This window comes from Collinsella sp. AF05-9 (genome assembly GCF_003465595.1).
Taxonomy (GTDB): Bacteria; Actinomycetota; Coriobacteriia; order Coriobacteriales; family Coriobacteriaceae; genus Collinsella.
In genome coordinates this window covers 1-51,923 of the sequence record NZ_QSBB01000012.1, presented here as the reverse complement: position 1 = coordinate 51,923, position 51,923 = coordinate 1, and the positions used below count along the sequence as shown (strand labels likewise).

54 protein-coding genes and 1 tRNA gene are annotated in these 51,923 nt (G+C 59.3%); 12 read left to right on the top strand and 43 right to left on the bottom strand.

Translation table 11 applies throughout. The features are described 5' to 3' along the window. Positions 1-192 precede the first annotated feature (192 nt). The 7 genes from DWV43_RS05355 to DWV43_RS05325 all read right to left on the bottom strand — a co-directional run bounded on the left by DWV43_RS05355 (position 193) and on the right by DWV43_RS05325 (position 6,797). Positions 193-1,128, bottom strand: coding sequence for a hexose kinase (locus tag DWV43_RS05355; RefSeq protein WP_117629913.1), 936 nt, complete (start codon positions 1,126-1,128; stop codon positions 193-195). A gap of 53 nt (positions 1,129-1,181) precedes the next feature. Next, entirely contained in the window at positions 1,182-2,063 is an 882-nt protein-coding gene (locus DWV43_RS05350) for an aldose 1-epimerase family protein (RefSeq protein WP_117817230.1), read from the bottom strand. A 374-nt stretch (positions 2,064-2,437) separates the two neighbouring features. Further along, complete coding sequence (gene lacB, locus DWV43_RS05345) at positions 2,438-2,962, bottom strand: galactose-6-phosphate isomerase subunit LacB (RefSeq protein WP_006234831.1); 525 nt, start codon at positions 2,960-2,962, stop codon at positions 2,438-2,440. Positions 2,963-3,025: 63 nt separating this feature from the next. Next, positions 3,026-3,454, bottom strand: a complete 429-nt coding sequence (gene lacA / locus DWV43_RS05340; RefSeq protein WP_006234830.1) for a galactose-6-phosphate isomerase subunit LacA — start codon at positions 3,452-3,454, stop codon at positions 3,026-3,028. 307 nt (positions 3,455-3,761) lie between these two features. After that, the gene (locus DWV43_RS05335; protein WP_117629879.1) at positions 3,762-4,733 is read right to left on the bottom strand and encodes a hypothetical protein; all 972 of its coding nucleotides are present in this window, start codon (positions 4,731-4,733) and stop codon (positions 3,762-3,764) included. Between the two features lie 506 nt (positions 4,734-5,239). After that, a complete protein-coding gene (locus DWV43_RS05330; protein WP_089572387.1) occupies positions 5,240-5,578 on the bottom strand; it encodes a PTS lactose/cellobiose transporter subunit IIA in 339 nt (112 codons plus the stop codon). Between the two features lie 214 nt (positions 5,579-5,792). Beyond that, complete coding sequence (locus DWV43_RS05325; RefSeq protein ID WP_117629880.1) at positions 5,793-6,797, bottom strand: LacI family DNA-binding transcriptional regulator; 1,005 nt, start codon at positions 6,795-6,797, stop codon at positions 5,793-5,795. 357 nt (positions 6,798-7,154) lie between these two features. On the opposite strand from DWV43_RS05325, the gene DWV43_RS05320 reads away from it, so the two are divergent. Next, a complete protein-coding gene (locus DWV43_RS05320; RefSeq protein ID WP_117817231.1) occupies positions 7,155-8,924 on the top strand; it encodes a lactose/cellobiose PTS transporter subunit IIB in 1,770 nt (589 codons plus the stop codon). 66 nt (positions 8,925-8,990) lie between these two features. Continuing rightward, on the top strand, positions 8,991-10,430 hold the full coding sequence (lacG, locus tag DWV43_RS05315; RefSeq protein WP_117797501.1) for a 6-phospho-beta-galactosidase: 1,440 nt from the start codon (positions 8,991-8,993) through the stop codon (positions 10,428-10,430). A 439-nt stretch (positions 10,431-10,869) separates the two neighbouring features. Here the strand turns inward: lacG and DWV43_RS10170 are convergent, their stop codons facing one another. After that, on the bottom strand, positions 10,870-11,010 hold the full coding sequence (locus DWV43_RS10170) for a hypothetical protein (RefSeq protein ID WP_158551494.1): 141 nt from the start codon (positions 11,008-11,010) through the stop codon (positions 10,870-10,872). 112 nt (positions 11,011-11,122) lie between these two features. Next, entirely contained in the window at positions 11,123-12,493 is a 1,371-nt protein-coding gene (locus tag DWV43_RS05310) for an ATP-binding protein (RefSeq protein ID WP_117817232.1), read from the bottom strand. Between the two features lie 302 nt (positions 12,494-12,795). Here DWV43_RS05310 and DWV43_RS05305 point away from each other — a divergent pair, with 302 nt between their 5' ends. Together DWV43_RS05305 and DWV43_RS05300 are read left to right on the top strand one after the other, a co-directional pair. Continuing rightward, on the top strand, positions 12,796-13,062 hold the full coding sequence (locus DWV43_RS05305; protein WP_117817233.1) for a type II toxin-antitoxin system Phd/YefM family antitoxin: 267 nt from the start codon (positions 12,796-12,798) through the stop codon (positions 13,060-13,062). Next, entirely contained in the window at positions 13,052-13,357 is a 306-nt protein-coding gene (locus tag DWV43_RS05300; RefSeq protein WP_117817234.1) for a type II toxin-antitoxin system RelE/ParE family toxin, read from the top strand. Before DWV43_RS05305 ends, DWV43_RS05300 begins: the two co-directional genes overlap by 11 nt. 14 nt (positions 13,358-13,371) lie before the next feature. Here DWV43_RS05300 and DWV43_RS05295 read toward each other — a convergent pair whose 3' ends face one another. Further along, positions 13,372-14,136, bottom strand: coding sequence for a DeoR/GlpR family DNA-binding transcription regulator (locus DWV43_RS05295; protein WP_117817235.1), 765 nt, complete (start codon positions 14,134-14,136; stop codon positions 13,372-13,374). A gap of 205 nt (positions 14,137-14,341) precedes the next feature. On the opposite strand from DWV43_RS05295, the gene DWV43_RS05290 reads away from it, so the two are divergent. Continuing rightward, positions 14,342-15,394 (top strand): aldose epimerase family protein, encoded by a 1,053-nt coding sequence (locus tag DWV43_RS05290; protein WP_158569829.1) that lies wholly within the window; start codon positions 14,342-14,344, stop codon positions 15,392-15,394. A gap of 68 nt (positions 15,395-15,462) precedes the next feature. On the opposite strand, the gene DWV43_RS05285 is transcribed toward DWV43_RS05290, so the two are convergent. Then, positions 15,463-15,855, bottom strand: a complete 393-nt coding sequence (locus DWV43_RS05285) for a PTS sugar transporter subunit IIB (protein WP_304650757.1) — start codon at positions 15,853-15,855, stop codon at positions 15,463-15,465. A 259-nt stretch (positions 15,856-16,114) separates the two neighbouring features. On the opposite strand from DWV43_RS05285, the gene DWV43_RS05280 reads away from it, so the two are divergent. Next, positions 16,115-16,190, top strand: a tRNA-Thr gene (locus tag DWV43_RS05280). Positions 16,191-16,971: 781 nt separating this feature from the next. Beyond that, positions 16,972-17,337 (top strand): hypothetical protein, encoded by a 366-nt coding sequence (locus DWV43_RS05275; protein WP_117564756.1) that lies wholly within the window; start codon positions 16,972-16,974, stop codon positions 17,335-17,337. Between the two features lie 135 nt (positions 17,338-17,472). Here DWV43_RS05275 and DWV43_RS05270 read toward each other — a convergent pair whose 3' ends face one another. The 4 genes from DWV43_RS05270 to DWV43_RS05255 are packed head-to-tail and all read right to left on the bottom strand — an operon-like array spanning position 17,473 to position 20,027. Then, positions 17,473-17,946: a YhcH/YjgK/YiaL family protein gene (locus DWV43_RS05270; protein ID WP_117817237.1), complete on the bottom strand. Its 474-nt coding sequence runs from the start codon at positions 17,944-17,946 to the stop codon at positions 17,473-17,475. A 32-nt stretch (positions 17,947-17,978) separates the two neighbouring features. Further along, entirely contained in the window at positions 17,979-18,113 is a 135-nt protein-coding gene (locus DWV43_RS10480; protein ID WP_255413312.1) for a hypothetical protein, read from the bottom strand. 37 nt (positions 18,114-18,150) lie between these two features. Beyond that, positions 18,151-19,086, bottom strand: a complete 936-nt coding sequence (locus tag DWV43_RS05260) for a hexose kinase (protein ID WP_117583558.1) — start codon at positions 19,084-19,086, stop codon at positions 18,151-18,153. 59 nt (positions 19,087-19,145) lie between these two features. Further along, entirely contained in the window at positions 19,146-20,027 is an 882-nt protein-coding gene (locus DWV43_RS05255; RefSeq protein ID WP_089572398.1) for an aldose 1-epimerase family protein, read from the bottom strand. A gap of 157 nt (positions 20,028-20,184) precedes the next feature. Between DWV43_RS05255 and DWV43_RS05250 the strand changes: the two genes are divergently transcribed. Continuing rightward, positions 20,185-20,769, top strand: coding sequence for a hypothetical protein (locus tag DWV43_RS05250; protein ID WP_089572399.1), 585 nt, complete (start codon positions 20,185-20,187; stop codon positions 20,767-20,769). A 75-nt stretch (positions 20,770-20,844) separates the two neighbouring features. On the opposite strand, the gene nagA is transcribed toward DWV43_RS05250, so the two are convergent. The 8 genes from nagA to DWV43_RS05210 all read right to left on the bottom strand — a co-directional run bounded on the left by nagA (position 20,845) and on the right by DWV43_RS05210 (position 27,536). Further along, positions 20,845-22,014, bottom strand: coding sequence for an N-acetylglucosamine-6-phosphate deacetylase (gene nagA, locus DWV43_RS05245; protein WP_117776791.1), 1,170 nt, complete (start codon positions 22,012-22,014; stop codon positions 20,845-20,847). A gap of 118 nt (positions 22,015-22,132) precedes the next feature. Beyond that, positions 22,133-23,299: an SIS domain-containing protein gene (locus DWV43_RS05240; RefSeq protein ID WP_117640368.1), complete on the bottom strand. Its 1,167-nt coding sequence runs from the start codon at positions 23,297-23,299 to the stop codon at positions 22,133-22,135. A gap of 114 nt (positions 23,300-23,413) precedes the next feature. Beyond that, positions 23,414-24,145: a GntR family transcriptional regulator gene (locus DWV43_RS05235; RefSeq protein ID WP_089572401.1), complete on the bottom strand. Its 732-nt coding sequence runs from the start codon at positions 24,143-24,145 to the stop codon at positions 23,414-23,416. Positions 24,146-24,329: 184 nt separating this feature from the next. After that, positions 24,330-25,412, bottom strand: a complete 1,083-nt coding sequence (locus tag DWV43_RS05230) for a PTS system mannose/fructose/sorbose family transporter subunit IID (RefSeq protein ID WP_089572402.1) — start codon at positions 25,410-25,412, stop codon at positions 24,330-24,332. Further along, positions 25,402-26,202: a PTS sugar transporter subunit IIC gene (locus DWV43_RS05225; protein WP_035137676.1), complete on the bottom strand. Its 801-nt coding sequence runs from the start codon at positions 26,200-26,202 to the stop codon at positions 25,402-25,404. The genes DWV43_RS05230 and DWV43_RS05225 overlap by 11 nt, the downstream gene beginning before the upstream one ends. 90 nt (positions 26,203-26,292) lie before the next feature. After that, complete coding sequence (gene agaV, locus DWV43_RS05220) at positions 26,293-26,775, bottom strand: PTS N-acetylgalactosamine transporter subunit IIB (RefSeq protein WP_117716286.1); 483 nt, start codon at positions 26,773-26,775, stop codon at positions 26,293-26,295. Positions 26,776-26,811: 36 nt separating this feature from the next. Next, the gene (yajC, locus tag DWV43_RS05215) at positions 26,812-27,093 is read right to left on the bottom strand and encodes a preprotein translocase subunit YajC (protein ID WP_117564749.1); all 282 of its coding nucleotides are present in this window, start codon (positions 27,091-27,093) and stop codon (positions 26,812-26,814) included. Beyond that, positions 27,093-27,536: a PTS fructose transporter subunit IIA gene (locus tag DWV43_RS05210; protein WP_117564748.1), complete on the bottom strand. Its 444-nt coding sequence runs from the start codon at positions 27,534-27,536 to the stop codon at positions 27,093-27,095. The genes yajC and DWV43_RS05210 overlap by 1 nt, the downstream gene beginning before the upstream one ends. Positions 27,537-28,236: 700 nt before the next feature. On the opposite strand from DWV43_RS05210, the gene DWV43_RS05205 reads away from it, so the two are divergent. Continuing rightward, positions 28,237-28,875, top strand: a complete 639-nt coding sequence (locus tag DWV43_RS05205) for a DUF2975 domain-containing protein (protein WP_117817238.1) — start codon at positions 28,237-28,239, stop codon at positions 28,873-28,875. A 9-nt stretch (positions 28,876-28,884) separates the two neighbouring features. Then, a complete protein-coding gene (locus DWV43_RS05200; protein ID WP_117564746.1) occupies positions 28,885-29,121 on the top strand; it encodes a helix-turn-helix transcriptional regulator in 237 nt (78 codons plus the stop codon). A gap of 114 nt (positions 29,122-29,235) precedes the next feature. On the opposite strand, the gene DWV43_RS05195 is transcribed toward DWV43_RS05200, so the two are convergent. From DWV43_RS05195 to tmk, 13 genes are all read right to left on the bottom strand, one after another. Beyond that, positions 29,236-30,330 (bottom strand): hypothetical protein, encoded by a 1,095-nt coding sequence (locus tag DWV43_RS05195; protein WP_117817239.1) that lies wholly within the window; start codon positions 30,328-30,330, stop codon positions 29,236-29,238. Between the two features lie 126 nt (positions 30,331-30,456). Continuing rightward, positions 30,457-31,542, bottom strand: coding sequence for an isocitrate/isopropylmalate dehydrogenase family protein (locus DWV43_RS05190; RefSeq protein ID WP_117743273.1), 1,086 nt, complete (start codon positions 31,540-31,542; stop codon positions 30,457-30,459). A 6-nt stretch (positions 31,543-31,548) separates the two neighbouring features. Next, positions 31,549-32,247: a hypothetical protein gene (locus DWV43_RS05185; RefSeq protein WP_117817240.1), complete on the bottom strand. Its 699-nt coding sequence runs from the start codon at positions 32,245-32,247 to the stop codon at positions 31,549-31,551. Between the two features lie 15 nt (positions 32,248-32,262). After that, on the bottom strand, positions 32,263-32,691 hold the full coding sequence (locus DWV43_RS05180) for a hypothetical protein (RefSeq protein WP_117817241.1): 429 nt from the start codon (positions 32,689-32,691) through the stop codon (positions 32,263-32,265). Between the two features lie 5 nt (positions 32,692-32,696). Then, positions 32,697-33,776 carry an NAD(P)-dependent oxidoreductase gene (locus tag DWV43_RS05175; protein ID WP_117817242.1) on the bottom strand — a complete coding sequence of 360 codons (1,080 nt, stop codon included), beginning with the start codon at positions 33,774-33,776 and terminating at the stop codon, positions 32,697-32,699. 98 nt (positions 33,777-33,874) lie between these two features. Next, on the bottom strand, positions 33,875-34,828 hold the full coding sequence (locus DWV43_RS05170; RefSeq protein ID WP_089572413.1) for a DegV family protein: 954 nt from the start codon (positions 34,826-34,828) through the stop codon (positions 33,875-33,877). Positions 34,829-34,907: 79 nt separating this feature from the next. Then, positions 34,908-35,492 carry a ribosome hibernation-promoting factor, HPF/YfiA family gene (hpf, locus tag DWV43_RS05165; RefSeq protein ID WP_035137685.1) on the bottom strand — a complete coding sequence of 195 codons (585 nt, stop codon included), beginning with the start codon at positions 35,490-35,492 and terminating at the stop codon, positions 34,908-34,910. A gap of 317 nt (positions 35,493-35,809) precedes the next feature. After that, positions 35,810-36,817, bottom strand: a complete 1,008-nt coding sequence (locus tag DWV43_RS05160; RefSeq protein WP_158551262.1) for an ABC transporter substrate-binding protein — start codon at positions 36,815-36,817, stop codon at positions 35,810-35,812. A gap of 750 nt (positions 36,818-37,567) precedes the next feature. Continuing rightward, a complete protein-coding gene (locus DWV43_RS05155) occupies positions 37,568-38,677 on the bottom strand; it encodes a hypothetical protein (protein WP_117817244.1) in 1,110 nt (369 codons plus the stop codon). 10 nt (positions 38,678-38,687) lie between these two features. Next, complete coding sequence (locus tag DWV43_RS05150; RefSeq protein WP_233539205.1) at positions 38,688-39,494, bottom strand: double zinc ribbon domain-containing protein; 807 nt, start codon at positions 39,492-39,494, stop codon at positions 38,688-38,690. A 102-nt stretch (positions 39,495-39,596) separates the two neighbouring features. Next, on the bottom strand, positions 39,597-41,297 hold the full coding sequence (locus DWV43_RS05145; RefSeq protein ID WP_117817245.1) for a regulatory iron-sulfur-containing complex subunit RicT: 1,701 nt from the start codon (positions 41,295-41,297) through the stop codon (positions 39,597-39,599). Beyond that, positions 41,288-42,415 carry an ATP-binding protein gene (locus DWV43_RS05140; RefSeq protein WP_117817246.1) on the bottom strand — a complete coding sequence of 376 codons (1,128 nt, stop codon included), beginning with the start codon at positions 42,413-42,415 and terminating at the stop codon, positions 41,288-41,290. Before DWV43_RS05140 ends, DWV43_RS05145 begins: the two co-directional genes overlap by 10 nt. 1 nt (position 42,416) lies before the next feature. Next, positions 42,417-43,100, bottom strand: coding sequence for a dTMP kinase (tmk, locus tag DWV43_RS05135; protein ID WP_117817247.1), 684 nt, complete (start codon positions 43,098-43,100; stop codon positions 42,417-42,419). 225 nt (positions 43,101-43,325) lie between these two features. Here tmk and DWV43_RS05130 point away from each other — a divergent pair, with 225 nt between their 5' ends. Next, entirely contained in the window at positions 43,326-44,309 is a 984-nt protein-coding gene (locus DWV43_RS05130; RefSeq protein ID WP_117817248.1) for a zinc-ribbon domain-containing protein, read from the top strand. A 141-nt stretch (positions 44,310-44,450) separates the two neighbouring features. On the opposite strand, the gene DWV43_RS05125 is transcribed toward DWV43_RS05130, so the two are convergent. From DWV43_RS05125 to DWV43_RS05095, 7 genes are all read right to left on the bottom strand, one after another. Continuing rightward, positions 44,451-47,045 (bottom strand): DNA topoisomerase I, encoded by a 2,595-nt coding sequence (locus DWV43_RS05125; protein WP_117817249.1) that lies wholly within the window; start codon positions 47,043-47,045, stop codon positions 44,451-44,453. A gap of 54 nt (positions 47,046-47,099) precedes the next feature. Beyond that, entirely contained in the window at positions 47,100-47,783 is a 684-nt protein-coding gene (gene hypB / locus DWV43_RS05120) for a hydrogenase nickel incorporation protein HypB (RefSeq protein ID WP_117736066.1), read from the bottom strand. A 55-nt stretch (positions 47,784-47,838) separates the two neighbouring features. Further along, positions 47,839-48,195: a hydrogenase maturation nickel metallochaperone HypA gene (gene hypA / locus DWV43_RS05115; RefSeq protein WP_117817250.1), complete on the bottom strand. Its 357-nt coding sequence runs from the start codon at positions 48,193-48,195 to the stop codon at positions 47,839-47,841. A 6-nt stretch (positions 48,196-48,201) separates the two neighbouring features. Then, a complete protein-coding gene (gene tatC, locus DWV43_RS05110; protein ID WP_199569364.1) occupies positions 48,202-48,993 on the bottom strand; it encodes a twin-arginine translocase subunit TatC in 792 nt (263 codons plus the stop codon). After that, complete coding sequence (locus DWV43_RS05105) at positions 48,993-49,586, bottom strand: twin-arginine translocase TatA/TatE family subunit (RefSeq protein ID WP_158569828.1); 594 nt, start codon at positions 49,584-49,586, stop codon at positions 48,993-48,995. Before DWV43_RS05105 ends, tatC begins: the two co-directional genes overlap by 1 nt. A 153-nt stretch (positions 49,587-49,739) precedes the next feature. Next, positions 49,740-50,054 (bottom strand): STAS domain-containing protein, encoded by a 315-nt coding sequence (locus tag DWV43_RS05100; RefSeq protein WP_089572422.1) that lies wholly within the window; start codon positions 50,052-50,054, stop codon positions 49,740-49,742. A gap of 66 nt (positions 50,055-50,120) precedes the next feature. Next, positions 50,121-51,425 carry an aminotransferase class I/II-fold pyridoxal phosphate-dependent enzyme gene (locus DWV43_RS05095; protein ID WP_117817252.1) on the bottom strand — a complete coding sequence of 435 codons (1,305 nt, stop codon included), beginning with the start codon at positions 51,423-51,425 and terminating at the stop codon, positions 50,121-50,123. Between the two features lie 150 nt (positions 51,426-51,575). Between DWV43_RS05095 and DWV43_RS05090 the strand changes: the two genes are divergently transcribed. Next, positions 51,576-51,830, top strand: a complete 255-nt coding sequence (locus tag DWV43_RS05090; protein ID WP_022093864.1) for a hypothetical protein — start codon at positions 51,576-51,578, stop codon at positions 51,828-51,830. Positions 51,831-51,923: the final 93 nt, after the last annotated feature.

The following is a 51,923-nucleotide window of genomic DNA, read 5'->3' as shown; positions in this document are numbered from 1 at the left end:
CGCCTCAATCGTAGCTCGAGACGGGCCCGGGCTGACAATTTCGACTGTAATGGGGACGTTCTTAAACGACTAGTCAAACAAGAACGTCCCCAACAACTAATGACTCGAGCGTGGAAAATCCCCCACTTTGAACTCGTATGGGCACCAAAAGCGGGAGATTATCCACGATCATTCTATTAGGAGTCGCAACCGCTACAACTCTACGACCTCAACGTTGCTGTAGATCTCGTCCCAGCGGTCCATGATCAGGTGGCCGGTCTTGGGATCCATGGCGTTGAGCTTACCGCAGGTATTGGCGGTCTTGAGCACCGTGACGTCGTCGGCACCAGCAGCAATGGCATGCGCAAAACCGGCGATGGTCGAGTCGCCGGAACCCGTTGCGTTCACAGCCGCAATCGCGGGCGTCTTGGCGCGGAACGCGCGACCCTCATGGAAGCCCACCGAACCGGCAGCGCCCATCGAAACGACAACCCAGGGAATACCGGCAAAGCGGCCATCGGCGGCAAGCGCCTCGCGCAGGGCATCGACATCATCGGTCGTAAAGGACGTACCCAGTAGGCCGTTAATCTCGGTCAGGTTGGGCTTTACGAGCTCGGGCTTAGCGTCGGACTCCAGCGCTGCCTCCAGCGATGCACCCGAGGTGTCGAGCAGCACCTTGGCGCCCGCCTCCTCGGCGATCTTGACGAGCTCGGCATAGTAGCCGGCATCGACGCCACGCGGCAGCGAGCCCGAAAGCGTCACAACGTCCGCCTTCGCCGCGAGCTCGGCGAACTTGGCCGTAAAGGCCTCGAGCTCGGCCGGGGCGATCTGCGGGCCGCTCTCCAGCAGCTCGGTCTGATTACCCTCGTGCAGAATATTCAGGCAAATGCGCGTCTCACCGGCGATGGGCACAAAGTCGTTCTTGACGCCGTCGGCATCCATAAGCTCGGCCATATAGGCACCCATGTGGCCGCCAAGCAGACCAGTCGCGAGCACGTCGTCTCCCAGTTGCAGCAGCACACGGCTCACGTTGAGGCCCTTGCCGCCAGCGGTCTTTTCGGGCGTGACGCGGTTAACGTCGTCAATGATCAGCTTGTCGAGCTGATAGCGCGTATCAATCGACGGGTTCATGGTGACGGTCAGAATCATATTGAACTCCTGTTCCGGGGCGGCATGACCCGCCCCAAACATACGATAACTCGTTAAAGGATCTCGATCTCAAAACCGCGAATGACGGTCTCCCCCGGCTTGGCAACCAGGCAGCCACGCTTGTGCTCCAGAATATCGTCCTCATCGGAGCAGGTAGACAGGCCGCCCCACGGTTCCACGGCCACAAAGTCACCCTCGGGCTTGCTCCACACAATCAGGTATGGCATATCGGGGAACGTCAGGCGCACGCCCTTGTCCTCGGTTTTCTTGGTCAGCGTAACCACGCGGCTCTCGAGCACGTCAAAGATGGTCTCCGCGAAGTCGAAGAGTTCGTGGGCAAGCGGCAGGTTCTGGTCGATCATGGGGTTCTTACTGCGATGCCCAACATCAATCAGGCCCGTCGAGGGAACGGCAGTACAGAGCTCGGCGGCCTCACGCTGATCAAAACGAAGCTCATAGTCGTCATAGGACTCGTCCTCGTCGAGCGGGCACTTAAAGCCGGGGTGGCCACCCACAAAGAACGGCATGTCCTCGGTGCCCTCATTGGTCACCTCGTACGACACGGCCACCTTTGCCGCATCGATCGTGTAACGAGCAACGATCTTAAACGGATACGGGTACTGCTCGAGCAGCTCGGCATGGTCGGCAGAGCTTAGGCTCAGTGCAACCATGTTGTCGCTCTGTTCCTCGAGCTTCCACTCCTGTTTGCGCGCAAAGCCGTGGCGGGCGAGCCTAACCTCGCGGCCGCCCATGGTCATTGCGTGACCGTCGCGAAGGCCGCCGCAGATCGGGAAACAAATGGGTGCCTGGCCCGACCAGACCGCCGGGTCACCCTGCCACAGGTACTCACGGCCGTTGGCCGCAATAGAAGTGAACGATCCGCCAGCCGTGCTCAGTGCTACGCGGATAGAACCGTTATCAAGAACAAACTCCATAGGAGCCTTCCCTTTCTTACGACAGCCCGCCAAGTCAGTGGGGCTGATAGAAAACCGGCCCGCGCCCCCTCACAGAAACGCGAGCCGTCAATTGAAAAGCTGCAGAATGCCGGGGGCCGCCAAAACGAAGCACTCAAGCCAAGCAAGCAAACGTGTTATCGGAGCAACTTGCCATACCAGAACGCTTCGCAACAACAGCGGTAACCCCACAGGTCACTCAGACATCAGCGAGAAGCCAGCTGGCGAGGCAAGGTGCCGTGAAGCGAGACGGCATTGACCTTCTGGTCATGCCGTCGAAGCTGAGCGGCAGATTGCCCGCCAGATGGCTTCGCAGCGTCGACCGGTCCGGCGTTTGTTAAAACGCCGGAACCCCCTTAGTCGTGATACTCGCCGCGGTCCCACTTCTCGAGGAACTCGTCAAAGAAGTGCGGGTCAGCCTGAGCCTCGGCGTCGGCCTTATTGCAGGCGTCGATCTTGGCAATCAGGGCGTCGTGCTCGGGAGTCTTCTCGTAGGGCTCCTCCAGGAAGGCAAGCATGATATCGGCCATCAGGAACTCGCCGGTGATCTTGCCGCCAAAGCCCACGATGTTGGCGTTGAGCTCGCGACGGGCATACAGGGCAGAGGTCATGTCGCGAACCAGGGCGCAGCGAGCGCCGGGAACCTTGTTGACGGCGTTGGTGATGCCGATGCCGGTGCCGCACAGGGCCACGCCAAAGTCGGCCTTGCCGCTGGCAACAGCCTCGCCCACGGCCTTACCGTAGATGGGATAGTGCGTACGGGTGTGGCTGTAGGTGCCGCAGTCGAGCACCTTGTAGCCAGCCTGCTCCAGGCGGTCGGCCAGATAGATCTTCTCGTCCGTAACGATATGGTCGCAACCGATTGCGATGGTCTTCTTCATCAGAACGTCCTTTCGTCTGAATTCACAAGTTGAGATAGAAGTTCGAGTTCTCGGTGGCTCTCGTTAGGCCATCTTGTTGAGCATGTCGACACGGATCTGGTGACGGCCGCCGGCGTACTGGGCGCGCAGGAACTCGCGGGCGATCTTCTTGGCGACCTCGGTGCCCACAACGCCCGGGCCCATGGTGACCATGCGCGAGCCGTTGTGCTCGCGGGTCATGTAGGCGGAACGCTCGTCGGAAATGTTGGCGACGACCATGCCCTTGATCTTGACGGCGGCCATATAGGAGCCGACGCCGTACTTATCGAATGCGAAGCCCTGGGAATCCTTGTGCTCCAGCAGGTCCTTGGCAACGGCGGTCGCGGAATCGACAAAGTCCGCAGCAGGGGTCTCGGAATAGTCGACGACCTCGTGACCGTCAGCGATGAGCATCTCCTTGATGGACTCCTTCATCGACATACCGTCGGCATCGGAAGCGATTACAACCCTCATGACATCCTCCTTGAGAGATACGCAGGTGCGTAGTTTCTGTTTGGAAGTGTTGAATCGCGCTCAGGTCCGGGCATCTGAATGTGCGGTTCTTCACTGTTCATGTTTATTTGAACACATTCGAACATAGGTTGCAACCATTATTTGTTTAACTTTGTTCTTTTTTGAACAAATACCGTTTACGGTTGATTGCCGACCGTTTGAGCCCGGCGCAGACGTAGCGACCATGTGTTCAACAAACAAAAGGGCGGCCGAGAACGTGTCTCGGCCGCCCTTCTTACGGTTGATCTTCCAAAGATCGCTTTGCCGCCTACTCAGACTGCCCGCTCTTCTTGGCATGTTTGGACGGAGCGCTCAGAAAACGTCCCGTTAAATAGTTCGCCGGGCCGGAAATATCGATCCCCAGCAGCGTGTGCCCCAGCCACAGAAACGCCGCGAGCACCAGCAATGGAATAACGCACGAAGTCACAATCATCACGATGACGCCTTCGATCAGATCGGTCACCTGTTGCACAATCTCATCGGTCATCTGTTTGGCGCCGTTGGTCACCGACGCGACAAGACCCGAGGCACCGTCGGCAAGCTGCTCAAGCACGTTCTTGGATTCTGTGGACTCGGACTTTTTCTTGCTCGTTTTGGAGCTATTGCCGTCTGCCGCACCCGCAGCGTCGGCCGCCTTTTGCTCGGCCGCTTCGATGCTCACCCGATACGTCTCGTCGACCTTTTGCGACACCCATACGCTTGCAGGCACCAAGGCCATGCCGATCACGGCAACCACCAGCACGCGGGTCGCCACGCGGCGCAGGACAGCGCTCGTGCTCCAGCGTCCGTGAATGCCAAGCGAGACCGCAAAGAGCACCAGCGCAAACGGGATTAAGATGCCCAAGCCAACCGACCACAAAATCGTGAGCAAATATTTCTCTAGGTAGAGCACGGCAAGCACGATGCCCAAGTTACCCGAAAGCTGCGCGAGCTGCTCGGCAACCGGCGTTCCCGTATCACCCGGCAGCGCGGTAATGCCCGCAGACAGCGCCACGCACGAGGTCGTGAGCGCCAAAACGTTGCCCTTCTTTTGGTCGATGACCTCGATGGTGGAGTCCCATGTTTTGGTATCGGCAAAATGCGGACGAGCCACAAAGCCCGACAGCAGCGCCAGTACCACGAGTGCAACGATAAAGCCAATCTGCAGCTTTTTGTTTGCGCACACGACATCGGACAGGCTGGGCTGCAGCTCGGTTACCGTCGTGTGCTCGGTTATCTGGACAGGACGCCCATGAGCCATCTCGTGCGCGTCTCTTTTTTGTATTGACCCGTTATCCGGCATTTGGATGCCTCCTCATTCCGGCCTGTATTGCGGTGGAAAGTATACCCACCCATCGAAAAACCGAACGGGAGGGCGTGCAGAAGCTCCATAACGCTGCTAGTCGAATAGTGCCATTTCAAAACTATGCCGGTTTACTACGATAAAACCGATAGGACCGACCACATTTGCTATTAGCAGAAAATGACAAGCTTTCTACCTGCGGCTTTGATAACGCTGTTCTTTCCATAGTTGAAAGAATGCGATTCATCGTAGTAAACCGGCATAGTTTTGTAACCGACAGACCGAGTCGGCACCGCAGCAAACCTAATGACCCGGTTTCTTCCATCCTCAAAGGATCGAATGCATGGCAGGAGTGTCCCAAACTGCCGGCAGATAAGGAACGTCCCCAAGTGCCGGGTAAACAGAAAAGCCCTGCCGCGGGTAGCGGCAGAGCTTTTGGAAGGGGACTTGGTTGTGAGAGCTCGTTAGGCGAGCTTAGCCTCGAGTGCGGCGATGCGCTTATAGGCATCGATGGTAAAGCGGGTCTGCTTCTCCAGGATCATGGTGGTCATGAGAGTGTCCTGAGCGTGAGCCATGATGAAGGTCATCTCCATCTCGCCGCCGCCGGCCTCCTGCGAAAGCAGCTTGGTCTGCGTGTCGTGGGCGCCGATAAGTGCATCGCTGGCATCCTTGTGCAGCTGCTCGGCCTTCTCAAAATCACCCTCGCGAGCAGCATCGAGCGCTGCAAGCAGATCGGTCTGGGCGTCGCCCGCGTATGCGACAATCTCAAATCCAACCATCGAGATTTCTTCTTTGGTTGCCATATTGCGTTCCTTTCACATATGAACCAACGGAGAGCATCGCGTCCGGGCATACGCGCTGCGCTGTGTATGGCAGGAACATTAACATTCAAACAAAAAAGAACAGCGCAAAACGTAATTTCGAGCTATGAACGGTTGCTTTTCACCCGTGAACGGTTTTTAAACCAATCTGAACATTCTCAAACACAATTAGCGGCAACCCAAACAGGTCCGCACCCTAGCGTATATCGCGCACCGTATCGCCCTCGACGAGCACACCCGGAAACAGCATGTGCTCCACACCGGGTGCAGCGCCCTCGGCGCCGGCAATCTTGTCGACCGCCCACATGCCGACGCGCTTGTTGTCAAAGCGCACCGTAGTCAGGCGACGATCGGGCACGATATCGCCCAAACTATCGTCAACACCCACCACGCTTACGTCCTGGGGCACGTGCTTCCCGCGCGACTCGAGCCCGCGAATGCAGCCGTAGGCCATGGCATCGTTGGAAGCATAAATGGCTGTGCAGTTCGAATCGTCCGCAAGCACCTGGCCGGCGGCATATCCGCTCTGTGCCGTCCAATCGCCACGGACGAGTCGCGGCGGCTCAATACCATGCGCGCGCAATGTCTCGCGCCAGCCCTCCTCGCGACGCATGCCCGAAAGCGAGCGCTCGGGGCACGAGATAAAGTGCACGGTCTTGTGCCCCTGCTCCAGCAGGTACTCGACCACCTGGCGCGAGCAATCGAACTGGTCGTTATCGACTGTTGAACAGAGCGGGTGCTCCAGCATGGTAACGAGCACCGTCTGCATACCGGGCAGCGGCTCGAAGGTGCCAAAGTCCGCCGGCATGCGATTCATGATCACAACCATGCCATCCACCGGCAGCGCGCTCATGCGCGACGATGCGCTCTCGAGGGTATACGGATGCCCGTCTACTTTAGTGAGGGTGATGGCATAGCCATGTTTGTCGGCCGCGGCGGCAAAGCCCTCCATACGGTCGAGGTTGCCGGTGCCGGTAATGTTGAACATGGCGACGCCGACGGTCTTAAACTTGCCGCGGCGCAGCGATCGACCGGCAAAATTGGGGCGATACCCCAGCTCGCGCATGGCGGCGCGCACGCGCTCCTTGGTCTCGAGGCGCACGCTGGGCGAATCGTGCACCGTACGCGAGACTGTCTGCTCCGAGACGCCCGCGAGACGCGCCACGTCCTTAACGGAAACCGATTTTTTAACAGCGGCCATAGGTCGATCTTTCTATGTCAACGATGCCATTGAAGACATCCTGCGCAGTCATTTTGAACACCTTTAAGTATATCCAACGCCTCCCCAACGATACGCTTACCACCCAAAACCTACCGTTCACCGACAACTCTGCTTCCCCGAGCGGCTTTTGTCGCCCAAATGTTAACGTTGCCATTGTGCAAACACAGAGCCACCGGGCGGCTCAAACGTTTACGCGCAAGGAATCGACGGTCCACAGGCACAAGGGCCACCGGTTCGCGTCTTTTTTTGTGCCGCAAAATGGCAACGTCAACATTTTGGCAACCGAACGTCAAAAGCTACCATCGTTGCTAACCCACCGACTCTTAGGAGCATTGCATGGAGCAACTCATCGCCATCATCGAAAAGGGCCAGCCCTTTTTCAACGCGATCGCCCGCAACAAGTACCTCAAGGCGATCCGCGACGGCTTTATCTCCGTCATCCCCATCATCATCTTCTCGTCCATCTTCTGCCTGGTAGCCTCGGTCCCCAACATCTGGGGTTTCTACTGGCCCGATGACATCAACAACGCCCTGTGGAAGTGCTACAACTACTCCATGGGCATTCTGGCCATCGCCTGCGCCGCCACCACGGCCAAGCACTTCGCCGACGCCCAGAACCGCGATCTACCCAAGAACAACCAGATCAACTTCATCTCGTGCATGTGCGCAGCCATCATCGGCTTCTTGCTCCTTTCGAGCGACACGATCGCCACGGATGCTGCCAGCGGCTTCAACACCACCTACCTTGGTTCCAAAGGCCTGTTGACCGCCTTTATCGCTGCGTTTGTGACCGGCATCATCTACAAGTTCTTCATTAAGCGCAACATCACCGTCAAGATGCCCGAGCAGGTTCCGCCCAACATCTCGCAGACCTTTAAGGACATCATCCCCTTCTCCGTCTGCATCACCGTCTTTTGGGTCTTTGACATCGTCTTCCGCGCTGCCTTTGGCTTCTGCTTTGCCCAGGGCGTCATCCAGGTGTTCCAGCCCCTGTTCACCGCCGCCGACGGCTATATCGGCCTCGCTGTGATCTACGGCGCTATGAGCCTCTTCTGGTTCGTCGGCGTCCACGGCCCCTCGATCGTCGAGCCCGCCATCGCCGCCGCTCTCGTTGCCAACATGACCGACAACCTGGCTGCATTCCAGGCCGGCGAGCACGCCACCGCCGTCCTGACGCAGGGAGCCCAGTACTTCGTCGTCTGCATGGGCGGCACCGGCGCCACGCTCGTCCTGGTCTTTATGTTCTGCTTCCTGGCCAAGTCCCAGGAGATGCGCGCCGTCGGCAAAGCAGCCATCGTCCCCGTGTGCTTTGCCGTCAACGAGCCGCTGCTGTTCGCCGCGCCTATCGTGCTCAACCCCGTCTTCTTTGTCCCGTTTGTCTTTGCCCCGATCGCCAACATCTGGATCCTCAAGGTCTTTATCGACTTCTTGGGCATGAACGGCTTTATGTACACCCTGCCCTGGACCGTCCCCGGCCCCATCGGCACCATCATGGGCCTGGGCTTCCAGCCGCTCGCCTTTGTGATGCTCGCCATCATCCTAGTCATCGACTTTGCCCTGTACTACCCGTTCTTCCGTGCCTATGACGCCCAGAAGTGCGCCGAGGAGGCCGAGATCTCCCAGGAGGAGCTCGCCGCCAAGAACGCCGAGAAGGCCGCCAAGCTCAACGACGCCTTCCAGGGTAAGGCCGACGCCAAGAGTGTTGCCGCCGGCGCCGCTGCCGAGGTCGTAAAGACCGACGCTGTCCCCGCTGCTGCCGCCACCGAAGCTACGGCCGCCAGCGACCTCAACGGCAAGCGCGTACTCGTGCTCTGCCAGGGCGGCGGCACTTCGGGCCTGCTCGCCAACGCACTGGCCAAGGCCGCCAAGGAGCGCGGCATCGATCTTGAGACCGCCGCCGATGCCTATGGCAACCACGTGGACATGCTTCCCGACTTTGACCTGGTCGTCCTGGCCCCGCAGGCCGCCAGCTACCTGGCCGACCTGCAGAAGGACTGCGAGCGCGTGGGCAACAAGTGCGTCGCCTGCCGCGGTAAGCAATACATCGAGCTCTCCCAGAACGGCGACAAGTCTCTCGCCTTTGTGAGCGAGCAGCTGTCGAAGTAAGTAACGCTTAGGGCCAGCCGACTATCCAAGACCGGCTGGCCCTTCGATTTAAACGATTGGATCATCATGTCCGTTAACCCTGCCAGCGTCACCAACCCGCCCGCGCAGTTTCCCGAGGACTTTGTCTTTGGCGGCGCCACCGCTGCCTACCAGGTAGAAGGCGAGACCCGCACCCACGGAAAGGGCAAGGTCGCCTGGGACGACTTCCTGGAGGCCCAGGGCCGTTTCTCCCCCGACCCCGCCTCCGACTTCTACAACCAGTACCCCGTCGATCTGGAGCTGTGCGAGGAGTTCGGCATCAACGGCATCCGCCTCTCCATCGCCTGGAGCCGTATCTTCCCCGAGGGTACTGGCAAGGTAAACCCCGAGGGCGTGCAGTTCTACCACGATCTCTTTGCCGAGTGCCACAAGCACCACGTTGAGCCGTTTGTCACGCTGCATCACTTTGACACGCCGCTGCCCCTCTTTGAGAAGGGCGACTTCCTCAATCGCGAGACCATCGACGCCTTTGTGGACTTTGCCACCTTCTGCTTTAAGGAATACGCTGACCAGGTGACCTATTGGTTCACCTTTAACGAGATCTGGGCTGACGCCTCCAACACCTACATCGAGGGCACCTTCCCCGGCGGCGTCAAAGCTCATCTGGCCGAGGCCTTCCAATGCGAGCACAACATGATGCTTGCCCACGCCAAGGCTGTGCTGGCCTTCCACAACGGCGGCTTTAAGGGCAAGATCGGCGTCATTCAGTCGTTGGAGTTCAAGTACCCGCTCAACGAGAACGACCCCGCCGACATCAAGGCCGCCAACAACGAGCACGTGCTGCAAAACCAGTTCCTGCTTGACGCCACCTTCCGCGGCGACTATGCCCCCGACACCCTCGAGTGCGCCAACCGCCTGGCTGCCGTCTCGGGCGGCACCATCGAGATCCTGGACAAGGACCTCGAGATTATGCGCGAGGCCGCGCTCTACAACGACTACCTGGGTGTCAACAACTACCAGTGCCGTTTCCTCAAGGCCTACGACGGCGAGAACGACCTGCACCACAACGGCACGGGCGAGAAGGGTACCGGCCGCTGGCGCGTCAAGGGCATTGGCGAGCATGTGAACAAGCCCGGCATCCCCACCACCGACTGGGACTGGATCATCTATCCCGAGGGTCTGTTCGATCTGCTCGTCTACATTAAACAGCGCTACCCCAACTACAAGCAGATTTTCATTACCGAAAACGGTATGGGCTACAAGGACCCCTACAAGGACGGCTTTGTGGACGACCAGCCGCGCATCGACTACATCGAGCAGCACCTGCGCTGGCTGCTTAAGGCCATGGAGGTGGGCGTCAACGTGGGCGGCTACTTCCTGTGGAGCCTGCAGGACCAGTTCTCCTGGACCAACGGCTACAACAAGCGCTACGGCTTCTTCTACGTAGACTTTGAGACCCAAAAGCGCACGCCCAAGGCGAGCGCCTACTGGTACAAGCACGTGGCGCAGACCCGTCGTCTGGACTAGTGGCTTGCGGCGAGCAAAATTGCTCCGCTCACATATCCTGTCCCCCATTTCTCAGCCGGGGGCGACACGTCACACGGCGCGCCGCCCCCGGTCTTTTTGTTTTTGGGCTGGTCAGGAGCCGTTTGTCTCGATCTGTAACATCTGACCCGCGGTTTCGGCCCCAACTGTTACAGATCGAGATGAACGGGGTGGGCCGGGCCGAATTGTCTCGATCTGTAACACTAAACCCGGTTTTGGGCGTCTACCTGTTACAGATTGAGACAAACGTACCGGCCAATCCTCTCAATCTCAATCTATAACAGTTAGCCGGTTATTTCGCCCCCACCTGTTACAGATCGAGATGAATAGATTAGACCTAGCCGAAAAATCTCAACCTGTAACACGTAGCCGAGTTTTTCAGTCCTAGCTGTTACAGATCGAGACAAACAGGCCGAGCAAGCTACACCCGTAGGTCTTTCACGCTGGAGCATTCGACCAGCACGCCCGAAACAAGCGTACGGCTTCTGGAGCTCGGGGCTTCTAGGCACGCAACGACCTCGTCGGGCGCACGGACACCCAGTCCGCGGTGACGGAACTTCACCGACATATCCCGAAAACTCGATCCCCGGCTTAGCTTGCGCGCATTATCACAATAAACCCCCAACGATACACGGTCCTGCGGTTCAATGAGCCACAGGACCGCATGCCGTCGATCAGATAAAGATCGTCATATACAGAGGTAGATATATCCTATGCCCTTCAGCCCTGAGCTGTTTTGGGTGAAGAACTATCTCTTCTCCGACTCGTCGTTCGAATCGTCTGCCGAAATCGTCAAGCGAGATTGTTGAATACGATTTGGAAGATTTAACTTCAACAGGAGTGACCCGCGGTTTTCCAGCCGCGTCTTCAAAGCCGCGCGAAACAAGAAAATCAATTTCACGCGTTCTGGGCCGACTCCCCTCTGTTTTGGAAGGCTCCTGCCAGCTGTAATAAAAAAGCGAATGCCCCAGACTCTTAAGCTGCTGCGCCACGATGTTCTCGGTTAGCATTCCTTTATTAATTGAAATTCTTCCAAATTGAATGTCTCTATGAACATCCATAAGGTCCGGACCATCATCAAACGCCAAGCTCACGAGCAATCCCGTGTCCGCCATATAGCATTTAAGCGAAGACGCGTCCTCGTGCAGGCGGTAACCCACGCTCGGATCACTGCATAAATAGCAACGGTTAATCAGTCGCGCATCCTCAAGCCAGATTAACGCCGACTCATATGTCTCAAAACGGGACCCCTTCTCCAAGCTGTCAAATTTGAACCGTTTATTTGCCGCAGATAATTGACCCGGAATATCGTCATAAACCGCCCGCGCACGTCTAGCGTCCGAACCTCCAAACTTGGCAATGTCCTCCCTGTACAGTGCGATAATCTGCCGTTTAACCCTGTCGCATCCTCTAAAATCATTCTCTGCCACAAAGGAGTCGACCGACTGAGGCATACCACCGACAAGCATATACTCATCAAATAATCTCATGCACGTCGCATGAACGCCGTCCGGAAGCGCGGTCCGAGATTCGCGCGCTTTACGGATCTCTTCTGCATAAAGATCTTTTCCGGTCGCCCAAAGATACTCCTCAAAATCGAGGGGCTCGAGAGGGATCCTTTCTTCCTCTGACGGTATGACAATGCTATCGACATTCTTTTTGATGGAGACAAGAGAGCCTGTCTCGATGTAATCAAATCTGCCGTCTTCTACAAGATGCTTTATGTATTCGCGCGCGATGGGAAACCGCTGCACTTCATCAAAAATGACCAGCGACTCTCTCGGTTCGAGGGCCTTACCATACTGCAGCTGAAGCATGCGTAAAAAAAGATCGACATCTTCACGATGGTTCAGAAATATATCGAGCGTGGCTTTGCTAGCAGCCGAAAAGTCAATGTACAGATAATCCTTGTATTCATTTTGCGCGAAGCACTTGACGAGCGTCGTTTTGCCAACGCGTCTTGCACCCTCAATAAGCACCGCAGTGCGCCCTTGCGAGCGTTCTTTCCACTCCTGCAGACGATCATATGCCTTCCGTTTAAACATAATCTCACCTCAGCATAATTTACGTGCTAGTTTACAAAAATACCGACCTTCAGATATATCTAATAATACAAAAATACCGAGCTTTAAACGAGCTTATAGCTACAAAAATACCGACCATTGCAATGGTTGAGACATACAGTAATACCGAGCTTTACGCATAACGGATGCTATGCCGAGCCGTCTCGATCTGTAACACTAAACCCGGTTTTGGGCGTCTATCTGTTACAGATCAAGACAATTCAACGATGCCGACTATTCGATACGGCGTGGTACAATTATGTCCCAATGCGAAGGAGATACCTATGCCCATCTGTGTGCCCGTCCGAGACATGAAGGACACTGCCACATTCACCGCACTTGTTGAGTCTGAGCGCGACGTCACCGTAACTAAGAACGGCTACGAGGCCATGCACTGCATCAGCAGCGACCAGTATCGCCTCATGCAAGACGAAATCGCCAAAGCCAAGCTGCTGTCTCGTATGATGCTGGCAGAAGACGAGATATCGCAAGGCGACTACAGCGACTACGACTCCTTCGCGACCGCGATGCGAGACAAATATGACCTATAACGTCGTAATACTCAAAAGCGCACGATATGAGTACGAGAGTATTGTCGGATACCTTGCTCAAATCCTCATGAATCCACGTGCAGCGGGCAATTTTGTTGCCGAGTTTGAATATCAGCTTGATCTGCTTCGCGAGCAGCCGCTCCTACGGCCCCTCTCCCACACACGGGAGCTGGCGACACGCAATTATCGATCGTTTCCCGTCAACAACTACGCGTGCCTTTACAAGTTTGAGCGCGATGCGATCTATATCGCCCATGTCTTTCACCAGTCACAGGACTACGCCCGCCTGGTCTAGCACGGCGGCACTCGCTAGCAAATGACCTGCGTGTGTTCCTCGATGGCGGCACGATCCTCGGCGGTAATACCCGGCTCGCACACCACGGCATCCAAATTGTCCAGGCGGCAGAAGGTGTAGAAGTCGCGCTTGCCGATCTTGCTGGAGTCGGCGATCAGATAGCGCGAGTCTGCCTTGCTAAAAGCGAGCTGCTGGATACGGCCCTCGTCCATGTTGGACGTAGACACGTCGCCATCCAGAATGCCGTTGGCGCCGATAAACGCCGCATCGATGCCCAGCGCGCGCAGGGTATCCTCGGCCGTTGGTCCCACAAAAGCGGCGGTGCGGCGACGGTACATACCGCCCACGAGGCACAGCTCGCAGTCTTCGCGCGCCTCGAGCAGGTTAAACACCGAAAGCGAATTGGTCACAATGCGCAGGCGAAACGTCGGCAGCATCGAGGCCATCTGCTCAACCGTGGTGCCCGTGCCCAAAAAGATGGTCGAGCCCTCCTCGATAAGCTCCACAGCACGGCGCGCAATCTGCAGCTTTTCCTCGGCATGCTTAGTGCGCTTTTCGCTGTGCGAATACTCATGGCGCAACATAGCGTGCGGACGGCCCTGTGCACTGCGGGCTCCGCCGTGCACGCGCTCAATCTCGCCTAGGCTCGCAAGTTCTTCGAGGTCGCGGCGAATCGTCATGTCCGAAACGCCCAACGCATCCGAAATCTCTTTGACCGAGACCGTGCCCTGCTCCTCGAGCAGCTGACGAACCTTATCCTGTCGCTCTGCCTTAATCACGATGAATCCTCGCCGTTCTTTGCGCGCATATCATTCAAACAGTAACGAACAAATTGTATCAGACTCGTACGCGTCAAAAATGAACGCCCGCACAGCTCCAATCATCACTTTTTTGAGAAAAATACCCCGTGCTTTAGTGGGGTGTAGTGATAATCTCGCCTGTTCGCGCTACAGTTTGTCGGAATACCTCGATGTTAGGAACCAAATGATCACTTCCGAGCTTTTCGGCACCGCGCCGTGCGGTACCCCCGTTCATCGCTACACCCTTAACGGGCCCGAGATCTGCGTTCGCATTATGGACTATGGCGCCACCGTGCTGGGCATCGATGTGCCCGACATTCCCGGCAACGTACGCGATGTGGTGCTGGGCTTTGATAAGCTCGAGGATTACTTTGACAACCCCGCCTGCTTTGGCGCGACCATCGGCCCCGTGGCCAACCGCACCGCGGGTGCCACGATCACCATCGCCGGCACGGACTGGCATATGCCGGCCAACGAAGGCGTCAACAACCTGCACAGCGATCTTGAGCATGGTCTGCACAAGCGCGTATGGGATGTTGAACTCGACGAGGTCCACAATGCCGTGCGCATGACCACCTCGCTTGAGGATGGCGAGCTGGGTCTCCCCGGTAACCGCACCTTTACGGCCGTGTTTACCGTGACGCGCACCGGCGCCTTTCGTATCGAGTATGGCTGCGAGAGCGACTGCGCCACGTACGTGTCCATGACCAACCACACGTACTTTAACCTTGCCGGCCATAACGCCGGAATGGACTGCGAGCACTTCTTTGTTGCTAATGCTGCTCACTACCTGCCCATTAACGAGCAGAACATCCCCACCGGCGAGATCGCTCCGGTCGAGGGCACGCCGTTTGACTTTCGCGAGCTGCGCCCCGTCGCGCCTGGCATGGAGGCCGACGATCCGCAGATTAAGCAGGCCCGTGGCTACGATCACTGTCTGTGCATCGATGGCTATCAGTACGGCCGTAATCTGCGCCGCGCGATGCACGTCGAGGAGATGTGGACCGGCCGTGAGCTGGACTACTACACCACCGCCCCGGGCGTGCAGCTCTACACCGGCAACTGGCTGGGCGACGAGCACGCCAAGGACGATGCCAACTATGGCTGGGGCGCCGGCTTTGCCCTCGAGGCCGAGATGTACCCCGACACGCCGCACCAGCCGCTATTCCCGCAGGGCATTGTGGGCCCGGGTCATCCCTATAGCAATGTGATCGAATATCACTTTATGAGGCACTAAGCCCGCAACGCGACATATCGCACAGCAGCGCCCGCCGGCACACCGCCGACGGGCGTTTTTCTACCTAGTCATTGGGGACGTTCTTGGATGACTAGTTGAATGGGGTCGGGGTTGGAGCTGGGGAGGTAGCGGATTTCTAGTTCTATGCCGAGCTTTTGTAACTCTTTGAAGGCGGCGATGTCCGTATCGTCTACGGCAATGGCAGGCGTTGCAGAGCGCTTGCCCTCCCTCGCCCGCATATGGCCGATGCTGATCTTGGTTATTGGCACACCGCCCTTAACCAGCGCGAGTGCATCCGTGGGCGACGCCACCATGATGAGAATCCATTGGCGCGGCGTTGCAGTATGAATGATGTCGATAGTCCTTTGTACCGAGAAAAACCGCGTCCACACGCCATCGGGCGCCGCGACCCTCATGGGTGCCCATTGGCGCGAATCTGCCGCGATCTCATCGTTGACGATTTAGATAAGATTGGAACCCACAGTCTCGTTCCACAGCTCAACGTCTTGCCCGTAAATGAAACGGTCGTCGATACGTGTAAGAAGGATCCTGGGTTGAGCCATGGCAGCCCCATTCTGTTTGAGACCCGTAAGAGCGAGACATCACGTCTCCAATATTAGTGCATTTAAAGTGAGAAAAGCCGTCAGAACACTTGCGCGGATGTGCGATGTCCCGTATCATAGACAGCCGTTGACGCCTCAGTTGCGTCATCATATGGCCGCCAGCGTAGCTCAGTTGGTAGAGCACCGCTCTCGTAAAGCGGGGGTCACCGGTTCGAGCCCGGTCGCTGGCTCCATTACACAAGATAGCCGCCTTCGGGCGGCTTTTTTGTTGCCGATTTTGAGTGCGTGCGCGCCAATCCAAACATCGCCACGTCAACGGCGGCCCACTCGGTGGACTTCGGGTTTAATGCTTAGGGGCGGGGATTTACCAAAGTGAAATCTTAATGAAAAGAAACCCAGCTGCAACAATTGCCATGGTGAGGGCTCAAATTGGCCATATAGATCTAAAATAGTCACAATATACAAATGTCGAGAGATATTGGCGATATAGATGAAAAGAACTAAGGGTTTTCTTTTGCTGGTATTGATGCTGCTCGGACTGTCCTGCCTGAGTGGCCCTTCTTGGGCCAAGGCTGCCTGTCCTGAAGGTGAGCCTTAGCAGTCTTATACGGGCAGCCTGCTGATAACTGCTAAGGAGGGCGATGCCGACTCTCAGTCTGGGGTAAATCCCCTTGCCACTTTTGAGGGGGACGGCGGAACGGTCAAGCTTGACCATATTGGTAGCGGGATTTTGAGGTGGCAAGTTCTTCCGGACAAAATTGCGAACGATCCCTTCTCTTTTGCTGGAACGATTTATCTATACAAGGTTGTGAGCGGAAAACAAAAATACGTCGATTGCTATCCGACAAACGGGTCTGGAATTGCATTCACCGGCATTTCGGGGCAGATTGATACACATGTACGAAAGGGAACCTAAGTGGTGCGTTGGGTTGGAGCTGCTGCAGGTCCGATATGGATTGCGGTCTTGCGCCCCGATGTCCAAATAGGTTTCTCTCTCTAGACGGGAAGTTGCTCATGGACGCCATATATGACGGAGATGACTGGGTCGATCATTATACTTGGCGCCTGGTCGGCTCGAACGACAATGGGGATGTGGTGTTTGATGGACTATGTCCAAAGCATCTCCATCCTTTTGTCTCGTCGTTAATTGAGAGTTCCGCTCGTGTTGCCCCCTACAGCTCGGCATCGCTTCATGATACGGACGTTTTGAAGACCATAAGGGAATCAATTGACGATGGCACGATGAGCGGCCCGCTGTTTTCTCGGCTTGTGGGGCTAGATGAGATTGGCTCGAAACGACTGCTTGCGGGCGAAAAAGTGGAACTCACTTATCGGTCGATGATTTCAATCCTGCGGCTAGCCGATGTTCTTCGCAAATAAATGAGGCTTCCCTATTCAAAAACAGAAAACCCCGCCAAACGTGATTTCCCTAGGGAAAACCCGTTTGGCGGGGTCCTAGCGTGATTTCCCTAGGGGAATCACGCCATCAGACGAACAGCTCAGCCGAGCAGCTCGCTACTCCTCCCAGTAGGCGTCGGCAAGCAACTTAAAGCAGATCTTCTTGACCGGCTGTGCGCCATCGCCCGGGAACTCGAGCGTGGGCATGTGAGGCTCGCCGGCAACGAACAACGCAAACTTGTCGTCGGCAAGATCGCCGGCGATCGAGGCGTCGGAATCGACCAAATCGTAGTCGTCCTTCTCGTCAAACTCTTGGACCAGCGTCAGGCTACCCGTAGCGACCTTAAAGGCCTCGCGACCCTCGACGTCAATCTGCAGGTCGTGATAGCGCTGATGCGTCTCATAGTGAGCCTTGTCCTCAGGACGCGTCGTGGGAGCCATGACGTTCGCAAAGACCTTGTCGCCCAGGATTGGATGGCTGCCGACCTCGAGCTCCGCCGGGTCGTTCTCCTCGAGCCAGTCAATCAGCACGTCGAGGCCCTTGAGCATTCCGCGGTATTCCTCGATATCGCCCAGTGCACCGTAAATCATCTAAATCCCCTCTCGGATCGTTTCTTTGGCGGCTACTCGGCAAACGCGTTACCGACGCTGTTGCCACCCACATACGTCTCGACCAGGCTAAGGTCGGGATTGAACACGACGAAGTCGGCGTCGCGCCCCGGCATAATGCTACCGCACTTGTCATCGGCTCTAACCACAAGCAAGCAACCGATGCCGGGGCCGACGCCCAAGCTCTTACAGCTCGGTCACGACAACGCCGTTGTAGACCTCGTCCCAACGGTCCATGACCAAGTGGCCAGTCATGGGATCCATGGCGTTGAGCTTGCCGCAGGTGTTGGCGGTACGCAGCACCGTCTCATCATCCGCGCCGGCTGCGATGGCGTGCGCGAAGCCGGCAATGGTCGAATCGCCAGAGCCCGTAGCGTTAACGGCAGGGATATCGGGAGTCTTGGCGCGGAACGCACGGCCGTTATGGAAACCCACGGAACCGGCAGCGCCCATGGACACGACGACCCAGGGGATATCGGAGAAGCGGGCATCAGAGGCGAGCGCGGCGCGGAGCTCGTCCACATCGTCGGTGGTAAAGCTCGTGCCCAGAAGGCCGTTGATCTCGGTCAGGTTAGGCTTAACCAGTTCGGGCTTAACTTCGGACTTAAGGGCGGCCTCAAGCGAAGCACCCGAGGTATCGAGCAGCACCTTGGCGCCGGCGTTCTCGGCAATGCCCGTGATCTTGGCGTAGTAGTCCGCCTCGACGCCGCGGGGCAGCGAACCCGAGATGGTGACGACGTCGGCCTTGCCCGCAAGCTCGGTAAACTTGGCGGTAAAGGCATCGAGCTCCTCGGGGGCAATCGTCGGGCCGCTCTCGAGCAGCTCGGTCTGGTTGCCGGCGTGAAGGATGTTGAGGCAAATACGAGTCTCGCCCTTGATGGGTACAAAATCATTCTTAATGCCGTTGGCATCCATGAGCTCGGCCATGTAGGCGCCCATGTGGCCGCCGAGCAGACCGGTTGCCACAACGTCGTCGCCCAGCTGATCCAGGACGCGGGCCACGTTAAGGCCCTTGCCGCCGGCGGTCTTTTCGGGCGTCACGCGGTTGACGTCGTCGATAATGAGCTCATCGAGCTGATAGCGCGTATCGACAGACGGGTTCATCGTAACGGTGAGGATCATTTTTAGCTCCTTATCTCGCAGGCTCCTTGTGCCTCGCGATACGAGTCGACAAAACGGAATTACAGAATCTCAATCGTGAACGAGCGAACGACGGTCTCCTTGGGCTTGGCGACAAGGCAGCCGCGCTTATGCTCAAGCACGTCGTCCTCATCGGAACAGGTCGAAAGGCCGCCCCAAGGCTCAACTGCCACAAAATCACCCTCGGGCTTGCTCCACACAATGAGATATGGGAAGCCCTCAAAGCTCAGGCGAACGCCCTTGTCCTCGCCCTTTTTGGAAAGCGTGACCTGGCGGCTCTCGAGCACGTCAAAGATGGTCTCCGCAAAATCGAAGAGCTCGTGCGACAGGGGCAGCGTCTTTCCCACCATGGGGTTCTTGGAGCGCTTGTCCACGTCAATCAAGCCAGTCGAAGGGACAGCGGTGCAAAGCTCTGCAGCCTCTTCTTTCTCAAAGCGCAACTCGTAGTCCGTATAGGCCTCGCCCTCATCGAGCGGGCACCTAAAGCCGGGATGCCCACCGATAAAGAACGGCATGTCCTCGGTGCCCTCGTTGGTAACCTCATAGGAGACACGCACGGCGGCGTCCTCGAGCGTATAGCGGGCGACGAGCCTAAACGGATACGGATAATCGCTCAGCAGCGCGGCGTTATCCTCCGAAGCCAGGCACATAGCCAACTCGTTCTCGCCTTGGCTCAGCAGCTTCCATTCCTGCTTGCGCGCAAAGCCGTGGCGAGCGAGCTTTACATGATGCCCGGCAAACGTCATGGCGCTGTTGTCGCGCAAGCCTCCGCAAATCGGGAAGCAAATCGGCGCCTGGCCGGACCACACGGTGGGATCACCCTGCCACAAGTACTCGCGACCTCCGGCCTCAATCGAGGTAAACGAGCCACCAGCCGTGGAAACCTTAATAGAAATCGAATCGTTGGAGAGAGCGTATTCCATTACCCATCCTTTCGAACAACTGCTTTATTTCACGCAAGCGCCCGTTTCAATCCTAACCATAGAACAAACCCGCACGCTCATCGATGCGTCCGGTATCCCGGCCATGTAACGGGGTACCATACAGACATTGATGCAATTACAGCTGAAAGGCCTTCTTATGCGAACCATCATTCTTTATGCCTCACGCCACCACGGCAATACGAAAAAGCTCGTGGACGCCATCGTCGAGGCGCACCCCGAAATCGATACCCTCGATGTGAAAACGCTCGGCAAAAACGAGTATCCCAACCTGCACGAATACCATCTGATTGGTGTCGCCACGGGCATCTATTACTCCGAGATCGACAAGGACATGGCACGCGTGCTCACTAACGTGTTGCAGCCGCAGGACAAGGTGTTTGGCCTTATGACCTACGGTGGCAAAAACAAGTGGTACGGCAAGGATATCGATGGCATCTGCCGCATGAGGCAGGCCATCTTTATGGGTGTCTACGGCTGCCCCGGCTTTGATACGTGGGGGCCGTTCAAACTCACCGGCGGTGTCCAAAAGGGGCACCCGACCGCTGAGGAAATTAAGGGTGCCGTCGACTTCTTCGACAAGATCGAAGACGAGTATGGAGACATCATCGTCGAAGAGTACGCCAAGCGCGAGAAGCGCCTAGCATACGAGAAGGAGCATCCTGCAGGAGGCCTGGTGGCCGGCGTTAAGCGTACGGCAAAGAAAATCGCTAGCAAGCTGTAACTGTAAAGGTGCTTTTGAGCGTTTAACCCGTACGGCGGGTCCGAGCAGATTCGGGCCCGCCGTCTTTTTCTTTCGTTACTCGGTAAAGGCGTTGCCGACGCTCTGGCCGCCAACATACGTCTCGACGAGGGTGAGCTCATGGTCGAACACGACAAAGTCGGCGTCGCGACCCGGCATGATGCTGCCGCACTTATCCTCGATGTGCGCGGAGCGTGCCGGCACCTCGGTTGCCATGCGAATGGCGATATCGGCGCTGGCGATGCCCCAGTCGACGATGTTCTTGACGCCCTGGGCAAGCGTGAGCACCGAACCGGCAATGCTCTTGCCATCGGCGAGCCAGCACAGGTTGTCCTTCATGATGACGTCCATGCCACCGCTGGTGTAGCTGCCCTCGGGCATGCCGCCGCAGCCCAGGCAGTCGGTGATGAGTACCGTGTGCTGCCAGCCCTTGGCCTGCAGCAGCGCCTTGATGGCGGCAGGGTTTACGTGCTTGCCGTCACAGATGATCTCGGCGTAGGTCTCGGACGTGGACATAGCAGCACCCACGACACCGGGCTCACGGTGATGCAGCCCGCGCTGGCCGTTATAGGTATGCGTAAAGCAGCTGGCACCGGCGTTGATGGCGGCGATGCACTCGTCATACGTGGCATCAGAGTGACCGATGCTGGTCACGACACCCTTCGCATTGAGGGCAGCAGCATAAGCAGCGGCGCCATCGCGCTCGGCAGCCATGGCGCTCTTAACGATACGTCCGCCGGCAGCCTCCTGCCACTCGTCAAAGACCTCCTCGGAGGGGTCAATCAGGTAAGCGGGGTTCTGTGCGCCCACATGCTTCATGGTAAAGAAGGGGCCCTCCAGGTAGATGCCCTGAATGCGAGCACCGCAGAAGTCAGGGCCGCGGCCCTCGTCAGCCTGAGCGATGACGGCGCAGGCATCCTTGATCTGCTCGACGCCATCGGTGAACGTCGTGGGCAACCAGCTGGTGGTACCGCGACGGGCGAGCTCGGTCGAGCTAATATCGATACCCTCGGGGTCGTTATCGGTAGTTGAGTGGTTGTAGAAGCCGTGGATGTGGGTGTCGACCATACCCGGTGCGATCCACGATCCCGTGTAGTCCTTGATCTCGCAAGAGGGCTCGTCGGCCTGCCAGGCGCCAAAGACGCCATCCTCGACCATAAGATAGCCGCCCAGTTGCGGGCCTGCCGGCAAGAAGAACTTGTCAGCCTTAATTGCGTACGTGCTCATATGCACTCCTTGCTTCTAAAGCAGTTGACTGTGGTGATGCTTATACCCAGCCCACGTAATAACAAAAAGCGCCCGCCCGCCGTTATGAGCGGACGGGCGCCCTTACAGGGGGACGCGATTAAGCGGTGAAGGGGTGAATCGTCACGCCCTTAACCACGCGGTTGACCGTACCGGTGGGGCTCGGCGTGTCGGGCGTGTTGCCCACGCGCACGGAGTTGAGCAGGCTGATAGCCTGAGCAAACATCACGAACGGCAGAGCAAGGTAGCCCTCGGGAAGCGCCTCGTAGCCCTTAAAGGTGAAGGACTCGCCCTCGTAGACGGTAGCGCCATCCTGCTGAACGGCAACGGTGTGCTGAGCGATCTTGTCGCCACCGATCTCGTTGAGGATGTCGATGTCGTACTGACGGGTGTAGGCGTCGTTGTTGACGAACACGAACACGAGGGTCTTGTCGTCGACGAAGGACTTGGGTCCGTGACGATAGCCCATGGAGGTGTCGTAGGAAGTAGCGACCAGACCGTGAGCAAGCTCGAGGATCTTGAGCTGGCTCTCCTGGGCAAGGCCACCGAAGGAGCCGGAACCCAAGTACGTCACGCGGTTGAAGTCGCCAGCGAGGTAGTCGGCAACCTCGGACTCGCGAGCGATGACCTCCTCGCCCATCTTGGCGATGGTCTCGACCCACTCGGCCTTCTGCTCGTCGGAAGCCTCGTCAAAGATGAGGGTAGAGAGCAGGGTCATGCAGGTGTAGGAGCCGGTCATGGCGAAGCCCTTGTCGTTGGCGCGCGGAATGAGCAGCGTCAGCGCATTGGGATCATCGGCAGACTCGACGGCGAGCTTGCCCTCGGGAGCGCAGGTGATGTTGAGGAACTTGACGTTGTGGACGAGCTCCTTGGCAACGGCAACGGCGGCAAGGCTCTCGGGGCTGTTGCCAGAGCGGGCAAAGGAAACCACGAGCGTGGGATCCTCAGCGCGCAGGAAGTCGCGCGGGGCGCTCACGATGTCGGTCGTGGCGATGGGCTTAAAGTCGTAGAGATCAGTGTTGCCGGCGTGACGCAGATACGGGGCGCAGGTATCGCCAACATAGTCGGACGTACCGGCACCGGTGAAGACAACGGACAGACGGCCCTCGCCCATAGCGCGAGCCTCGGCCAGGAAGGCCTCGATGGCCTCCTTGTTCTCGCGATAGATGTTGAGCGTATCACGCCAAAGCTCGGGCTGCTGAGCAATCTCGGCCGTGGTGATCTGGGCGCCGAGCTCGGTGAGCTCCTCGACACTCTTCTCGAACATTTCTAATACCTCTCTCTAGAAGTAATCCTCTGACGTGCAATTATACACTTCGGTTGGTTATCTGGTAGTAACCAGTTAAATGCAAAGAATCACCATATGGAAACGATGCGGACACTAGTTGCTACGCTGGTGGTAAACCTTGTATTTAAACTGATCGGCACGAGCAACCGAGAGTGTATACTCCACAACCTCGTTTGACTCGTTATACGTAGTCCTGACCAAATCGAGCACAGGCGAGCCCTCGACAATTCCCAAAAGGTGGGCGTCGGTGGGACGGGCTATGCTCGCATAGAACTCCTCTTCAGCCACGCGTATCTTTTGCTGAAAGTCTTGCTCAATCACATCGTAAAGCGGCTTGCGCTCCAGCAGCGGTCGCTTTAGGGACAGAAATTGACGAACCGGTAGATAGCTGCGTTCGACCATCATGGGCATGTTATCGGCAGAACGAAGGCGCTTGAGCTTAAAAATGCGATCACCGATACGTAATCCCATATGCTCGGCCAGATTCTTATCGGCCTCCATCTCGCAAAAATCGAGAATCGTGGTCTCGGGGTCGCGACCCATCGCGCGCATCTGCTCGGTAAAGCTGTAGGACTGCATAAGATTGGTTGCCTTTGCCGAACGGTCGGTCACAAAGGTACCGCGACCGTGCTGCCGAACCACCAGTCCTAAACGCTCCAGTTCCTGCAGAGCCAGGCGTACCGTAGTGCGCGAGAGACCATAGCGCTCCGAAAGTTCGCGCTCGGAAGGAATCATGTCACCGGCGCGATATTCATGGTCAATCTTTTCGGTCAGAATATCGACCAGCTGATCGTACAGCGGTTGCTTGCGCGCTCCGATCGCCATCCTATCCTCCCTTTTGCTCAAACTAGGCTACTACCTTGGGTGTTTAGCATTATCTGTCTGCCACACCCGAATCATCAAGAAAACAAAAGCCGCGCGCTCTTTCGAGCACGCGGCTTTTAACATACACATGGCTTAAGGGGTCGGGGTGTGAGCCGCGTAGGGACACACCCCTCAAGCTAGAGCCTTACCAGATGCTCGGCCAGAGACCAAGCGGGCCAGCGCCCAGGATGCCGAGGACGAAGAGCAGCAGAATGCCCTTGGTCGGGGTCCAGCTGTGCTTAGCGAACATGTAGTAAAGCAGCAGCGTAAGCATAAGCGGGACGAGCTTCGGGACGATGGTGTTGAGGGTGTCGGCAACAGAGAAGTTGACCGGATCCTCGGTGACGGTAGCGTAGGTCACGGACTCCATGCCGTTGCCCAGATCGGCGACGCCGCACTTGACCTCGTTGCCGTCGGCATCGACGGCGGTGAGGGCATTGCCGTCCTCATCGGTCATGGCGATGGTACCGGCCTCAGCGGTCTCGGTATCGATGCCCTCCATACCGGTGAAGTTCTCGGCCTCCTTCTCGGAGACGATCACGGTAGTAGGGGCAAGGCCACGGGTGGTGCCGTTGGGGATCTGGAGGTTGATCTGGGTGCCACCCATGGTGACGACCAGGCAACCGACGACGAAGACGCCCATGATGGAAGCGGCACGCGTGAAGGCCTGCATGTTGGCGGTCAGAGCGTCAATAGCGCTGGTGCCAAGCTTGTAGGACCAATTCATGAGCCAGAAGCGCAGAGCGAACTGGACGACGTTGAAGATCACCAGGAAGATGATCGGCGCAGCGGCGTTGCCGTTGATGGCCATGTTGGAGGTGATGCCGGCCGTGATAGGCACGAGCGTCAGCCAGAACAGGGCGTCACCGATACCACCGAGCGGGCCCATTGCGGCGACGCGGACGGCGCGGATCGTGGGGATGTCAACCTTGTTCTGCTCGAGCGAAAGCACGATACCCATAACAAAGGTGACGAGGAACGGGTGGGTGTTGAAGAACTCCAGGTTGTGGCTCATGGAAGCCGCGAGGTCGTTCTTGTTGGTGTGGATCTTCTCCAGACCGGGGATGATGGAGTAGAGCCAGCCAGCGGCCTGCATGCGCTCGTAGTTGAACGATGCCTGCAGGAAGCAGGAGCGCCAAGCCATCTTGTTGAGGGTCTTCTGGTCGAGCTGCGGAGCAGGAGTAAGATCCTCGTAGTGCTCCGGGATCACATACTCATTAGATGCCATCTTCGAAGTCACCTCCGTCAGAAACAGCTGCACCCTTCAGCTCGGTCTGCTGCTGGAAGTCCCAGAAAGCGATGCCGAAGCCGATGAGAGCGAGGATGAGCAGAGCAGGGGTTGCCAGAGAATCGTTGGCAACGGTGATGAGCGCGAGGCCAAAGCCCATGAGGAAGAAGCCCCACATATCGCGGTTCATCATAACCTTGAGCAGGACGGCGAAGCCGACGAAGCGCATCATGCCGCCTGCAGCGGAGAGACCGGTCTGCAGCCAAGTCGGGATGGCGGAAGCGATGGTCTGACCGATGGTAGCGCCAGCGATGAAGAACAGGGTGACGACGACAGCGAAGATCAGGCCGAGCAGAGCCATGGCGAAGTAGTTCAGACGCTCGATACCCTTGGTGTCGGCGTTGTGAGCCATGTTGTCCGCGGAGGACATGAGCGGCGACATAAGCGTGAAGACCAGGGTAACGCCGAGCTGACCAAGCAGAGCGAACGGAATGGCAAGGCCGACTGCCGCGTTGGGCTCGAGGCCCGTAGCGATAGCGAGAATGGCTGCCATGATGCCGCCGATGACGGCGTTAGGCGGCTGAGCACCTCCGATCGGCATGTTGCCGATCGTCATGAGCTGATAAGTACCACCCACGAGAAGACCGGTGTTGAGGTCGCCAAGGATAAGACCAATGACGGCGCCGGTGACGATGGGCTGATAGAGAGACTCGAGGAAGTTAAACTGGTCGATTGCCGCGACGAACGTGACGATGAAGACCAGAGCGACCTGGAAGATCGTGTATTCCATCTTGCTCCTCCTTTCAAAATGTATGTACGCACTTTGGATTTCACGTACAGAATGTCAGGGTTTCACTCCTGACAACGTGGATCACGAAGACTACGAGAAGAGCTTGCTCGTGTCCTCAACAGGCGTGCTCGGAACGCGCCTGATCTCCAACTCCACCCCCAATTCCTGCAGCTCTTTAAACGCAGCGACATCCTCGTCGTTAACTGCGACGGAGGTGGCGACTTGGCGCTTTCCTTCCGACATGTGCATGTTGCCGATGTTTACCTTCTTTATAGGCACACCGCCCTTGACGAGCGTAAGCACGTCTTCCGGTGTTTCGGCCACGATGAAGATCTTCTGGCGCGGGCTCGCCTTGCCAATGACGTCGATGGTCTTCTGCAGAGAGAAGAAACGCGTAGCGACGCCGGCGGGAGCGGCCATCTTCATGAGGTTCTGGCGCATGGTGTTGGTCGCCACGTCGTCGTTGGCGACGAGGATGAGGTTGGAGCCCAGGGTGGAGTTCCACTGGGTGGCAACCTGACCATGAACCAGTCGGTTATCGATGCGGGTAAGAAGAATGTTGGGTTCTGCCATGTTGATCAGCTTCCTTTCGTTATTTGCTGACGACAGTTACTTGATCTCCTGAATCGCGTAACGCGAAACATCTACGACGGCACCGGATCGGACTTTGATCTGGACCTTTTCGCCTTCGATGCCCTTGACGGTTCCGTAGATACCGCCGGCGAAAAGAACCTCCTGACCCGGCTTGAGCTCGGTGTGCAGCTCCTTGAAGTACTTCTGCTTCTTCTTCATGTTGATTTGCGACCAGATGGTGTAAATCAAGCCCATGACGACAAGCAGGCCTAAAAGAGCGACCGAGGAGCTCAGGACGCTGGCTCCGAAATCGGCCATTAGATGCCGTCCTCGTCACCGAAGATATCCTCTTCCTCGGCACCAGCGACGGAGGCAACCGTCTGGGCGGTGATGCCCGTCTGGCCAACGGTCACGGCCTGCTCGCCAAGCTCGGCGAGCGTAGCGTTGCCGCGGAGGAACAGAAGCTCAATAACCATGGGAAGGTTCGTGCCAGTCAGAATCTCGACGTTGTCGACATCCTGGGCAATCATCATTGCCTGGTTGAACGGGGTACCACCAAGCAGGTCGGTAAAGACGAGCACGCCATCGCACTCCTCGCGCATGGCGGTGATAGCGGCGCGGAGATCCTCACCGTAGGAAGCAGCCTGGTCGCCCTCGAAAGGAACGACGGTAAAAGCGGGCTGATCACCGGCGACCATAGCGATAGCGCTTGCGAGGCCGGGTGCGAACTGTCCATGACCGGTAAGAATAAAGCCAACCATTCAAATTTCCCTTCCGAAGGTGTGTACGATCTGAGTCCGATGTTTTCGGAAGCCAGCGGGCGGACGCCCTTAAAGCTTCTTGGAAAGCGTTCTTTGAAGACCAGTGGTCTCTCAACTGGTAGTAACCACATGACGTGTTGTTGTCACTATATCATCACAGAAGAGGTCGCTTTCGCTGATTCACGCAATAAAACGTTTTTGCACCGCTCACGGCGATAAATCGACCGTTTACCGCTCGTTAACACTTCTACCTGCGGTTTTGAAACCGTTTCGAAATACTTTGACGAAAGATCGGAACCTTTTCTGTGTCTAAACAACGCAGGGTGGCCAAAAAGGCATGTAGAAAAAATGCAGGTCATTGTGAAGATTTGTGAATTGGTCTTTTTGACTTAATACCAGTTAGAACCAGTTTAGAAATTATCGGTGAACGGTAGTTTTCGACCGCTCAGCGGTTATTTCCAATCGTTTGCAGCTCCTTTTCCATATGAATTAGGGAGACCCGATGAAGCACTTGCGTGGTTGCGGGAAATTTCGATACTCGTCCATCCCCCACGTGCCAAACTCTCACTCCCTAAATATGCCATAAGCTCTCGCTATTCGTCTTACAAACATAACTTACTCTAATCTGTAATTGTTTATCGTTTATCATTAAGTATGTTATAAGATTTAAATATCATCCTAGACATTGGTTGGAGGAGCTATGATCCGCTGGAACGTATCCAAATCGAATGAACCCATCAACCGCGAACAGGCAATAGCCGATCTGAGGAAGCTCGCTCACATCTGCAAATGGGCCACAATCTGCACCGCCGTAGCGCTCGCTCTGGGACTCCTCGCAGTCATTGCAATCGAGCTTCTACTCATATTGCCTAGCCTCTCCCAAGGGTTCTGCCTCCAATCCGTAGAGCTTAATGCCGGCGAAGGGCCATCTCTCGCTCTCGTCGGCGCCAATGAACAGACCCCTCTTATGCTTGTCGCGCACGACGGTCATACTGCCATAGGGAGCGCCATGATGACATGCCTTGCGCTTGCCATTGTGCTAAGCGCATACAGGTTTTTCTCCACCATTGAAAAGGCAGGCAGGCCCTTTGACCTCGAATGCATCCGCATACTACGTCAAGTAGGACATTTGTTCCTTATTGGCGGCGTTGCTGCGAAGCTTCTTGGTGCCATAGTCACGGGGCTGATACTCTCAGGATTTGGCGGCAACTTTACGGATGCGCTTGGCGGCCAGCATCTCGACCTCTCTATGCTCTTTGCAGGCCTGATTATTAGCCTGATTGCCAGCGTCTTCCAGTACGGGTGTATCCTGCAAATACAAGATGACGAGTTGCTCTAGGGGGAATCCATGATTATTCTGCGGCTCGACCGCATGCTTGCCGAACGCAAGATCTCATCCAAAGAGCTTGCGGAACGCGTGGGTATCTCCCAGGTCAATATGTCGCGTATCAAGACGGGCAAGGTTTCTGCCGTGCGCTTTTCAACTCTTGACGCGATATGCCGGGCACTCGACTGCCAACCGGGCGATGTGCTGGAATATATGCCTGACGATGAAGCCGATAACCTCTTTGGACTTAAAGATTAATAGCCATAATTAAGCCGCCAATCACGCCCTCAACGCAAAAAGCCCGCCAGAACGATGCGTTCTAGCGGGCTCAATCAGATATTTCGACTTCGTGCTCGAAAGCTCGGGCAACCTTTAAGCAAACAGGCCGTAGATGCTGATGTTGGCCTTGGCGTACAGGCCGTTGGCATACTCGGTCCACTTGGAGCTGGCGCTCGAGGCCTGCGAGGAGTACTGCTGATAGGCGGTGTAATAGGCGGTCATGGCCTGCTTATAGGTGGCACTATCGGCGGTAAAGGCATCGTTAGCGAAGGCCTTAGCGTAGGTGCTGCTCTCGTCCTTCCAGGTGCCCTTCGAGCTATCCCACTCGTCACCGGCAAGGTTGATGATGTAATCGGCGTAATCCTTGCTCGCGGTGTCCTCGTTGCCGTCAGAAGGCTCGGTCGGAGCGGTCGGCATGCTCGCGGAAGCATCGCCCACCTTCTTCTTGTAGAGCTTCTGCAGCGTCGCGGACTGGCGGACGATCTGCTTGGCCTGGTCCTTGGACACGCCATACTGCTTGGCCATGGTGTCGTAGTCCGAGGTGCCGATAGAATCCTCGGCGTACTTCTTCATCTCCTTAGAGGAGACGGTAATGCCCTCGTCCTCGGCAGCATCGAGCAGAATCTTGTTGCGCACGTAAGACAGGATGACGTCGGCAGAGGGGGCGGTGTAGTTGCCGTTACTATCCTTGACGGTATCGAGGCTGTACTGGCTCTCGATGGCCTCGCGCGCGGTGATGTCGCTCTTCTTGCCGCTATAACTATAGCTTGCCACGGTCGAATCGAGCTGGTCCTCGGTCAGGGTCGACGAACCGACGCCCTTGCCGTCAAAGCCGCCATTGCCCATAAAGAAGCCGACCACCGCAGCGATCACGACTGCAACCACAAAGGCGGCAATCATCGTCTTCTTGTGCTTGGATACGTGATCGTCCCCATCGGAACCTAGGGCGTCATCATCCTCATCCTGGGCCTCGGGCATCAGATTCTCGTCAGCGGCATCTGCGGCGATCTGAGCCTCCAGACGGGCGTCCTCCTCCTCGGCCGTCGTGCCAGCAGCAATGTGCTCGGCAGACGTACCGGCGACCAGATCGATCTTCTCGTCCTCGTCACCGTCGGGGCCTTCGCCGCGCTCGATGATCTGGATGCCGTCGATCTCGTCCTTCTCGTCCTTCTTTTGAATCAAACCCATATCGGTTACTCCTTGTTAGGAAACATAGTCCCCAATAGAATACGCCCGACGGAGCGCCGGGCGTATTGATTCTTAGGTTATACGCAAACACTTAAGTACTATTTAGGCGTTTGCAGCCTGCATGCCTTAGACCAGGTGCGCGATAACGGCATCGGCGAAGGCCTGCGTGCCCACGGCACCCTCAACGGAGCCGGTCTGGGCACGACGCACGTCGCCGGTAACCTGCTCGCCCTCGTCGAGCGTGGCAGAGACGGCGGCACGAATGCGATTGGCCGCGTCGTTCTCGCCTAGGTGATCGAGCATCATCGCGGCAGAGAGAATCTCGGCCGTGGGGTTGGCGATATCCTGGCCAGCGATATCGGGCGCGGAGCCGTGCGTGGCCTCAAAGATGGCACAGTCGGCACCGATGTTGGAGCCGGGGGCCATCCCTAAGCCGCCCACCAGGCCGGCGCACAGGTCGCTCACAATGTCGCCGTACAGGTTTGGCAGCACCAGGACATCGAAGTCGTTGGGGTTCTGGACCAGGCCCATGCAGGTGGCGTCGACGATCTTGTCGTTGAACTCAATGTCGGGATAGTTGGCGGCCACCTCGCGCGCAACGCGCAGGAACAGGCCGTCGGTCGCCTTCATGATATTGGCCTTGTGCACGGCCGTCACCTTTTTGCGGCCGCAGCGGCGGGCATACTCAAAGGCGTACTCCACAATACGGCGGCTCTTGGCGATGGAGATGGGTTTGATCGAGATGGCGGAATCCGCGGCGAAGGTCTTCTGGCCCGAGCGCTCGACGAGCTGCGAAAGCTCCTCGACCTCGGCAGCGCCCTCATCGAACTCGATACCGGCGTAGAGGTCCTCGGTGTTCTCGCGCACGATGACCAGGTCGACGTCACGGAAGCGCGAGCCGTCGCCCGGCTGCGACAGGCAGGGGCGCACGCAGGCGTACAGATCGAAGTGCTTACGCAGAGCAACATTGACGCTGCGGAAACCCGTGCCGACCGGCGTGGTGATGGGCCCCTTGATGGCGACCTTAGTCTCGGCAACCGCATCGAGCACATGTTGGGGCAGCGGCGTGCCAAACTCGTCCATGACGCCGGCGCCGGCCTCCTGGACGTTCCAATTGATCTGGACACCGGTGGCCTCGACCACGCGGCGCATGGCCTGCGTAATCTCGGGACCGATACCGTCACCGGGAATCAGGACTACATCGTGCGCCATAATCTGTTACTCCTCGTCTTCGGCGTCGTCAGATTTTTTAACGCTAGCACGCTTCTTCTTTTTGGAGAGATCCAGGCCGAAACGTTTAACAAGCATTTCGCAAATCTCGCTCGAACGGGCCTTGAGATAGCTGCCCTTACCGTTCTCGGCATCGAACTTAAGGCGCAGCGCGAGCTTCTCGGCGACCTCGGCGTCGATCTCGCCCTGGCCAAACTCGTACAGGCAACCGAGCATGTCGCGATACTCAAGGTCGCCGTGGTAGCACTGGATGGCCTCGTCCAGGATGGGCCAAGCCTCGCGCGAACGCTCGATGCTCGTGGCACCCCACACGCACAGCAGGCGGAAGGCGGCATAGCGCAGCGTGGAGGAAATCTCGTCGAACAGCGCGGTCTCGGCGCCCTCAAAGGCATCGCCCAGCTGCTCGGGGCAGGTGGTGGCGAGCGCCGCCAAGGCATCGAGGGCCTCCCAGCGGGTCTGCGCCTCGGGGCGATCGAGCGCCTCGATCAGCGCGGGCACGCAGGGCACGACGCGCTGCGGATCGCGCTCGGCAAGCAGATGCAGCACGCGGGCGGCAAACTGGCGGATGCGGCGCGTGGGGCAGCCGAGCTCCTGGACCAGGCGGTCGACGGCGTTCTCGTTCTCCTCTGCCAGCTGAAGCTGTGCCAGCTCCTCGTCGGTGAGCTGTTCGTCTTTGTTTTCTGCCATAGTTACCTCTTCTTACTATTTCTTAGCGTGCTTGTCGGCACCCTTGCTGTCATCGGTGACCGAGATGAGCTGTCGGTCGGCCGCGCCATTGCGACGCGCACGGCGGCGCTCCTCGGCATCGCCCGCGTCGGCGGCGGCACGATGGGCTTTGTTGACGTTAAAGACCTCGTCGTGCTTGCGCCACGGGCCGACGGACTCGCCAAAGCTCATCTTAAGACCGGCGATAAAACCGCCGAGCCAGCCGATCGGCGCAAACTGCACCAGCGGGAACAGCGAAAACACCCAAGTCAGCAGGACGACTGCCGCCGCTCCTGCAAAGTTGGCGATCCAGTAGTCGCGCTTGGTGATCACGCGCTTTTCGCACGCCCACTGGCCGCACAAAAAGCCAATGTAGATCGCAAAGAGAAAGAGCACCAGCGCAAGCACCACGAACGTCCAGCTCATGGGCGCTACTCCTCGTGATGATGGCCGCAGCAGCACTCGTGGCCGTCATCATGGCCGTGGCCGCCGCAGCACTCGTGGTCCTCGCCGTGATGGTGGCCGCAACCGCACTCATGCTCGTCGCCGTGCTCGCCGCAACCGCAGCCGTCCTCGTGGGCACCGTGCTCCTCGGGACGATACTGCGACCAGTCCAGACCGGCGGCGATGGCGTCGGCCTCCTCCTTATAGAGGACCGTGATGGCCTGGGTGCCCAGCTTGGCACCACCGATGGCATCGAGCATGTCGTAGAGCGTAAAGGCCACGTCGGCGCCGGGCAGCGCAAGCTCGCGATCGTCGGCATAGGCGAGCGCCAGGCGCAGGTCCTTAATGAAGTGCTCGACCATAAAGCCGGGCTTGTAATCGCCGTCGAGCGCCTTGGGGGCCAGGCTCTCCATGGCGCCGGACTTGCCGGTGCCGCCCAGGATCATCTGACAGGTCTTCTCCAGATCAAGGCCGCTCAGCTCGGCAAACGCCAGCGCATCGGCCATGCCGACCATGCAGGCGCCCAGCGACACCTGGTTGGCGAGCTTGGCAGCCTGGCCCTTGCCGGCGCCATCGAAGCAGCAGATGTTGGCCGCAAAGGTGGCAAGGATATCGCGGACCGGCGCGATGTCGTTCTCGGTGGCGCCCACGATAGCCGTGAGCGTGCCGGCGATGGCGCCCGACTCGCCGCCGGTGACGGGGCAGTCAAACGCCATGCGACCGGAGACTTGAGCGGCCTCGGCAATATCGCGCGCAAGCTCGGGCGAGCTCGTGGTGAGGTCGATCAGGACCGCGCCGGGCTTAGTGCAGGCCAGCAGGCCGTCGCCCGCCAGGTAGAGCTCCTCGACCTCGGAGGGATAACCCACCATGGTAAAGACGACGTCGGCGTTCGCCACGGCATCTGCCGGCGTATCGGCCCAGGCGGCACCGTGCTCGATAAGCACCGCCGCCTTGGACTTAGTGCGGTTGTTGACCGTGACGAGATAGCCGGCGTCCAGAATGTGGCCGGCAATGGGGGCACCCATGATTCCGGTGCCGATAAATGCGACAGAGAGCTTGTTTGCCATGAAACCTTTCCTTTTGGGTTGGGTGTTATTACCAGGTTGAATACTCGGTGCCAGCGTTTGGGCTGTGAGTTGGGATCGATTACGGCCGCGTTACTTGCCTACTGACCGCGCACGCGGCGGGCGATGCGGTCGGAAAGCGACGCCTTGTCGGCGCGGTTCTTGCCCCAAAACGCGCAGGCCACCATGCCGGGGCCCACGTGCGAGCCGATGGTAGGACCCACGGAGCTGCGAATGATCGTGACGTCGGCGCAGCCCTCCTCCTTGCGGATGGCGGCTTCGAGCCAGTCGCCGTCCTTTTCGGCATCGGCCGTCATAATGGCGATGGGCATGGTGCGATCGGGCACATAGTTCTCGCGGAACGACTTGAGAATGGACTTGAGCGCCTTCTTGCGACCGCGGTTGACGCCGATCAGCGACAGCGAGCCGGCCAGGTCGTAGGACAGCTCGGGTTTGACGTCGAGCTTTGCCGTGAGCTGTGCCGCCGCGGGCGGAATGCGGCCGCCGGCAGCCAGCGCGTCAAAGCTCTCGAGCGTAAAGTAACCGTGGACATAGGTCTTGGCCTCGTTTGCCCAGTCGACCAGCTGCTTGGCGGTCAGTCCCGCCGAACGCTGGCGCACGGCCTCAAGCGCCAAGAGCTCGCCGGTCGCACAGGGCAGAGCGTTGTCGACCACGTACAGCTCAAAGTTGGGATACTCGGCGCGCACGGCGTCCGCCGCCTGGCACGCGGAGTTGTAGCTCGACGACAGCGCCGAGGTAAAGCACAGGTAGACCGTGGGCGTACCCTCTTTGGCGCACTCGGTAAAGAACTCGATATAGCGACCGAGCGACACGGCCGAGGTGGACACGCGGGCACCGGCGCGCATGCGGTCGTAGAACTCCTTGGGTGTGATGCTCGACCAGATGTCATCCGTGCGCTCCTCGCCATCGATGATAAAGGGGAAACCCAGGATATCGACATCGAGGTTCGCGGCGACCTCGGGGCTAAAGTCGCAGCAGGTATCGACGACGATGCGGCAACGGTCCGAATGACCGGCGGATGCGGCCTTGTCCATCAAAGCGACTCCTTACGTAAAAAGGCGGCCACCCGCATGGGATGGCCGCCAACCGTTAACTCATGCAAGTTAACGTATTTTACTCGTCAAGTGTTTCAATGCGGGGCTTGATGATGCCATATCCACCATTCTTACGGTGATACACCACATTGATAAGGCCGGTCGTCGCGTTCTCGAACACGTAGAAGTCGTGGCCGAGCAGATCGGTCTGCACCAGCGCCTGCTCCTCAGTCATCGGGGTGACGTCGATAACCTTCTCGCGGACGAGCAGGTCGTCCTCTTCCTCGGGCAGCAGCAGGTCGGCCAGATCCTCGACGCGCTCGACCGGCGCGACATCCGCGGCGCTGGCACCGCCCTGGCGGTTGTCCACGACCTTGGTCTTGAACTTGCGCAGCTGGCGGGTGACCTTATCGGCGGAGAGGTCGATGGCGGCGTACATATCTGCACCGTGCTCAGCAACGCGAATCACCGAACCGCGGGCACGAACCGTAACCTCGACGATTGCCGGGTTGGGGTTCGAGGGGTTCTTCTCATAGCGAAGTACAACGTCGACCGTCATGGGCTCGATATCGAAAACCTTGAGCGCCTCGCCGATCTTCTCATCCACATGCGCACGCAGAGCATCGGTTACCGTCGTCTTGCGTCCAGAAACCTTGATATCCATACGTGGCTCCAATCTGCCTCGGGGACTTACTGTACTGGCTATGTACCCATTGCCATGCATTTATTCACGCGGATTCCTAAAGACCCGAATAACGATTGCTTGATACCGCATACCGAAGTCTCGCACTTTTCCGTGGCAAAGTGCGCTATGGGAGGGCGTCGGCGACTTTGTATTTGGTCCCGAAAATTGGCTTTGACCTGCTGGTTTTATAGGGATAAAAAAGCCGGGCTCCCCTATTGGGGAAGCCCGGCAGTGCGTGTTGAAACCGTGAAGAGGTGTCCTTTCCAACGTATAGGAGACACCACCCCTAGCAATAACTAGCTATTGAGTTTGTTAATGTCGTCGTCGGTGATGGTGCCTTCCTGGCTGGACGATTTGTCCTCGGAGGATGCGGTCTCATTGTTGGAATCGGAGGACTCGCTGCCGGAGGACGTGGTCTCACTGGACTCAGAGTCGCCCGGCTGCACGTTAGCGCCCGAAACCGTCTTAGTGGTGAGGTCGTAGGGAATCTGGCCGTACCAGACGCAGTGAACCGCCTCGAGCGTGCCGTCGACCGTGATGTCGTCGAGGGCATCACTCACGGCACGGCACAGTTCGTCATTGGACGAGAGGCCCGCAACACCAAGCGTCGAGGGCGCCTCGAGCGCACCGACATAGGAGACCTCGCTCATCAGGCGTGCAAGATAGCCGCCGGCTGTGGAGTCGCAGATCACATAGTCGACCTCGCCGGACTCGAGCGCCTCAAAGCACTCGTTGATGTTGGAGTAGGTCTTTTGGTTGGCGGTGATGCTCTGCTTAGCAAGCGCCTCCTGCGAGGCCGAGGACATCTGGACACCCAGAGTAGACGTGTTAAGGGTATCGGTGGAAACGCTTAGCGACCCACCATCGCTGGTTTTACCGAACACGGAAGCGGCATCGTACAGGCAGGTGCCGAGCGAGCTAACGTCCCCGTCCGTGGAGTTGATCTCGCCGATAAAGATATCGGCCTTTTTGTCGCCGAGCGCGGAACCTGCCGAGGACGCATCGACAAAGGCGACCTTAAGGCCCATGCGGCTTGCGAGGGCGCGGGCAGCGTCGACTGCATACCCCGTAAGCTCGCCGTCGGCGCCCTGCATTGCCTGCGGCGCATCGGAAGTATCGAGGGCGACCGTCAGGGTTCCGGGAGTAACCAGGGCATCGTCCGACACCGCCGGCGTGACGGTCTCGTACTCGATCTGGTCGATCGTGGGAGTCGTGAACGTAGACAGCGGGTTGAACGCGCATCCGCTCAGGCCCAAAACGGCAATGACCGCTGCGGTCCCAGCACCTAACCGAGCCGCGTGCATCAAGCTGCCCCTCACCATGTCCACTACCCTGCCTTCTGTGTCGTATACGATCCGTGCGTTGCGCGGAATATCGGGTTGTTCCCACCAGCTGACCTGGTATTTGACCCCACACTTGCGCACCGGGGTGTTTGCTCGGGAGGCCGCAGCCACCTTCACGACTGGCCCGCTCGCCCGCGAGGCGGTATTGCCCCAAAGAAAGTAGAACGGACGGTGCGGCTTACATCTAGGACGCGCCATGATCGCGCCGCGCGCACGCGGTCGCTTACGTGGATCCCTTTGACCGCGTCTGTCTTGGACTAGGACGGGCATTTCGTCCGTCCGCAACCACAGCCTGGTAGGAACGTAGCGCATTATAGCTAAGTTCAAGCTAAAGTTTAAGGTTAGGGGCGTCATTCGCATCGCGAGTACAGATTTCGCAGGTCGGAGTGGGCTATTCGTGCCTCTGTGAAGCCCGGAGCTCCCCTATGGGGAGCTCCGGGGCACCCTTCCTAGGGTGCCGTGGCCAAAAAATGGCAAATATGAGTACTGTCACCAATTTAGTAACAGGCAATTTTGGCCTCTCGGACAGATTTTGCGCTCAGTGTCGCCAACCTGATGCTTAGTTATTCTACATTTGTTTATTATCTTCTTACTTTACGCCGCCTCCGAGTCCTAAATTCCTTGATTTTGCTGTTACTGATTTAGTGACAGTACTCATATTTGCCATATTATGGCCAGGGCATATGATTAACCTTCTATTTTCGACGCGTATTAGACCGGCTTAAGCCCAAAACACGCCCGCAGCGTGTTAAGCAACGCCTCTTGCTTCTTCCTGCGGGCATCGACACGATTCCGGTACCGCTTTCGCATACGCTGGTGCATGCGCCATGCGAGCGCTTCCATCGCTTCCATGTCACAGAGCATTTCGTTGTTGACCGTCGCGACCTCGATTCCCATAGTAATCAAGCCCGTGTTGCGTTTTTCGTCATGGATACGTCCCCTCCGGGAGGAATGGCCCAGCTCACCGTTGTATTCCAGGTCAAACCGGGCTGCCTCCTGATATGCATCGCAAACTGCATGGGGCATCCCCGAGATTGCCTGCGCGCGGTCATCGAACTCGATCTTGTAGTCGGTCTTAAAGGGACCGCAGGCAAATCCGCCATAGGGAAACGGAAGCGAAAACAGGGCGAGCATGATGCACTCCATGGGCGAGAGCAGGTTTTCTGACAAGTAGGGACACAGACGCTGCAATTGTTTGGCCGTGCTTCCCTTGCATGTCGCAAGGTAATCTGCCAGGCGATCGGGCGTCAGCACCGGTTCGACTTCAAAGTAGCCCACGTCTGCTGGCTGGTCCTTGTCCTTTGCAAGTTTATTCGTAACAGGCGAGGTGTAGGGAGGCAGATACTTCCCGCGGTCGCTCAGTGAAATCTTAGAGCACAGCTCCTGGGCCAGGGCAAACGCCTGGATGCAGCCGACCTCGCGCGCAACGGCAACACAAAGGGCCTCGGGAGATAGGCTGTACACCCCCGGTTCCACCTCTAGAATCGAGCCGGCGGGCAACCCGGAACACACGGACCAGCCTACGCCAGGCATGCGGCGGCGCTGCGCCGCAGATCCCACCAGCAAGCACAGATCTTCTTGCACCTCGCCACTTTTGGCTCCAATTCGCACCAAGTCAGGAAGATAGATATCCTCGGTCGAGGGCGACGACGTGCGCAGCACACGGCGCTCTTCATCGGGATTAAGGTCCTTCCAGCTGATATAGCCCATCTGCCGGCGCTCGGCGCGCATCATGCGCAGCGCTGAAACGCCTGTTAGGATTACGGAAGCCGCTAGCTGTTCGCCTGTCGGCTCGTTGCGCCGCTCAATCTTCACTGCCACAAAACCACCCCTACCAAACACGTGCGATAGCAATGCCATCGACTGCCGCAGCGCCGGCGCGCTTGAGTTCCGCCGAAGCCGTGGCCATCGTCGCGCCCGTGGTGATAACGTCATCGATCAGCAGCAGGCGGCGGCCGTGCACGTCCTCAACCGTCTCGTACATGCCTTGGGCACGCTCGCGGCGCTCCTCACGACCGAGTTCGCGCTGGTCGCCATGCCCGTACTTGACGAGAGCATCGAGCAGGGGAACACCCGACAGCTCGCAAAATGGGCGCGCAATAGCCTCCATATGATCAAAACCACGCCGCCGAAACGCTGCCGCCGTCGCAGGCACAAACACCACCGCATCCGCACCGGACAGCACACCTCCTAAGCGTTCGGGCGCTACGACCTGGGCATGCAGGGCGGTGTCGTAAAGCAGCTCCGCCAGATACGGAGCCAGACGTCGCTCGCCCGCATCCTTGTACGCTTTAATGATGCGCGGCAGCGGATGCGCGTAGACGGCGCACGCCAGGCAGCGGTCGAGCGCCTCCGACATTGCCGAGGACGTGCCCTCGACCGAACATTCAGTGCACAGCAAATCCCCAAACGGGGCGCCGCATCGGGTGCAGCTATGACGTGGGTCGATGAGCGTGAGCGCAGCCAGGCAGTCTTGGCAAATAAGCGCACCGGCGCGCTCGCAGCCGGCACATCGTGTTGGCGACAATGCCTCGAGCGCCTCGCGTGCCACCCGCTCGGCAAACGGTAGCAATTCGTCTGCAAACGGTAGGGCGCCGGCACCCTGCAGACGGCTCAATATGTTCAGATGGCTCTTCAAGACACAACCCTCCCTACGTTCGGTCGCAGGGAGGGTTGTTGATTCAGCGCTATGATACCCCGATGCGCTCGGGGCAAGGCGAGCTAAATCCGCTCGCGGGCGTTATTCGCCGGCGGGCGGTTGTGGTGCAGACGAAGACGGGGTCGGGCCCTCGCCACCATCCTGGCGCGGCTTGCGGGAACGGCGACGGCGACGGCGCTTTTGACCCTGGTCGGCCGAGCCCTCGCCACCGCGATCCTCGCGCGGCTCGCGCTCGTCGCGAGCGGCGCCACGCGAAGCCTTGGCAGCAGCTCCCCCGCCATCTCCGGGACGACGGCGCGTGACCTTGACCTCGCCATCCGAGACCTGATCGGCCACGGAGGGCACTGAAGGCTTCTGCTGTGCGCCCGAGGAATGGCGACGGCGCGGGCGCGGCGCGCGCTCCTCCTCGCCACGTGACTTGCCGCCCTTGTCGACAGGCGCATCGGAGGCCGAGGGACCCTTGGAAGCGGCACCAGCCTCGCGAGCAGCTGCGGCACGGAAGGCGTCCTCGCGCTCCTCGCTCGACAGATGACGGCGACGACGGCGCGTGGGATTCATGCCACCGCCGCGATTCTGCTGCTGGGGCTGTTGAACCTCGCGCTCGCGGGAGGAGTTCTTGCCTGCAGCTGCGGCCTCGCCGGCATCGGCAGAGCCCGCACGCTTGCGGCGGCGACGGCCGCCAGCGGCCTCCTCGGCCTCAGGCGTTGCGGCATTGCCACGGCCCTTTCCGCGGCCACGACCCTCGCCCTGCCCCTGACCGACACGGGCATCGGATTCAGCATCGCGACGACGGCGCTTGGGCATCGACGTACCGGCCAGACGGTCGGCACTCGACAGGCCATCGCCCACGTCGACGCCGTTCTCGCGATCGAGTTCCATGAGCGCCAGGCGCATCTCGGGCGACTCGATGCGCTCGAGCACATCGCGCGTCACGCAGTCGGGGCGGCAATTGCAGCCCTGCTCGGCAGCCTTCTTCTTGCAGCCCTCCGAGCAGGTCATATCGGCCAGGTTGACCTTAAAGACCTTGCCGTTCTCCAGGCGCAGCACCAGCTGCTCGCGCGGCGTGTCATATTCCTGAATACGCGCCTTGCCGAGCGGCGTATCGATGAGCGTCTTCTTTTTGGGCGCGCGGCTCTTAAAGTCCTTGTAGGCCTCGAACTCGTAGCGCAGGCAGCACATCAGGCGGCCACACACGCCGCTGATCTTGGAGGAATTGAGCGGCAGGTCCTGCTCTTTTGCCATGCGGATCGAGACGGGCTCAAACTGTCCGCCAAAGCGCGTGCAGCAGAGCTCCTGTCCGCACTGGGCATAGCCGCCCACCAGGCGGGTCTCGTCGCGCACGCCGATCTGGCGCATGTCGACGCGAATGTGCAGCGTCGAGGACAGGTCCTTGACGAGCTGGCGAAAATCGACGCGCTCCTCGGCCGCAAAGTAGAACACGGCCTTCTCGCCGCCAAACAGGTACTCGACGCCCACCGGCTTCATCTCGAGGTCGAGCTCTTTGACCAGACGGCGGAAATCGACCATCGCCTCGTCGCCCTGGATGGCCAAATCGTCGGCAAGCTGCAGGTCGATGTCGCTCGCCACGCGCAGCACGGGCTTGAGCGGCTGACCGATCTCGTCTTGCGGCACCTCGAAGGGATCGGCCGTGACCAAGCCGATCTCGGTTCCGCGCTCGGTGGAGCAAATGGCATAATCGGCCTCGAGGATATCCAGGTCCTGCGGGTCAAACCACAGGTCGCGCGAGGCGTAGGTAAACTTAACGGGTACGACTAACGGCATTTCAGTGCCTTCCTGATATCGAACAGCATGACCTCGATGGCCAGCTGGGGAGTAACGTTTCTGGCGATGTTGCGCTCGGCGGTCGCGACCGCCTCGAGCGCCTGGGTGGCACCCGCAACATTCGTCGCAGCGGCAAGCCGACCGATCGTGTCACGCACGTCTTCGTTCACCACGTCGGCCGCCTCGTCCTGAAGTGTCAGCAGCACGTCGCGCATGAGCGTCCGCGCGCTCGCCAGCGCTTCCATGATACCCGAACGCTCGCGCGCGTTGAGTTCGCGCTTGTTGCGGTCCTCAAGCTGCTTCAATGCTCCACGCGACAGGTAGTCGGCATTTTGCTCGAGTACCTTTTCCTGCGTGGACTTGACCTCGGCGAGCGGCGCCTTGACGGCGACGATGAGCGACTTGGCGCGACTGAGCACGTCGGCCTCGTCGGCGGCGATGAGCGAATCGATGGCACGGACCATCTGGCGGCGAGCATCCTGGTGCTCGGCGCTCTTGAGGAACTCGATGCCGCGCGTTGGGCTCCCCGCTACGGCAACCGCCATGCGGCAACGCGCAGGGTCCTGACCGGTGGCGCGACTCACGGCACGCGCGGCCACGGCGGGCGACACCAGCCGAAACGGCACGCACTGGCAGCGGCTCACGATAGTGGGCAGCATCACGTCTGCCGAGGTGCCCAGCAAGATGAACATAACGCCCTCGGGCGGCTCCTCGAGTGTCTTGAGCAGTGCGTTGGCGGTGTTGGCGCGCAGTTGCTCGGCACGGTCGATGATGTAGACCTTGGCCTTGGCGCGAATGGGTGCCAGCGGCACGTCATCGAGCAGCTCGCGGGTCTGGGCAATAAGGTAGCCCGTGGCGCTCTCGGGCGTGTAATAGTGCACGTCGGGATGCGTATGGCGCGCGACGCGCACGCAGCTGTCGCACGATCCGCAGCCGTCCTGCTCGCACAGGAATGCCTGGGCGAGCGCCCATGCGGCATCGAGCTTGCCGGCGCCGGGCGCTCCCAAGAACAGATAGGCGTGCGATGCGCGACCGCTGGCGACGGCGTTGGTCAAAAAGTCGCGCACGCGTTCTTGGGTATCGAGTTTGGCGAGCAAGCTTGTCTGCGCAGGGGCCATGCTACTCGGCCTCCTGGGCAAGCGCGGCGACGACGGCATCCTGCGGGATATCGAGGCCGTACGCGCGAACCTGCTCGACCGTCTGCGCGAAGACATCCTCGATCGGCGCAGTGGCGTCGATGAGCTTTACGCGGTCTGGCTCCTCGGCGGCAATGGCACAAAAACCCTGATAGACGCGCTCCTGGAAGGCTATGCCCTTTGCCTCCATGCGGTCAGCCGCGCCACGGGCAGCCATGCGCAGCGCCGCCTGCTCGGGCGTGATGTGGTAAACGAGCGTGAGCACCGGGTGTGTTCCCGCGACGGCCAGGTTGTTGGCGTCGCGTACCATCTGGCGATCGAGGCCGTCGGCAAACGCCTGGTAGCAGGTCGTGGAATCGTAGAAGCGATCGCACAGGACCACCTTGCCGGCCGCGAGGGCAGGCGCGATAACCTCGTGCACTAGCTGGGCGCGCGCGGCCTCGTAGAGCAACAGCTCGCAAGTATCGCCCATTGCCGTGTTGGCGGAATCGAGCAGCAGGGCACGAATCTTCTCGCTGATGGCGGTGCCACCCGGCTCGCGCAGGGCCACGACCTGGTAACCGGCAAGGTCAAGCGCGCGGGCCAGCAGGCGCGCCTGCGTGGACTTGCCAGCGCCATCGACGCCCTCGAGCGTGATAAAGCTATGTTGAGCGGGCTCAAAAGCCATGGGCGCAGCCCCTTCCTACAAGGCGCGTAAATGCAGATATATCAACCAAGCCATGATACCCCAGTGCTCGGCACGTCCCAAATCCCACCTAGCCAATGGCTACTCAGGCGGCAGTTAGGGACGTTCCTAAACTGCCGGCCGAAAAGGAACGTCCTCAACTGCCGGCTTTTTGGGGTACTGGGTATAATCGTCGTATTGCATTGAAATGTGGCGAAAGGAGTGGCAATGTCTCGGTATTGCGCCTCGTGCGGCAAGCTTCTTGCAGATGATGCCAAGTTCTGCACCTCGTGCGGTGCACCCGTTGAGCAAACAGCCGCGAGCGATAGCCAGCCCGCTTTTGAGCAGACCGGCTCCCTTGATACGCCGCAAGCCAAGGCGGACGACCCCCTCGCCTATAGCCCCGACCCCGCCGCAGGGACCGAGGCCGTCGAGACCACGCAGCGCATACCCGTCGCGAGCGGCTCGCCCCAACAGCAGCCGGCTCCCGCATACGCGCCCGCTTCGCCACAGACCCCCGCTCCCAAAAAGAGCGGCACCGGGCCGCTTATCGCCGTTATTGTTGTGCTGGTGGCGATCATCATCGCCCTGGTCGTTTTCTTTGTGATCAAGCCTTTCGACAACGCCGCCACGCAGACGACTGCCGCGGTAGCTAAGCTGCACCATGACGTCGACGACGATGACCTAAAGCCTCTCGGCGATCCCAACAGCCTGTACGACGATGATGACGATGACGACGAGGATGGCGGCGAAGCAACGCTCTCCGAGCAGAACCTCTACCGTCGCCTGAGCGAATACTACGACCTGCTCGAAGATCTCGACAGCCAGGTCCGTGGCTGCGCGCAGAACTTCAACGGCAACTATCTGGAAGAGGATCGAACCACCCGTCAAAATCTCGCCGACGTCGCCGAGCGCACGGAGGACACCATCGAGCAGTATTACGACATCGTCGAGGACCTGGACGTCCCGACGAGCTCCAAGAACTACAGCTCCTGGAAGGACATCATCGCCCTGTACGACGACCTGGATCACCGCATTGACGCAATCTGTGATGCCTGGGAGATCAGCCTGAAATACGCCAAGCCTGCGGACCACAAGAATGAGATCGTGGCGCCGCTGTCGCGCGACAACGTGGCGGGTACCAATGACAATAAGTACCGCCTAGACTTTGAGGAGCGCTATCCCGGCGCCAAACCCGTCGAGGTGAACTAGCGCTTTGTCGTTCCCGAGCCGGCAGTTAGAGACGTTCCTAAACTGCCGGCAGAAAAGGAACGTCCCTAACTGCCGGTCAAAAAAAACGAGCGAGGATCATGGGACCCTCGCTCGTTTTTGGGCACTGTTTCGACTGCGCCGTTACTTGTCGGAGGCTGCTTTCTTGGCAGTCGACTTCTTCGCGGTCGTCTTCTTGGCGGCAGTGGCTTTCTTAGCCGTCGTCTTCTTGGCCGCCGTCGTCTTCTTTGCCGTGCTCGCCTTGGTTGTGGTCTTGCGGCCGCGGGCGGGCTTCTTCTCCTTGGTCGGGCAGTCCATGTTGACGCAGATACGCCACGGACCGCGCGCCGTGTTGACCACCACGATGGGGGCGCCGCACTCGGGACAGGTCTCGCCCGTCGCCTCGAGCTTGCCACGCGCCGGTAGCGGATAGCTCACGCCGCAGTCATCGTAGTTGGTGCAGCGGATAAAGCGCTTGCCGCTCTTCTCGCTCTTGTGCGCGATCAGGTCGCCATGGCGTCCGGCCTCGGCGCACACCTTGCACTCGCCCACCTTAAGGTCAGGCTCGTAGTTGGTGGGGCACGTGGGGTTCACGCAGATCTCGAAGGCCTTCTGGCGGAACGGCTGGCACTTGATGCGCGGCGCGCCGCACTCGGGGCACACGGCGGCCTCGCCCTCGAGCGGGCTCACCTTGACGCCGCTCGGCACCGGATAGGTCACGTCGCAGTCGGGCCAGCCCATGCAGCCAATGAAGCTGCCGCGGGTCTTGGCGCTCGTCTTCATAACCAGGTCCTTGCCGCACTTGGGGCAGGCGCCCACGCGCGCATCGGCCGTGACGGCGTCGCTGATGGCGTCGCCGAGCTCCTGCGTATGCTTGAGCAGCTCGTCGAGCACGCCGGCCAGCAGCGCACGCGAGTGCGTCACGACATGCTCTTCGGTGTCCTCGCCGCGCTCCACACGGGTCATGTCGCCGTCGAGCTCGCTGGTCATATCGGGGCTCGTGATGCGCGGGGCAAACTGCGTCAGCGCGTCAATGATGGCGATGCCCAGCTGGCTCGGCTCCACGGGATCGTTTTTGAGGTAGCGCACGGCGTACAGGCGCTCGATGATGCTCGCGCGCGTGGACTTGGTGCCCAGGCCGCGCTTCTCCATCTCCTGCACGAGCTTGCCCTGGCTGTAGCGCGCGGGCGGCTCGGTCTGCTTGGCCTCGAGCTTAATGTCGAACACGTCGACCGTATCACCCTGTTCCAGCGGCGGCATCTGCTCGTCGCGCTTAAGGCCGTACGGGTACGCCTCGCGGAAGCCCGGGGTCACGAGCACGTCGCCCGAGGCCACGAACGGCTCGCCGTTGACGTCGAGCTCGAGCTTGGTGTTCTCGATGGTCGCAGGACCCATAAGCGTCGCCAGGAAGCGGCGGGCGATGAGATCGTAGAGCTTGCGCTGGCCGCCATCGAGCGTGGACGGATCGCCCTCGCCCGTGGGATAGATAGGCGGGTGGTCGGTGGTCTCGACCTTGCCGCGCGTGGGCTTCATGGGACCGGCGAGCACCTTTTTACACACGGGCGCCAGCGCCGGGTTAATCTTTGCCAGGTCGCTCACCACGGCGCCCAGATCGAGCGTCGCAGGGTACACGGTATTGTCGACACGCGGGTAGCTGATGAGGCCCGCCATGTAGAGGGACTCGGCGATGCGCATGGTACGTGCAGGTGAGATGCCCTCGGCCGCGGCGGCAGCCTGCAGCGAGGTCGTCGCAAACGGCGTGGGCGGCTGCTGCTTGCGGGAGCGCTTGGTCACCGCGGCGACGGTTGCCGTCGTAGCGCCGTCGACGTGGCCGTACGCCGTCTCGGCAGCATCCTTGTCGGTAAAACGTGCCGTCTTGTGCGCAATCTTAAAGCGCTCATCCTCGGCAGCGCCCTGCGCGGCGCCCATGCCGCGAATCTGCCAATAGTCCTCGGGCACAAACGCCATGCGCTCGCGCTCGCGCTCGACCACCAGGGCAAGCGTCGGCGTCTGCACGCGGCCGGCGGAACGCACGTTGCCAAAGCCGCCAAACTTGGCGAGCGTCAGGTAGCGCGTGAGCACTGCACCCCAAATGAGGTCGATGTGCTGACGGCTCTCGCCGGCGTCGGCCAGGTTCTGGTCGAGCGAGACAAGGTTATCGAAGGCCTGCGTGATCTCGGCCTTGGTAAACGAAGAATACTGGGCGCGGGCGACCGGCAAGTCGGGCGCCACCTCGCGCACCTTGTTGAGGGCGTCCGAACCGATCAGCTCGCCCTCGCGATCGAAGTCCGTGGCGATGATGACGCTGTCGGACTTTTTGGCGAGGTTCTTAAGCGAGCGGATGAGCTCTTTCTCGGCCGGAAGCTTAATGACGGGCGCCCAGGTGAGATAGGGCAGGCTCTCGAGCTTCCAGCCCTTGATGGAAATGCCATCGGCAAGGAACGGCTTGCGCTTGGTGTCGTACGGCGGGCGGGCCAGGCCATCGGGCATATCGGCCGGCAGCATTTCGCCGTCCTCCGTGACCGAATACCAGCCCAACTTTTTATCGAACAGCACACTGTCGCAAAAATCGGGTGCCAGGATGTGACCGGCAAGGCCGATCGTCACGCACTCCTCGCCCTTCCACTCAAAACGGTAGATGGCGGTGTTGTACACCTTGTCCTTTTTGGGCTTGCCCGTGGACAGACGCTCGGCGATCTGACGCGCGGCGTCGTTTTTCTCAGCGATGATGAGCTTCAAAAGAGGCTCCTATCTCGTGTGTCTGCGGCTGCGCCCGCCCTCTTGGCGGCCGACTTACGCCCTTGCTTGCTCAATCTGCCCGATGAGCCAATCGCACCAGGCATCCATGCCCTCGCCCTTGCGCGCGCTCACGGCAAACCGCGGCGCCTGCGGATTGAGGTCATCGAGTGTCTTAGTATACCTATCCATGTCAAAATCGAAAGCCGGAGCCACGTCGACCTTATTGAGCAGCTGCGCGCCGGCGTGCTGGAAGATGCCCGGGTACTTGATGGGCTTGTCGTCGCCCTCGGGCACCGAGAGGATCATGATGGACAGGTTCTCGCCCAGGTCAAAGTCGACCGGGCAGACCAGGTTACCCACATTTTCGATAAAGATGACGTCGATGTTCTCCAGACCGACGGCCTGGTCGAAGGCGTCGACGGCCTCCATGATCATGTTGCCCTCGAGGTGGCACAGGCCGCCCGTGTTGATCTGGATGGCGGGCATGCCGGCTTCCTTCATGGTGATGGCGTCGACGTCCGAGGCGATATCGCCCTCGATAACGGCACAGCGCAGGCTGGCTTTGTCACGCAGGCGCTCGTTGGTGCCCAGAATCGTGGTGGTCTTACCCGAGCCAGGGCTCGACAGCACATTGATCACGTAGGTGTTCGTCTGCTCAAACCGCTGACGCAGCTGATCTGCCAGGCGCTCGTTGCGCGACAGAATCGGCGACGCGATATCAATCGTTTTCTCGGCCATACTTAGCGCTCCTTACTTTGGCCCTTTTATACCCCATCGCTAGATGGCGAGCGTGCTAATCGTCGGGGGTCTCGATCTCGATACTTGCGATGTCGAGTTCGCGGCCATGCAGCAGACGCACGTTGGCACCGCCACATTGGGGACAACGGCAATGGAAACGGTCGTGCTCAAAGACCTCACCGCAGTCCAGACACTCGCTTTGTGGATGGACTTCCTCCACGGCAAGCTCGCAGCCGCGCGTGAGCGAGTCCTCGTCGCGAAACGTCTCCCACGCAAAGTCAAGCGCCTCGCGCACGACCTCGGTCATATCCCCGATACGCAGCGTTACCAAAACGGCGCGCGAGGCCCCCGCCCCACGCGCCGCGCGAATCACTGTATCGAGTATGCCGTTGACAATGCCAACCTCGTGCATACCGATTTACTCCTCGTCGTCCTCGTCGTCCGAGAACAGGTCCAGACGGCTCACGAACAGGCCCTCCTTGCCCTCGCGCGCGGTAATGACCACGCGAGCAATGGCGAGCGAAATCTCGTAGAGCGAGAGCAGGGCGCCATACATGAGACCCAGCGTAACGGGCGAGCCGTCGGGCGTAATCACAGCCGAGCCCACAAGCAGGCCTACGTACACGTAGCGCCAGGCGCTGCGGAAGGCCGCATAGGACACGATGTGAAAGACGGACAGATAGAAGATGATGAGCGGCAGCTCAAACGCCACACCAAAGCCGATCATAAAGAGCAGCTCCATGTTGACGTAGTTCTCCAGGTCGGGCAGCGCCGTAGCGACGGCCGAGGTCTCGCCGATGAGCCACTCAAAGCCCGCCGGGATGATGATGAAATAGCAGAAGATGGCACCCAGGAAGAACAGCACCGTCGAGGCGAGCACCGTGGGCACGACCCACTTGCGCTCGTTGGGGCGCAGCGCCGGCAGGAAAAATGCCAGGATCTGCCAGATGATCATGGGCGTGCACATGACCACGGCCATCTTGATGGCCAGCGAGAAGCGCAGGCCAAAGCCGCCGAGTGTGGTGGTGATGTAGAACTTACCGTCCGGCACAAACGAGCGGATGGGGTCTTCCAGGATATCGAGCACCACGGGCGTGGCAAAGTACAGCACGATGGCGGCGGCAAACACCGACACGATCACGATGGTCAGGCGGCGACGGAGCTCTCCCAGGTGATCGAAGAGCGGCATACGAGCAGGTCCGATAGGCATTACTCATCGCCTCCCTTCGGGGCGTCGGCGGCAGCAGTCTCGGCAGCGTCCTCGGCCTCGAGCTCGCGAGCGAGCTGGTCGACGACGGCCTTGCGCTTGCGGGGACGACGGGCGTAGAGGCCAGCCGTCGTGGGCTCTGCCGGCTCGGGCTCGGGCTCTGCAGCAGGCTCGGGCTCGACGGCAGGCTCGGCGGCAGCGGCAGGCTCGGCCTCGGCGGCAGCGGCCTCGGACTCCTCAGCAGCACCCTCGCCCTCGGCGGCAGCCTCGCTCGCGGCCTTCTCGGCAGCAAGGCGGGCACGACGCTCGGCAAAGGTCTCCTTCTTGGCGGGCGCTACCGTCTCGGCGGCATCCTCGTCCGCATCGGAATCGTCATCGACGGCAGCCTTCTTGGGCTTGACCGGAGCCGAAGCGGCCTCGCTCACCGGATCGATGATCTCGGACTGGACAACCGCCGTCATCTTTTCCTGCGTCTCGCGGAACTGACGGATGGCACGGCCGATCGTACGGCCCATCTGCGGGAGCTTATCCGGGCCAAACAGCAAAAAGCCGAAGACCACGATGATTGCCAGCTCACCTTCTCCAATACCAAACACACATACCTCCAAGGCTCGATGTGATTCGAGCCCGCACCGCGCCATTCGGCCGGAACTCGTCTATTCATTCGGTCAAGTATAGCGCCCGGACGCCAAAACGTCCGAGCGCATCACAAACATATGCCAAACGGCACGCCCTTTTGGGGGCAAAGATTATGCAGCGGTGATCGAAATCTCCTGGTCGACGCCCAACAGCTGAACCACGCGCATCACCGGGGGCTGCACGTTGACGCAGCTAAAACGCTTACCATGATCAGCTGCGTGGTGTGCGGCGCCCACAAGCACGCCAATGCCCGTCGAATCGATGTAGCTCACCTGGGCAAAATCGAGCTCAACGGCCTCAGTGGGCTGCTCGAGCGCCAGGTCGATGGCATTGCGCAGGCTATCGGCGTTAGAGATATCGATCTCACCGGTCACCTTAATGGTGTAGAGCTCTGGCGTGGGGTTTGTGGAAATACCCAAATCCATGTATACGCTCCTTTACGTATCGAAAGTGCGGATAGTACTAGGCGCGGACTTGCGGGGCCCTACGCGTTAGGCGCGCTCGGCACGCGCAAGCTCGGCAGCGACAAGCTTAACGGCCAGCACCAGCACATCGAGCGCGGCCTCCAGGTCCTCGACCGTGGGATAGCTCGGCGCGATGCGGATGTTGGTGTCGCGCGGGTCCTTGCCATAGGGCCAAGTGGCACCGGCCGGCGTGAGCTTGACGCCCAGGTCGGCGCAAAGCGCGGCGACCTTTTGGGCCGAGCCCTCGGGACCATCGAAGCTTACAAAGTAGCCGCCGCGGGGGTGCGTCCAGGTGGCGCAGCCCGTGTCGCCCAGGCCCTCGGTGAGCTTGCGCTCGACGGCCTCAAAGCGCGGGCGCAGGAACTCGGCATGCTTTTTCATGTGCTCCTTGACCGCCTCGATGGTGGGAAGGAAACGCACGTGACGCAGCTGGTTGAGCTTATCGGCGCTAATAAGACCGGCCTTCAGGCGCTTGGAGAACTCGGCGATGACCGCGGGGCTCGCACCGATAAAGCCGATGCCGGCGCCCGGGAAGGTGATCTTGGACGTCGAGGCAAAGGCCACCACGCGATCCTCGGTGCCCGCCGCGCGAGCGAGGTCAAAGATATTTGCGAGCTCGTCGGTCTCGTCGTACAGGTCGTGCACGCAGTAAGCGTTGTCCCAGAAGATGCGGAAATCGGGCGCGGCCGTGGGCATCTCGACCAAGCGGCGCACAGTGTCCTCGCTAAAGGTGATGCCCGTGGGGTTGGAATACTTGGGCACGCACCAGATACCCTTGATGGAATCGTCGGCGGCAACCAGGCGCTCGATCTCGTCCATGTCGGGGCCGTTGTCGGTCATCGCGACGGGGACGTTCTCGATGCCCAGATCGGCGGTGATGCCAAAGTGGCGATCGTAGCCGGGAACAGGGCACAGGAACTTGACCTTCTTGCCGTCGTGCGCTGCCTCGTAAGCCTCCCAAGGGTCGCTGCCGCACGAGCCGCAACGCCAGAACATACCGGCGATATCGTGCTCGATCAGCAGGCTCGATGAGCCCAGTACGAGCGTCTGCTCGGCAGGACAACCCAGGAACTCCCCCGCCAGCTTGCGTGCCGAGGGAACGCCCTCAAAGCAGCCGTAGTTGGAGCAGTCGACGTTGCCGTCATGCAGATCGGCATCGGCATTGAGGATATCGAGCATGGGTCGAGAGATGTCCACCTGGGAGGGCGACGGCTTGCCGCGGGCCATGTCGAGCGCCAGGCCCTTGGCCTTGACCTTGGCGACCTCGGCTTTGAGCGCCTCGATGGCGGCATCGAGTTCGGTGGTTTCCATCTTCTGGTAGATCGTCTGCATGGGGTGCGACCTTTCGCGAAGCGGTACGTTGCAGTTCGTCTAAGTATAGACCGCCATCGTCGCAACGTTATGAAGCCGTGATAGATTAAGTTCATCGCAATCAATTACGAATCGCCGCGCATGCCGGCGTGGGGCGCCCAAGGAGGCACTATGGAGTACGGATCGTTTCAGGCCGAGGAATTCGGCGACTTGCAGCGCCTGGTCGACGGACTGTTTTACGACCGCCACGCCATCGACCGCCTGGATCTGATCGTACAGGCCGAAATCTTGGACCTGGCGCCCGACCTCATGGAGATCGTGAATCTTTTGCCGCCCGGCTACTACGACCGCCAGTCACTTTGCGACCAGCTCAACTCCGCCTTGGCCGCCCACGGCTGGGGCGCCGTCTACGGAACGGTGGAATAAGCCTCGAGGCCGGCGATTTGGCCCGCTTCCCGACCTTGGCGGGTGGCGCGCGCAGACGTGGTGTAAGAGCGTCCCGAGGTCCGTCGCTGCAAG

Coding starts and splice junctions, on each gene's coding strand:
- DWV43_RS05355 (WP_117629913.1), bottom strand. CDS start 1,128: ATGATTCTGACCGTCACCATGAACCCGTCGATTGATACGCGCTATCAG.
- DWV43_RS05350 (WP_117817230.1), bottom strand. CDS start 2,063: ATGGAGTTTGTTCTTGATAACGGTTCTATCCGCGTAGCACTGAGCACG.
- lacB (WP_006234831.1), bottom strand. CDS start 2,962: ATGAAGAAGACCATCGCAATCGGTTGCGACCATATCGTTACGGACGAG.
- lacA (WP_006234830.1), bottom strand. CDS start 3,454: ATGAGGGTTGTAATCGCTTCCGATGCCGACGGTATGTCGATGAAGGAG.
- DWV43_RS05335 (WP_117629879.1), bottom strand. CDS start 4,733: ATGGCTCATGGGCGTCCTGTCCAGATAACCGAGCACACGACGGTAACC.
- DWV43_RS05330 (WP_089572387.1), bottom strand. CDS start 5,578: ATGGCAACCAAAGAAGAAATCTCGATGGTTGGATTTGAGATTGTCGCA.
- DWV43_RS05325 (WP_117629880.1), bottom strand. CDS start 6,797: ATGGCCGCTGTTAAAAAATCGGTTTCCGTTAAGGACGTGGCGCGTCTC.
- DWV43_RS05320 (WP_117817231.1), top strand. CDS start 7,155: ATGGAGCAACTCATCGCCATCATCGAAAAGGGCCAGCCCTTTTTCAAC.
- lacG (WP_117797501.1), top strand. CDS start 8,991: ATGTCCGTTAACCCTGCCAGCGTCACCAACCCGCCCGCGCAGTTTCCC.
- DWV43_RS05310 (WP_117817232.1), bottom strand. CDS start 12,493: ATGTTTAAACGGAAGGCATATGATCGTCTGCAGGAGTGGAAAGAACGC.
- DWV43_RS05305 (WP_117817233.1), top strand. CDS start 12,796: ATGCCCATCTGTGTGCCCGTCCGAGACATGAAGGACACTGCCACATTC.
- DWV43_RS05300 (WP_117817234.1), top strand. CDS start 13,052: ATGACCTATAACGTCGTAATACTCAAAAGCGCACGATATGAGTACGAG.
- DWV43_RS05290 (WP_158569829.1), top strand. CDS start 14,342: ATGATCACTTCCGAGCTTTTCGGCACCGCGCCGTGCGGTACCCCCGTT.
- DWV43_RS05275 (WP_117564756.1), top strand. CDS start 16,972: ATGGACGCCATATATGACGGAGATGACTGGGTCGATCATTATACTTGG.
- DWV43_RS05270 (WP_117817237.1), bottom strand. CDS start 17,946: ATGATTTACGGTGCACTGGGCGATATCGAGGAATACCGCGGAATGCTC.
- DWV43_RS05260 (WP_117583558.1), bottom strand. CDS start 19,086: ATGATCCTCACCGTTACGATGAACCCGTCTGTCGATACGCGCTATCAG.
- DWV43_RS05255 (WP_089572398.1), bottom strand. CDS start 20,027: ATGGAATACGCTCTCTCCAACGATTCGATTTCTATTAAGGTTTCCACG.
- DWV43_RS05250 (WP_089572399.1), top strand. CDS start 20,185: ATGCGAACCATCATTCTTTATGCCTCACGCCACCACGGCAATACGAAA.
- nagA (WP_117776791.1), bottom strand. CDS start 22,014: ATGAGCACGTACGCAATTAAGGCTGACAAGTTCTTCTTGCCGGCAGGC.
- DWV43_RS05240 (WP_117640368.1), bottom strand. CDS start 23,299: ATGTTCGAGAAGAGTGTCGAGGAGCTCACCGAGCTCGGCGCCCAGATC.
- DWV43_RS05235 (WP_089572401.1), bottom strand. CDS start 24,145: ATGGCGATCGGAGCGCGCAAGCAACCGCTGTACGATCAGCTGGTCGAT.
- DWV43_RS05230 (WP_089572402.1), bottom strand. CDS start 25,412: ATGGCATCTAATGAGTATGTGATCCCGGAGCACTACGAGGATCTTACT.
- DWV43_RS05225 (WP_035137676.1), bottom strand. CDS start 26,202: ATGGAATACACGATCTTCCAGGTCGCTCTGGTCTTCATCGTCACGTTC.
- agaV (WP_117716286.1), bottom strand. CDS start 26,775: ATGGCAGAACCCAACATTCTTCTTACCCGCATCGATAACCGACTGGTT.
- yajC (WP_117564749.1), bottom strand. CDS start 27,093: ATGGCCGATTTCGGAGCCAGCGTCCTGAGCTCCTCGGTCGCTCTTTTA.
- DWV43_RS05210 (WP_117564748.1), bottom strand. CDS start 27,536: ATGGTTGGCTTTATTCTTACCGGTCATGGACAGTTCGCACCCGGCCTC.
- DWV43_RS05205 (WP_117817238.1), top strand. CDS start 28,237: ATGATCCGCTGGAACGTATCCAAATCGAATGAACCCATCAACCGCGAA.
- DWV43_RS05200 (WP_117564746.1), top strand. CDS start 28,885: ATGATTATTCTGCGGCTCGACCGCATGCTTGCCGAACGCAAGATCTCA.
- DWV43_RS05195 (WP_117817239.1), bottom strand. CDS start 30,330: ATGGGTTTGATTCAAAAGAAGGACGAGAAGGACGAGATCGACGGCATC.
- DWV43_RS05190 (WP_117743273.1), bottom strand. CDS start 31,542: ATGGCGCACGATGTAGTCCTGATTCCCGGTGACGGTATCGGTCCCGAG.
- DWV43_RS05185 (WP_117817240.1), bottom strand. CDS start 32,247: ATGGCAGAAAACAAAGACGAACAGCTCACCGACGAGGAGCTGGCACAG.
- DWV43_RS05180 (WP_117817241.1), bottom strand. CDS start 32,691: ATGAGCTGGACGTTCGTGGTGCTTGCGCTGGTGCTCTTTCTCTTTGCG.
- DWV43_RS05175 (WP_117817242.1), bottom strand. CDS start 33,776: ATGGCAAACAAGCTCTCTGTCGCATTTATCGGCACCGGAATCATGGGT.
- DWV43_RS05170 (WP_089572413.1), bottom strand. CDS start 34,828: ATGGACAAGGCCGCATCCGCCGGTCATTCGGACCGTTGCCGCATCGTC.
- hpf (WP_035137685.1), bottom strand. CDS start 35,492: ATGGATATCAAGGTTTCTGGACGCAAGACGACGGTAACCGATGCTCTG.
- DWV43_RS05160 (WP_158551262.1), bottom strand. CDS start 36,817: ATGCACGCGGCTCGGTTAGGTGCTGGGACCGCAGCGGTCATTGCCGTT.
- DWV43_RS05145 (WP_117817245.1), bottom strand. CDS start 41,297: ATGCCGTTAGTCGTACCCGTTAAGTTTACCTACGCCTCGCGCGACCTG.
- DWV43_RS05140 (WP_117817246.1), bottom strand. CDS start 42,415: ATGGCCCCTGCGCAGACAAGCTTGCTCGCCAAACTCGATACCCAAGAA.
- tmk (WP_117817247.1), bottom strand. CDS start 43,100: ATGGCTTTTGAGCCCGCTCAACATAGCTTTATCACGCTCGAGGGCGTC.
- DWV43_RS05130 (WP_117817248.1), top strand. CDS start 43,326: ATGTCTCGGTATTGCGCCTCGTGCGGCAAGCTTCTTGCAGATGATGCC.
- hypB (WP_117736066.1), bottom strand. CDS start 47,783: ATGGCCGAGAAAACGATTGATATCGCGTCGCCGATTCTGTCGCGCAAC.
- hypA (WP_117817250.1), bottom strand. CDS start 48,195: ATGCACGAGGTTGGCATTGTCAACGGCATACTCGATACAGTGATTCGC.
- tatC (WP_199569364.1), bottom strand. CDS start 48,993: ATGCCTATCGGACCTGCTCGTATGCCGCTCTTCGATCACCTGGGAGAG.
- DWV43_RS05100 (WP_089572422.1), bottom strand. CDS start 50,054: ATGGATTTGGGTATTTCCACAAACCCCACGCCAGAGCTCTACACCATT.
- DWV43_RS05095 (WP_117817252.1), bottom strand. CDS start 51,425: ATGCAGACGATCTACCAGAAGATGGAAACCACCGAACTCGATGCCGCC.
- DWV43_RS05090 (WP_022093864.1), top strand. CDS start 51,576: ATGGAGTACGGATCGTTTCAGGCCGAGGAATTCGGCGACTTGCAGCGC.